This is a genomic window from Streptomyces gottesmaniae (assembly GCF_031845845.1).
GTDB lineage: Bacteria > Actinomycetota > Actinomycetes > Streptomycetales > Streptomycetaceae > Streptomyces > Streptomyces akebiae.
Map to the genome: position 1 here is coordinate 1 of NZ_JAVRFJ010000015.1, position 57,671 is coordinate 57,671.

At 70.9% G+C, this 57,671-nt stretch carries 48 protein-coding genes and 2 tRNA genes (1 of these 50 running past the window's edge); 19 read left to right on the forward strand and 31 right to left on the reverse strand.

What is annotated here, in order from left to right:
* Positions 1–676 (reverse strand): methylmalonyl-CoA mutase family protein (locus RM704_RS18275; protein WP_311590841.1); only part of this gene is annotated, 676 nt, incomplete at its 3' end.
* A 172-nt stretch (positions 677–848) separates the two neighbouring features.
* Between RM704_RS18275 and RM704_RS18280 the strand changes: the two genes are divergently transcribed.
* From RM704_RS18280 to RM704_RS18305, 6 genes are all read left to right on the forward strand, one after another.
* The gene (locus RM704_RS18280; protein ID WP_033529499.1) at positions 849–1,109 is read left to right on the forward strand and encodes a DUF5988 family protein; all 261 of its coding nucleotides are present in this window, start codon (positions 849–851) and stop codon (positions 1,107–1,109) included.
* A gap of 196 nt (positions 1,110–1,305) precedes the next feature.
* Complete coding sequence (locus tag RM704_RS18285; RefSeq protein ID WP_033529500.1) at positions 1,306–1,923, forward strand: nucleotidyltransferase family protein; 618 nt, start codon at positions 1,306–1,308, stop codon at positions 1,921–1,923.
* Complete coding sequence (locus tag RM704_RS18290) at positions 1,907–2,212, forward strand: hypothetical protein (RefSeq protein WP_311590844.1); 306 nt, start codon at positions 1,907–1,909, stop codon at positions 2,210–2,212. Before RM704_RS18285 ends, RM704_RS18290 begins: the two co-directional genes overlap by 17 nt.
* Positions 2,209–2,964, forward strand: coding sequence for a metallophosphoesterase family protein (locus RM704_RS18295; RefSeq protein ID WP_033529501.1), 756 nt, complete (start codon positions 2,209–2,211; stop codon positions 2,962–2,964). Before RM704_RS18290 ends, RM704_RS18295 begins: the two co-directional genes overlap by 4 nt.
* A 121-nt stretch (positions 2,965–3,085) precedes the next feature.
* Positions 3,086–3,505 carry a hypothetical protein gene (locus tag RM704_RS18300; protein ID WP_033529502.1) on the forward strand — a complete coding sequence of 140 codons (420 nt, stop codon included), beginning with the start codon at positions 3,086–3,088 and terminating at the stop codon, positions 3,503–3,505.
* An 87-nt stretch (positions 3,506–3,592) separates the two neighbouring features.
* Entirely contained in the window at positions 3,593–4,279 is a 687-nt protein-coding gene (locus RM704_RS18305) for a DUF6766 family protein (protein ID WP_033529503.1), read from the forward strand.
* A 40-nt stretch (positions 4,280–4,319) separates the two neighbouring features.
* Here RM704_RS18305 and RM704_RS18310 read toward each other — a convergent pair whose 3' ends face one another.
* Entirely contained in the window at positions 4,320–6,218 is a 1,899-nt protein-coding gene (locus RM704_RS18310; RefSeq protein WP_107072366.1) for an ABC transporter ATP-binding protein, read from the reverse strand.
* Positions 6,219–6,370: 152 nt separating this feature from the next.
* On the opposite strand from RM704_RS18310, the gene RM704_RS18315 reads away from it, so the two are divergent.
* The 3 genes from RM704_RS18315 (at position 6,371) to RM704_RS18325 (ending at position 11,209) form a co-directional block, all read left to right on the forward strand.
* Positions 6,371–7,333, forward strand: a complete 963-nt coding sequence (locus RM704_RS18315; RefSeq protein WP_033529505.1) for a lysylphosphatidylglycerol synthase transmembrane domain-containing protein — start codon at positions 6,371–6,373, stop codon at positions 7,331–7,333.
* 268 nt (positions 7,334–7,601) lie between these two features.
* Positions 7,602–8,684, forward strand: a complete 1,083-nt coding sequence (locus RM704_RS18320) for a mechanosensitive ion channel family protein (protein WP_033529506.1) — start codon at positions 7,602–7,604, stop codon at positions 8,682–8,684.
* 305 nt (positions 8,685–8,989) lie between these two features.
* Positions 8,990–11,209, forward strand: a complete 2,220-nt coding sequence (locus RM704_RS18325; RefSeq protein ID WP_033529507.1) for an NADP-dependent isocitrate dehydrogenase — start codon at positions 8,990–8,992, stop codon at positions 11,207–11,209.
* A 78-nt stretch (positions 11,210–11,287) separates the two neighbouring features.
* On the opposite strand, the gene RM704_RS18330 is transcribed toward RM704_RS18325, so the two are convergent.
* Positions 11,288–12,256: an alpha/beta hydrolase gene (locus RM704_RS18330; protein ID WP_033529508.1), complete on the reverse strand. Its 969-nt coding sequence runs from the start codon at positions 12,254–12,256 to the stop codon at positions 11,288–11,290.
* A gap of 275 nt (positions 12,257–12,531) precedes the next feature.
* Between RM704_RS18330 and RM704_RS18335 the strand changes: the two genes are divergently transcribed.
* Positions 12,532–12,951: a MarR family winged helix-turn-helix transcriptional regulator gene (locus tag RM704_RS18335; protein WP_033529962.1), complete on the forward strand. Its 420-nt coding sequence runs from the start codon at positions 12,532–12,534 to the stop codon at positions 12,949–12,951.
* A 21-nt stretch (positions 12,952–12,972) separates the two neighbouring features.
* On the opposite strand, the gene RM704_RS18340 is transcribed toward RM704_RS18335, so the two are convergent.
* Positions 12,973–13,956 carry an aldo/keto reductase gene (locus tag RM704_RS18340; protein ID WP_033529509.1) on the reverse strand — a complete coding sequence of 328 codons (984 nt, stop codon included), beginning with the start codon at positions 13,954–13,956 and terminating at the stop codon, positions 12,973–12,975.
* A 194-nt stretch (positions 13,957–14,150) separates the two neighbouring features.
* Between RM704_RS18340 and RM704_RS18345 the strand changes: the two genes are divergently transcribed.
* On the forward strand, positions 14,151–15,137 hold the full coding sequence (locus RM704_RS18345; protein ID WP_078937269.1) for a glycoside hydrolase family 43 protein: 987 nt from the start codon (positions 14,151–14,153) through the stop codon (positions 15,135–15,137).
* 112 nt (positions 15,138–15,249) lie between these two features.
* Here RM704_RS18345 and RM704_RS18350 read toward each other — a convergent pair whose 3' ends face one another.
* On the reverse strand, positions 15,250–15,792 hold the full coding sequence (locus RM704_RS18350; RefSeq protein ID WP_033529511.1) for a peptidoglycan-binding domain-containing protein: 543 nt from the start codon (positions 15,790–15,792) through the stop codon (positions 15,250–15,252).
* Between the two features lie 269 nt (positions 15,793–16,061).
* On the opposite strand from RM704_RS18350, the gene RM704_RS18355 reads away from it, so the two are divergent.
* A complete protein-coding gene (locus RM704_RS18355; protein WP_033529512.1) occupies positions 16,062–17,108 on the forward strand; it encodes a helix-turn-helix domain-containing protein in 1,047 nt (348 codons plus the stop codon).
* A 58-nt stretch (positions 17,109–17,166) separates the two neighbouring features.
* Here the strand turns inward: RM704_RS18355 and RM704_RS18360 are convergent.
* The 13 genes from RM704_RS18360 to RM704_RS18420 all read right to left on the reverse strand — a co-directional run bounded on the left by RM704_RS18360 (position 17,167) and on the right by RM704_RS18420 (position 36,548).
* A tRNA-Pro gene (locus tag RM704_RS18360) sits at positions 17,167–17,240 on the reverse strand.
* Positions 17,241–17,287: 47 nt separating this feature from the next.
* The gene (locus RM704_RS18365) at positions 17,288–18,508 is read right to left on the reverse strand and encodes an FxsB family cyclophane-forming radical SAM/SPASM peptide maturase (RefSeq protein ID WP_033529513.1); all 1,221 of its coding nucleotides are present in this window, start codon (positions 18,506–18,508) and stop codon (positions 17,288–17,290) included.
* Between the two features lie 26 nt (positions 18,509–18,534).
* Positions 18,535–18,750: a hypothetical protein gene (locus RM704_RS18370; protein ID WP_033529514.1), complete on the reverse strand. Its 216-nt coding sequence runs from the start codon at positions 18,748–18,750 to the stop codon at positions 18,535–18,537.
* A gap of 172 nt (positions 18,751–18,922) precedes the next feature.
* Positions 18,923–22,882: an FxSxx-COOH system tetratricopeptide repeat protein gene (fxsT, locus tag RM704_RS18375; protein WP_033529515.1), complete on the reverse strand. Its 3,960-nt coding sequence runs from the start codon at positions 22,880–22,882 to the stop codon at positions 18,923–18,925.
* Between the two features lie 35 nt (positions 22,883–22,917).
* Entirely contained in the window at positions 22,918–24,126 is a 1,209-nt protein-coding gene (locus RM704_RS18380; protein WP_192829749.1) for a TIR-like protein FxsC, read from the reverse strand.
* Between the two features lie 182 nt (positions 24,127–24,308).
* A complete protein-coding gene (fxsT, locus tag RM704_RS18385) occupies positions 24,309–28,340 on the reverse strand; it encodes an FxSxx-COOH system tetratricopeptide repeat protein (RefSeq protein WP_033529516.1) in 4,032 nt (1,343 codons plus the stop codon).
* Positions 28,330–29,667 (reverse strand): TIR-like protein FxsC, encoded by a 1,338-nt coding sequence (locus RM704_RS18390; protein WP_033529517.1) that lies wholly within the window; start codon positions 29,665–29,667, stop codon positions 28,330–28,332. Before RM704_RS18390 ends, fxsT (RM704_RS18385) begins: the two co-directional genes overlap by 11 nt.
* Positions 29,668–29,994: 327 nt before the next feature.
* Positions 29,995–31,173, reverse strand: coding sequence for an FxsB family cyclophane-forming radical SAM/SPASM peptide maturase (locus RM704_RS18395; RefSeq protein WP_438828927.1), 1,179 nt, complete (start codon positions 31,171–31,173; stop codon positions 29,995–29,997).
* Between the two features lie 71 nt (positions 31,174–31,244).
* Entirely contained in the window at positions 31,245–31,427 is a 183-nt protein-coding gene (gene fxsA, locus RM704_RS18400) for an FxSxx-COOH cyclophane-containing RiPP peptide (protein ID WP_033529518.1), read from the reverse strand.
* 319 nt (positions 31,428–31,746) lie between these two features.
* Complete coding sequence (locus tag RM704_RS18405; protein ID WP_033529965.1) at positions 31,747–32,658, reverse strand: YceI family protein; 912 nt, start codon at positions 32,656–32,658, stop codon at positions 31,747–31,749.
* Between the two features lie 63 nt (positions 32,659–32,721).
* Positions 32,722–33,789, reverse strand: a complete 1,068-nt coding sequence (locus RM704_RS18410) for a maleylacetate reductase (protein WP_033529966.1) — start codon at positions 33,787–33,789, stop codon at positions 32,722–32,724.
* Positions 33,790–33,794: 5 nt separating this feature from the next.
* Entirely contained in the window at positions 33,795–34,691 is an 897-nt protein-coding gene (locus RM704_RS18415; protein ID WP_033529967.1) for an intradiol ring-cleavage dioxygenase, read from the reverse strand.
* Between the two features lie 90 nt (positions 34,692–34,781).
* Complete coding sequence (locus RM704_RS18420; RefSeq protein WP_033529519.1) at positions 34,782–36,548, reverse strand: FAD-dependent oxidoreductase; 1,767 nt, start codon at positions 36,546–36,548, stop codon at positions 34,782–34,784.
* 153 nt (positions 36,549–36,701) lie between these two features.
* Between RM704_RS18420 and RM704_RS18425 the strand changes: the two genes are divergently transcribed.
* On the forward strand, positions 36,702–38,648 hold the full coding sequence (locus RM704_RS18425) for a helix-turn-helix domain-containing protein (RefSeq protein WP_078937270.1): 1,947 nt from the start codon (positions 36,702–36,704) through the stop codon (positions 38,646–38,648).
* 150 nt (positions 38,649–38,798) lie between these two features.
* On the forward strand, positions 38,799–39,650 hold the full coding sequence (locus RM704_RS18430) for a class II glutamine amidotransferase (RefSeq protein WP_033529521.1): 852 nt from the start codon (positions 38,799–38,801) through the stop codon (positions 39,648–39,650).
* Between the two features lie 19 nt (positions 39,651–39,669).
* Here the strand turns inward: RM704_RS18430 and RM704_RS18435 are convergent, their stop codons facing one another.
* The 4 genes from RM704_RS18435 to RM704_RS18450 all read right to left on the reverse strand — a co-directional run bounded on the left by RM704_RS18435 (position 39,670) and on the right by RM704_RS18450 (position 42,995).
* Positions 39,670–40,779, reverse strand: coding sequence for a beta propeller repeat protein (locus tag RM704_RS18435; RefSeq protein WP_033529522.1), 1,110 nt, complete (start codon positions 40,777–40,779; stop codon positions 39,670–39,672).
* 2 nt (positions 40,780–40,781) lie between these two features.
* A complete protein-coding gene (locus RM704_RS18440) occupies positions 40,782–41,891 on the reverse strand; it encodes a hypothetical protein (protein ID WP_033529968.1) in 1,110 nt (369 codons plus the stop codon).
* Between the two features lie 105 nt (positions 41,892–41,996).
* A complete protein-coding gene (locus RM704_RS18445; RefSeq protein ID WP_033529523.1) occupies positions 41,997–42,659 on the reverse strand; it encodes a class I SAM-dependent methyltransferase in 663 nt (220 codons plus the stop codon).
* 262 nt (positions 42,660–42,921) lie between these two features.
* Positions 42,922–42,995, reverse strand: a tRNA-Pro gene (locus RM704_RS18450).
* A 101-nt stretch (positions 42,996–43,096) separates the two neighbouring features.
* Here RM704_RS18450 and RM704_RS18455 point away from each other — a divergent pair.
* Positions 43,097–43,717 (forward strand): DUF309 domain-containing protein, encoded by a 621-nt coding sequence (locus tag RM704_RS18455; protein WP_078937271.1) that lies wholly within the window; start codon positions 43,097–43,099, stop codon positions 43,715–43,717.
* A 43-nt stretch (positions 43,718–43,760) separates the two neighbouring features.
* Here RM704_RS18455 and RM704_RS18460 read toward each other — a convergent pair whose 3' ends face one another.
* Positions 43,761–44,534, reverse strand: a complete 774-nt coding sequence (locus RM704_RS18460; RefSeq protein WP_033529524.1) for a sulfite exporter TauE/SafE family protein — start codon at positions 44,532–44,534, stop codon at positions 43,761–43,763.
* Between the two features lie 197 nt (positions 44,535–44,731).
* Here RM704_RS18460 and RM704_RS18465 point away from each other — a divergent pair, with 197 nt between their 5' ends.
* From RM704_RS18465 to RM704_RS18480, 4 genes are all read left to right on the forward strand, one after another.
* Complete coding sequence (locus RM704_RS18465; RefSeq protein WP_033529525.1) at positions 44,732–45,541, forward strand: alpha/beta hydrolase; 810 nt, start codon at positions 44,732–44,734, stop codon at positions 45,539–45,541.
* Positions 45,542–45,582: 41 nt separating this feature from the next.
* Positions 45,583–45,858, forward strand: a complete 276-nt coding sequence (locus RM704_RS18470) for a WhiB family transcriptional regulator (RefSeq protein ID WP_033529526.1) — start codon at positions 45,583–45,585, stop codon at positions 45,856–45,858.
* A 14-nt stretch (positions 45,859–45,872) separates the two neighbouring features.
* Positions 45,873–46,355, forward strand: coding sequence for a Dps family protein (locus RM704_RS18475; RefSeq protein WP_033529527.1), 483 nt, complete (start codon positions 45,873–45,875; stop codon positions 46,353–46,355).
* Between the two features lie 612 nt (positions 46,356–46,967).
* Entirely contained in the window at positions 46,968–47,687 is a 720-nt protein-coding gene (locus RM704_RS18480) for a GNAT family N-acetyltransferase (RefSeq protein ID WP_311590851.1), read from the forward strand.
* Between the two features lie 134 nt (positions 47,688–47,821).
* Here the strand turns inward: RM704_RS18480 and RM704_RS18485 are convergent, their stop codons facing one another.
* The 8 genes from RM704_RS18485 to RM704_RS18520 all read right to left on the reverse strand — a co-directional run.
* Complete coding sequence (locus RM704_RS18485) at positions 47,822–49,183, reverse strand: amidohydrolase family protein (RefSeq protein WP_033529528.1); 1,362 nt, start codon at positions 49,181–49,183, stop codon at positions 47,822–47,824.
* A 163-nt stretch (positions 49,184–49,346) separates the two neighbouring features.
* Entirely contained in the window at positions 49,347–50,705 is a 1,359-nt protein-coding gene (locus RM704_RS18490) for an NtaA/DmoA family FMN-dependent monooxygenase (RefSeq protein ID WP_033529529.1), read from the reverse strand.
* A gap of 20 nt (positions 50,706–50,725) precedes the next feature.
* Positions 50,726–51,925, reverse strand: coding sequence for an LLM class flavin-dependent oxidoreductase (locus RM704_RS18495; RefSeq protein ID WP_311590852.1), 1,200 nt, complete (start codon positions 51,923–51,925; stop codon positions 50,726–50,728).
* Between the two features lie 105 nt (positions 51,926–52,030).
* On the reverse strand, positions 52,031–53,059 hold the full coding sequence (locus tag RM704_RS18500; protein ID WP_033529531.1) for an ABC transporter substrate-binding protein: 1,029 nt from the start codon (positions 53,057–53,059) through the stop codon (positions 52,031–52,033).
* A gap of 73 nt (positions 53,060–53,132) precedes the next feature.
* Positions 53,133–53,918 carry an amino acid ABC transporter ATP-binding protein gene (locus RM704_RS18505; protein ID WP_033529532.1) on the reverse strand — a complete coding sequence of 262 codons (786 nt, stop codon included), beginning with the start codon at positions 53,916–53,918 and terminating at the stop codon, positions 53,133–53,135.
* The gene (locus tag RM704_RS18510) at positions 53,915–54,901 is read right to left on the reverse strand and encodes an amino acid ABC transporter permease (protein WP_033529533.1); all 987 of its coding nucleotides are present in this window, start codon (positions 54,899–54,901) and stop codon (positions 53,915–53,917) included. The genes RM704_RS18505 and RM704_RS18510 overlap by 4 nt, the downstream gene beginning before the upstream one ends.
* A gap of 419 nt (positions 54,902–55,320) precedes the next feature.
* Complete coding sequence (locus RM704_RS18515) at positions 55,321–56,235, reverse strand: glutathione S-transferase C-terminal domain-containing protein (RefSeq protein ID WP_033529534.1); 915 nt, start codon at positions 56,233–56,235, stop codon at positions 55,321–55,323.
* Positions 56,236–56,559: 324 nt separating this feature from the next.
* Positions 56,560–57,671, reverse strand: partial view of a glycoside hydrolase family 15 protein gene (locus RM704_RS18520; RefSeq protein ID WP_052146240.1) — the 3' portion only. It continues 754 nt past the right edge of the window; the window shows 1,112 of its 1,866 coding nt (coding positions 755–1,866); the start codon falls outside the window, past its right edge; its stop codon occupies positions 56,560–56,562.

Genomic DNA, 57,671 nt, shown 5'->3' on the forward strand with positions numbered 1-57,671 from the left:
CCTGCACCGGCGAGGCACCCGCCTCCGCCATGTGGTACCCCGAGATCGAGATCGTGTTCCACCTCGGCATCTCCACCCGGCAGTACCGAAAAATGTCCGCGATCAGCCGCAGCGACGGCCTCGGCGGGAAGATGTACGTCCCGCGCGCGATGTACTCCTTCAGCACATCGTTCTGGACCGTGCCCGTCAGCCGACCGGCGCCCACCCCCTGCTCCTCCGCCACGATCTGGTACATCAGCAGCAGCACCGCCGCCGGCGCGTTGATCGTCATCGACGTGGAGACCCTGTCCAGCGCAATACCGCCGAACAGCACCCGCATGTCCTCCACCGAATCGATCGCCACCCCCACCTTGCCGACCTCACCGTGCGCGATCGGCGCGTCGGAGTCATGACCCATCTGCGTCGGCAGATCGAACGCCACCGACAAACCCGTCGTCCCGTCGGCGATCAGCTGCCGGTACCGGGCATTGGACTCCACCGCCGTACCGAAACCCGCGTACTGACGCATCGTCCACGGCCGCCCCGTGTACATCGACCGGTACACCCCACGCGTGAAGGGATACCCCCCGGGCTCCCCCAGCCTCTCCGCCGGATCCCAGCCCTCCAACACCTCCGGCCCGTACACCGGCTCGATCGGCAGCCCGGACTCCGACTCGCGCACGACTGTCTCCTTCACGTCTGCCGCATTGATCCGACGATAGGGAGGCGGATTCTGCCGTGCGTACCCCTAGACCCCCCTCAAGCCCTCGGGGCCGGTAGCGGTCCAACGGGCCCATCTATAGGGGAACTTCAGGGGTGTCCGAGGAAGGTGGTCCGACGAAGAATCGGTGCGAGACGAGAGGAGGCCCATGCGTAGAGTCACCCACGATTCCTCCGCCACCGCGCTGAGCTCCGTACAGCTGGAGGGCGGTCCCCACGAGTTGTCCGGGACGGTCGAGCTCACCGAACTGGACGAGGTGATCTTCTCCGACGAGAAGATCAAGATCCGCTACGGCAATGGCTACGAACACTTCGAGACCGTCCGCCCGGCGCCGCCGAGGACCGGCGACGGTGAGGGATCCGAGAACATCACGTTCCGGTGGGTCGGGCGTACCCAGATCGCCGAGTAGGCACAGCCCTCGGAACGTGTCCCGGACCCGCAGCACTGTGTCCCGCCCCCTCCGCGGTGGACACAGTGCTGTGGGTCCGGGACACGTTCGTCGCCCTGCCCGAACGCCGTCTTTTCTGACCTGTGGTGATGACGCAGGGTGAGAGCGCGCACGCGTACGTCTGGCCATCGGCCGGGGTCGCACTATCGTGGAAGGCATGGGCGATCTCGCCGAGCCGGACGACGACGGGCTCCCTCCCGACCGGACCCAGGCCATCCTCGAAGCGGCCAAGGAGGTCGCTTCGCTGCTCAAGGCCGGTGGGCATACCTTCGCGCTGGCGGGCGGCGTCGCGGTGTACGCCCACGGCGGCCCGGGGACGCTCCAGCACGACGTCGACTTCTGTGTGCTGCCGGAGGACATCGAGGCGGTCACCGGCACCCTGGAGGCCGCGGGACTGACCGTGGTCGAGCCGCCCGAGGACTGGCTGCTGAAGACCCGGAGCCACGGCCAGGAGGTCGACCTGATCTTCCGGCTGTCCCGGGCCCCGGTCAGCCGCGAACTGCTGGACCGGGCGGAGGCGCTGTCGGTCCAGTCCGTGTGGATGCCCGTGCTGGCGGCGACGGATCTGCTCGTCGGGCGTCTTCTGGCGTTCTCCGAGCACTACTGCGACTTCGGTGCGGTGCTGCCGATCGCCCGTACCCTGCGCGAGAAGATCGACTGGGACCGGGTGCGGCACGAGTGCGGTGCCGAGCCGATGCCGGCCGCCTTCCTTTTCCTGCTGGAGCGCCTCAACGTGATCGAGCCGGAGGAGACCGGCGATGGCGACAGGACATGACCACCCGCCGGCGGACGGCCCGGGGCACCGCGCCCCACACCCGCCGGCGCACACCGAGTACCGCATAGCCCATCTGGAGGAGCGGCTCGCCCAGAGCGTTCTGGCCGAACTCGGGATGCGGATCGAGGCGCGAGGCGACGCCGTGCACATCACCGGCACGGCGTCCACCGCGGCCGATCGTGAGGCGATCCTGCGTCTCGCGGCGGAGGAGCTGCCGGGTGTGCCCGTGCGGGCCGACATCACACTGGCCGACGTCACCGCGCCGGACCGTCCCGAGGAGCTGTCGTGATCCGGGTAGCGGCCGTCGGGGACATCCACCTGGGGCCGGACAGCCGGGGTCTGCTCCGCCCGGCGTTCGACACCCTGCCCGACCACGCCGACCTCCTGCTGCTCGCCGGGGACCTGACCCGGCACGGCACCCCGGAGGAGGCGCGGGTCGTCGCCGACGAGGTGGCCGGGCTGCCGGTGCCCGTGGTCGCCGTCCTCGGGAACCACGACCATCACGCCGAGCGGCCCGAGGACGTGACGGCCGTACTGCGGGACGCGGGTGTGACCGTGCTGGAGGGTGAGGGAACCGTCGTCCGGGTCGGCGGAGTACGGGTCGGGGTCGCCGGGACGAAGGGGTTCGGCGGCGGCTTCGCCGGGCGCAGCGGCAGCGAGTTCGGCGAACCCGAGATGAAGGCCTTCGTCCGTCACACCCGGGGGCTCGCGGACGGGCTGCGCCGCGCGTTGGACGCGCTGGCGGAGGACGGCTGCGGGGTCCGTATCGCGCTCACCCACTTCTCCCCCGTTCCGGACACGCTCGTCGGGGAGCCGCTGGAGATCTATCCCTTCCTGGGCAGTTACCTGCTGGCCGAGGCGATGGACGAGTCCGGCGCCGACCTCGCCGTGCACGGCCACGCGCACCTGGGCACCGAACACGGGATCACCAGCGGTGGGGTGCGGGTGCGCAATGTAGCCCAGCCCGTGATCCGGCGTGCCTTCGCCGTGTACGGGCTGCCGGTGGACGGGGGCCGCGGGGCGGGCGGGGAGGGTTCGTAGCACCGGTTGCCCCGGCCGGGGGACCGTGGGCCGGGCCTGTCGCGCGGCACCCGGGCGTGAGCCGGACGGCGGGGTTACCGTCCGTCGACATGTGCGCGGACGGCCGAAGGGGAGGTCCCGGATGCACTGGCGGTGGCGATGGGGGGTCGCGGCGGGTGCCGTCCTGCTGCTGACGACGGGTTGCGGGTCGGTCGAGCAGCGGCGTACGGGGGCCCGGGACGCGGCCGTCGACTTCGAGCGGGCGCTGGGCGCGCAGGACGGGGTCGCCGTGTGCGCGGTGCTCGCGCCGGGTGTCCGGGACGAGGTCGAGCAGTCCTCGGGGACGCCGTGCGAGGAGGCTGTCCTGGAGGAGGACGTTCCGTTCGTCGCGGCGGCCGAGGACGAGGTCGAGGGCGTCGATGTCGCCGGTCGCCAGGCCCGGGTGCGGTTCTCGGCGGACACCTTGTTCCTGTCGCGGTTCTCGGGTGGCTGGAAGGTCGTCGCAGCCGGCTGCACCCCCCGTCCGGAGCGGCCCTACCGGTGTGTGCTGAAGGGTGGGTGAGGACGTCGTGCGCGTCATGTTCGCCCTGTGCCTGCTGGTGATCGCGGCCGGTCTGGCCTACTGCATCGCGTTGGGGGTGTTGCATCGATGACGGGCTCCGTACGGCGGTTCGTGCGGGACAACGGCCTGGGGCTCGTCTTCCTGACGCTGTTCGTCCTCGCCCTGGTCGGTCAGGCGATCGCAGGTCACGCCGACTTCGACAACCGGCTCGCGGCGGAGGACCTGCAGCAGATCTCGCTCGGCGAGTACGTGACGTCGTCCGACTTCGCGGTCGACGTGATGGAGAACTGGCAGTCCGAGTACCTGCAGTTCTTCCTGTACGTCTTTCTGACGGTGTGGCTGGTGCAGCGCGGCTCACCGGAGTCCAAGCGCCCGGGCGACGTGGGGGTGGAGTCGGACGAGCAACAGCGGGTGGGGCCGCACGCCCGCCCGGACTCCCCCCGTTGGGCGGCGTCCGGCGGCCTGCGTCTGAAGGTGTACGCGAGTTCGCTGGGATATGTGATGGGAGCCGTGTTCGTACTGTCGTGGCTGGCCCAGTCGATCACGGGTGTGGCGGCGTACAACGAGGAACAGCTGCGCGGGCTCCAGGCTCCCGACAGCTGGCCCGAGTACCTCGTCTCGGCCGACTTCTGGAACCGTACGCTGCAGAACTGGCAGTCCGAGTTCCTCGCCATCGCCTCCATGGCGATCCTCTCGATCTATCTGCGCCAGCGCGGTTCCCCGGAGTCCAAGCCGGTCGGGGCCTCCCACTCGGCGACCGGTGTGGAGGGCTGAACCCCGGGAGACCGCACGGGTTCCGTCGCCTGTCGCGGCACTAGGCCACCGCGACCGGTGCTTCCGCCCCGGGTTCGTGCGTCGTCGACCTCTCGAACTGGGTCCGGTACAGCTCCGCGTACCGTCCGCCCGCCGCGAGCAGTTCCTCGTGCCGGCCCCGCTCCACGATCCGGCCCGCCTCGACGACGAGGATCTGGTCGGCGGTGCGTACGGTCGACAGGCGGTGGGCGATGACCACGGCGGTCCTGCCCTCCAGCGCCTCCGTGAGGGCTTCCTGTACGGCGGCCTCCGAGGTGTTGTCGAGGTGGGCGGTGGCCTCGTCGAGGATCACGACGCGTTGGCGGGCCAGGAGCAGCCGGGCGATCGTCATGCGCTGGCGTTCGCCGCCGGAGAGCCGGTAGCCGCGTTCGCCGACGACGGTGTCGAGCTCGTCGGGCAGGGCGCGTACGAGGTCGTCGAGGCGGGCGCGGCGCAGGACGTCCCACAGGTCGTCGTCCGTGGCGTCGGGGCGGGCGAGGAGCAGGTTGGCGCGGACGGTGTCGTGGAAGAGGTGGCCGTCCTGGGTGACCATGCCGAGGGTGCCGCGCAGCGATGCCGCGCTGAGGTCGCGTACGTCGACGCCGCCGATGCGGACCGTGCCCGCGTCCGCGTCGTAGAGCCGGGGCAGCAGTTGGGCGACGGTGGACTTGCCGGCGCCCGAGGAGCCGACGAGGGCGACGGTCTGGCCGGGTTCGGCGCGGAAGGAGACGCCGTGCAGGACCTCGGTGCCGCCCCGGGTGTCGAGGGAGGCCACCTCCTCCAGTGAGGCGAGGGAGACCTTGTCGGCGGACGGGTAGCCGAAGCGGACGTCGTCGAACTCGACGGCCACCGGGCCCTCGGGGACCTCGCGGGCGTCCGGTTTCTCCTCGATGAGCGGCTTGAGGTCCAGGACCTCGAAGACGCGCTCGAAGCTCACCAGGGCGCTCATGACCTCGACGCGTGCCCCGGCCAGCGCGGTCAGCGGTGCGTACAGCCGGGTCAGCAGCAGGGCCAGGGACACGATCGCGCCCGCCTCCAGGGCGCCTCGCAGCGCGAACCAGCCGCCGAGGCCGTACACCAGGGCGAGCGCGAGGGCCGAGACGAGGGTGAGGGCGGTGATGAACGCCGACTGTGCCATCGCCGTACGGATGCCGATGTCCCGTACCCGGCGGGCCCGTTCGGCGAACTCGGCGGATTCGTCGTCGGGCCGGCCGAAGAGCTTGACGAGGGTGGCGCCGGGGGCGGAGAAGCGCTCGGTCATCCGGGTGCCCATGGCCGCGTTGAGGTCGGCCGCCTCCCGCTGCAGCCGGGCCATGCGCCGGCCCATGCGGCGGGCGGGGATCACGAAGACGGGCAGCAGGACGAGGGAGAGCAGGGTGATCTGCCAGGAGAGGGTGAGCATCACGGCGAGGGTGAGCAGCAGGGTGACGATGTTGCCGACCACCCCGGACAGGGTGTTGCTGAAGGCGCGTTGGGCGCCGATGACGTCGTTGTTGAGACGACTGACGAGCGCTCCCGTACGAGTACGTGTGAAGAACGCGACCGGCATGCGCTGCACATGATCGAAGACGGCGGTTCGCAGATCGAGGATGAGACCCTCGCCGAGGGTCGCCGACAGGCGTCGGGCCAGGAGGCCGAGCGCCGCCTCGGCGACGGCGATGACGGCGATGAGCACGGCAAGGCGGACGACGACTTCCTCGTCCCCGTCCGAGACGATCACGTCCACGACGTTCCCCGCGAGCACCGGCGTCGCCACGGCGAGCAGCGCGGTCACGACGCTGAGGCCGACGAACCACGCGATACGGCGACGATGTGGACGGGCGAAGGTGCCGATACGCCGTAGCGTGGTCCGGGCTAGGGGGCGGCTGTGCTGCTGGGCGGTCATCATGCCCTGCAGCTGGGTCCAGGCGGTGGTCTCCATACTCATGCGGACGACGCTAGAACCTCGACCAAGCTTGAGGTCAAATGTATTTCGGCGCACGCCGGAGTGCGGGGTGGAAGTCCGCCACCGGTCAGCGGCCGTCCCCGCGCCCGCAACCCGCTGTTGGCCGGGCGCGGAGAGCCTCTTCCGGTGTGACAGCGACCCAGCTTCCCCGACCACTCACCAGGCGCGTTCCGGTACGGCGGATCCTCTGTCTGCTCCCCCTCGCACTGGTCCTGGTGGTGGCGGTGCGGCACCGTTCCGTGCTCGTCGAGGGCTTCGCCCAGCTGGCCACCGCGCGGTGGCCGTGGCTGGCCGCGGCGGTCGGTGTGACGTGTCTGACCTGGGTCGCGGCGGCTGTGACCCGGCAGGGGGCGCTCGTCGAGCGGCTGCCCGTGCGGCGGTTGCTGGCCACCCAGTTCGCGGCGGGCGCGGCGAATCACCTGCTGCCGACGGGGCTGGGCGCGAGTGCGGTGAACCTGCGGTTCATGATGGTGTGCGGGGTGTCGGCGGCTCGTTCGTCGGCGGCGCTCACGCTGTATCTGCTGGCGGAGTCCGTCGCACGGGTCGGCCTGCTGCTGGCCCTGCTGGTGGCGTTCCCGCGGGCGCTGCGTCTCGGCCCGCTGCTGCCCGTCGGCACGTCGACTCCCCTGCTCGTCACGGCCGTCGTCGTCGGGTGCGGCGCCGTGGCCGTGGTGTTGCTGGTACGACGGCTGCGTGCGGCCGTGTTCGGTTTCGTACGCACCGCGCTGGGCGAGGCCCGAGCGGTGCACACGCGCCCGGCGCGGGTGCTGGCGCTGTGGGGTGGCTCGCTGGCGTTCCCGGCGCTCCAAGCGGGTGTCCTGGTCACCGTGGGGCTGGGGTTGGGGCTCGACATCCCGGTGACGCACATGGCGCTCGCCTATCTCGCCGCCACGGTGGCGGTCGCCCTCGTCCCCACGCCGGGCGGCCTCGGGTCGGTCGAGGCCGCGCTCGTGGTCGCCCTGGTGGCGGCCGGTGGCCCGGTGGCCGTGGCGACCGCCGTGGTGCTGGCGTTCCGGATCATCACGGTCTGGTTGCCGTTGCTGCCGGGGGCGTTGACGCTGGGTGCGCTGGTCCGGCTGAAGGTGATCTGAGGCGGAGGCCGTCCCACCGCCGAGCACATCCGGACATTCCCGGGGACACGGGGCCTGTCGTCGGCCGATCCACGCAGGTCCCGTGCCGATCAGCCGTGCGGATACGGCAGGATGAGCGGTCGCGCCGGATGTCGTACACGCGTCCGGGCAGGCGAGAACGTGCACTTCGGATTCGAGCAGGTGGCAAGGTGACGACACATCACATACGGCCCTCGGGACACGACATACGGTTCCCCGGCCGCTCCCCGCGTCCCTCGGGAGGCGAGCGATGACCCGGACCCTCACCCTCGACGACTATCTCGTGGCCGGAATCATCCTTGTCGCGGGCGTGTTGGCCGCCTTCCTGCTGCGGCTGTTGCTGCGCTGGCTCGGCGCTCACGCGACGAAGACCCGCTGGGGCGGTGACGACGTCATCGTCGACACGCTGCGCTCGCTGGTGCCCTGGAGCGCGTTCGTCGGCGGCGCGGCGGCCGCGGCGGCGGTGCTGCCGCTGACGAAGACCGTGCAGCACAACGTGAACCAGTGTCTGACGGTGCTGTTCATCCTCGTCGCCACGGTCACGGCGGCCCGGGTGATCGCCGGTCTGGTGCGTACGCTCGCGCAGTCCCGGGCCGGGGTCGCGGGCTCGGTCACGATCTTCGTGAACATCACCCGGGTCACGGTCCTCGCGATCGGTGTCCTGGTGATCCTCCAGACGCTGGGCATCCCGATCGCCCCGCTGGTCACCGCCCTCGGCGTCGGCGGTCTCGCGGTGGCCCTGGCGCTCCAGGACACCCTCGCCAACCTCTTCGCGGGCATCCACATCCTCGCCTCGAAGACGGTCCAGCCGGGCGACTACATCAAGCTGAGCAGCGGCGAGGAGGGCTATGTCGTCGACATCAACTGGCGGCAGACGACGATCAAGTCGCTCTCCAACAACCTGGTGATCATCCCCAACGGTCAGCTCGCCGGCACCAACATGACCAACTTCAACCAGCCCGAGCAGGACATGACCCTGCTGGTGCAGGTGGGCGTCGGCTACGACAGCGACCTGGAGCATGTCGAGCGGGTCACCAACGAGGTCATCGCCGAGACGATGAAGGAGGTCGAGGGCGCGGTCCCCGATCATGAGCCGGCCGTCCGGTTCCACACCTTCGGCGACTCGCGCATCGGGATGACCGTGATCCTCGGGGTCGGCGAGTTCAGCGACCAGTACCGGATCAAGCACGAGTTCATCAAGCGCCTGCACAGGCGCTATCGCGCCGAGGGCATCAGCGTGCCGGTGCCACGGCGGGCGATCACACTGCAGACGGGGGGCGGCAGCGTGGAGATCCCCCACCAGCGCGAGGCTTCGATCGAGGTCACCCCCTAGGACCCACCCCCCCGCCGCCCCTGCCCGTCCCATCCTCCAGGGGCTGCGCGCCCCTTCGCCCCCCGCGCCGAAGACTCGCGGCTCCGCCCCGGACCCCGTTCGCGCGGTTCCCCGCGACCAGCCCCCACCGGACCCGCGGACGGGGGTCGAAGGGGCGCAGCCCCTGGGGACGGGACGGGCGGGGGGCGGCGGGGGCAGAAAAGATGCGCCGTGAGCCCCCGCAGACACCGACCCCTGTCGAGTCCCTCCCCCACACGAGATATCTTGATGTCGAGCAATGTTGCAGACGTGGAGCGGAGCACCCGGTGACTGACTCGACCATCATCTACACGCACACTGACGAGGCGCCCGCCCTGGCGACCCACTCGTTCCTGCCCGTGATCAAGGCGTACGCCTCGCAGGCCGGCGTCTCCGTCGAGACCCGTGACATCTCGCTGGCCGGGCGCATCATCGCCGTCTTCCCGGAGTACCTGGAGGAGGGCCAGCGCATTCCCGACGCCCTCTCCGAGCTGGGCGAGCTGGCCAAGACGCCCGCGGCGAACATCATCAAGCTGCCGAACATCTCGGCGTCCATCCCGCAGCTGAAGGCCGCGGTCGCCGAGCTGCAGGGCCAGGGCTACGCGCTGCCGGACTACCCGGACGACCCGAAGTCCGACGAGGAGCGCGAGATCCGCGCCCGCTACGACAAGATCAAGGGTTCCGCCGTGAACCCGGTCCTGCGTGAGGGCAACTCGGACCGCCGCGCCCCCGCGTCGGTCAAGAACTACGCGAAGACCCACCCGCACCGCATGGGTGCCTGGTCCGCCGACTCCAAGACGAACGTCGCGACCATGGGCGAGAACGACTTCCGCTCCACCGAGAAGTCCGCGGTGATCTCCGAGGCCGGCTCCCTGAAGATCGAGCTGGTCGGCGACGACGGCTCCACCACCGTGCTGCGCGAGTCCGTGCCCGTCCTCGCGGGCGAGGTCGTGGACGCCTCCGTGATGCGCGTCGCCGCGCTGCGCGAGTTCCTGACCGCGCAGGTCGCCCGGGCCAAGGCCGAGGGCGTGCTGTTCTCCGTGCACCTCAAGGCCACGATGATGAAGGTCTCCGACCCGATCGTCTTCGGTCACGTGGTGCGCGCCTTCTTCCCGAAGACCTTCGCGAAGTACGGCGAGACGCTGGCCGCGGCCGGTCTGTCCCCGAACGACGGTCTGGGCGGCATCTACAAGGGCCTGGAGTCCCTGCCGGAGGGCGCCGAGATCAAGGCCTCCTTCGACGCCGAGCTCGCCGAGGGCCCGGCGCTGGCGATGGTCGACTCCGACAAGGGCATCACGAACCTGCACGTGCCGTCCGACGTCATCGTCGACGCCTCGATGCCGGCCATGATCCGCACGTCCGGTCACATGTGGGGCCCGGACGGCCAGGAGGCCGACACCCTCGCGGTGCTGCCGGACTCCTCGTACTCCGGTGTCTATCAGGTCGTCGTCGACGACTGCCGCGCCAACGGCGCCTACGACCCGTCGACCATGGGCTCGGTCCCGAACGTCGGCCTCATGGCGCAGAAGGCCGAGGAGTACGGCTCCCACGACAAGACCTTCGAGATCCCGACCACCGGCACGGTCCGCCTCGTCGACCAGGCCGGCAACGTGGTGATCGAGCAGACGGTCTCCGCCGGTGACATCTTCCGCGCCTGCCAGACCAAGGACGACCCGATCCGCGACTGGGTCAAGCTGGCCGTCACCCGTGCTCGCGCCACCGGTGACCCGGCCGTGTTCTGGCTGGACGAGACCCGCGCGCACGACGCCAACCTGATCGCCAAGGTCAACGCCTACCTGCCGGAGCACGACACCGAGGGCCTGGACATCCGCATCCTCGCCCCGGTCGAGGCCACCAAGCTGTCGGTGGAGCGCATCCGCCGCGGCGAGAACACCATCTCGGTGACCGGCAACGTACTGCGTGACTACCTCACCGACCTGTTCCCCATCCTGGAGCTGGGCACCAGCGCCAAGATGCTGTCGGTCGTCCCGCTGATGGCGGGCGGCGGCCTCTTCGAGACGGGCGCCGGCGGCTCCGCCCCGAAGCACGTCCAGCAGCTGGTCAAGGAGGACTACCTGCGCTGGGACTCGCTCGGTGAGTTCTTCGCCCTGGTGCCGTCCCTGGAGCAGTACGCGACGACCACCGGCAACGCCAAGGCCAAGGTCCTCGCCGACACCCTGGACCGCGCCACGGCGACCTTCCTCAACGAGGACAAGTCCCCCTCGCGTCGCGTCGGCGGCATCGACAACCGCGGCAGCCACTTCTACCTGTCGCTGTACTGGGCCCAGGAGCTGGCCGCCCAGACCGACGACGCCGACCTGGCCAAGGCCTTCGCCCCGCTCGCCGAGACCCTCGCGGTGAACGAGCAGAAGATCGTCGACGAGCTGATCGCCGTACAGGGCAAGCCGGCCGACATCGGCGGCTACTACCAGCCGGACCCGGCCAAGGCCGCCGCGGTCATGCGCCCGTCGGCCACCTGGAACGAGGCGCTGGCGAACTTCGCCTGAGCCATCGCCCGCGCATGACGCCGACCCCGGCCGGGACCACTCCCGGCCGGGGTCGGCCGCTTTTCCACGCCTCCGCGCTCAGGCGGTGCCGAGCGCCGTGCGCAGCGTGGTGATCGCCTGCCCGATGGCGGCCTCGGCCGCGTGCGTCCCGCGCAGGGCGTTCAGCATCACGAAGTCGTGGATGATGCCCTGGTAGCGCACCGCGGTCACCGGCACCCCCGCTTCGCGGAGCTTGTCCGCGTACGCCTCGCCCTCGTCGCGCAGGACGTCGGCCTCGGCGGTGATCACCAGGGCCGGCGGCAGCCCCTGAAGCTGCTCGGGCGTGGCGCGCAGCGGTGAGGCGGTGATCTCGGCGCGCTCCTTCTCGCTGGTCGTGTACTGGTCCCAGAACCACCGCATGGCGTCGCGCCGCAGGAAGTAGCCCTCGGCGAACCGCTGGTAGGAGCCGGTGTCGAAGGCCGCGTCGGTGACCGGGTAGAAGAGCACCTGCTGGACCAGGGGCACATCGCCTCGTTCCTTGGCCATCAGGGTCAGCGCGGCGGTCATGTTGCCGCCGACGGAGTCACCGGCCACGGCGATCCGGGTGGCGTCCAGGCCACGGCCCGCGCCCTCGGCGACGATCCAGCGGGCCACCGTGTAGTTCTGCTCGACGGCGACCGGATAACGGGCCTCGGGCGAGAGGTCGTACTCGGGGAACACGACCGCGGCCCGCGCGCCCACGGCCAGCTCGCGCACCAGCCGGTCATGGGTGTGCGCGTTGCCGAACACCCAGCCCGCGCCGTGGATGTAGAGGATCACCGGCAGCACGCCCTCGGCTCCCGCCGGGCGGACGACACGCGCCCTGACCTCGCCGGTGGGCCCTCCCGGCACGGTCACCCACTCCTCGTCCACGGCCGGCTTCGCGATGTCGCCCGACTGCACCTCGTCGACGACCTTGCGGCCCTCGACCGGCCCGAGGTCGAAGAGGTACGGCGGGTTCGCGGTCGCCTCCGCGAAGGCCGCCGCGGCGGGTTCGAGGACGGGACGGCGGTGGGTGGTCTCGGTCATGACGATCTCCTCGAAACGGGTGCCGCGGGCAGGCTTCGGCCGACGTCGTTCGCCGGGTCGGCGGCACCCCATGACAGTAGCGCGCGATTAAGTCGTGCACAACTAATACGCGCACGATCTACTATCGCTCGATCATTTCGTGCCCGATACAATGAGGGCGTCCGCGGGTAGGGTGGGAGATCGTCATGCAGAGCACGGGACCGAGGAGCGACACCGTGAGCACAGTCGGCGACATCGTGACCGCCCCGGGGGCGGACCCGGCACCGGGGCACACGCTGCTCCTGGACGACCAGCTCTGCTTCGCCCTGTACGCCGCCTCGCGCGCGGTCACGGCCCGCTACCGACCACTCCTCGACGAGCTGGGGCTGACCTATCCGCAGTACCTCGTCATGCTGGTGCTCTGGGAGCAGGACTCGATCTCCGTGCGCGACCTGGGCACGGCGCTCCAGCTGGAGTCCAGCACCCTCTCCCCGCTGCTGAAACGCCTGGAAGCCGGAGGCCTGCTGCGCCGCGAGCGCCGCACGGACGACGAGCGCTCCGTCGCCATCCGCCTCACCGACTCCGGTGCCCGGCTGGAGGAGCGGGCCCGGACCGTCCCCGTGGACATCGGCGAGGCCATGGGGCTCTCCCCCGAACAGCACAGCGTGGCCAAGCAGTTGCTGCGGCTGCTCACGGCCAACGTCAGCCGCACGTGACCGGGCCCGGGTCCCCGCGCCTCAGTACGCGGCGTCGAGCCTGACCCGCTGTTCCCGCGTCAACTCCAGCTCCACCGCGTCCAGGTTCTCCTCCAACTGCGCCACCGACGACACCCCGGCCAACGGAACGATCGGGAACCGGCCCCCCAACTGCCAGGCGAGCACGACCTGGTTGACGGTCGCGCCGGTCTCCCGCGCCACCTCGCCGAGCATCTTCGTCCGCGTGGTGGTGCCCGGATGGTCGTAGTCCGACGGCAGCCTGTCCGGCCGTACGTAACCGCCCTTGAGCAGCGGTGAGTAGGCGACCAGAGTGAGGTCGGGCTCGGCCTCCAGATAGCTCAGCAGCTCGGCGGTGGTCGCGCCGAGGGTGCCGTCCGCCCACAGGTCGTCCGGGACGTCGGTCCGTGGCCGCAGATAGCTGTGGTGGTACTGGAGCACCTCGTACCCGGGCAGACCGGCGGCGGCGGCGAGTGCGCGCGCCCGCTCCACCCGCCACACGGCGTGGTTGCTCACGCCGAGCATCCCGACCGTGCCCTCCGCGACGAGGCCCGCGAAGCCTTCGACGGTCTCCCGCAGCGGCACCGTGCGGTCCTCGATGTGGGCGTAGAGCAGGTCCAGTCGCTCCACCCCGAGCCGTTCCCGGCTGCGCTCCGCCGACTCCCGGATCACCTCGGCCGACAGGCCCTCCGCGTTGTCGACATAGCTGGTGCCGGGTGCCAGAGGCCGGGCGCCGAGCTTGGTGGCGATGACGATCTCGTCGCCGACGCCCCGGCTGCGCCGCCACCGGCCGAGCAGTTCCTCGCTCTGCCCGCCCTGCCCACCGTCGGTCCAGAAGGCGTAGTTGTCGGAGGTGTCGATGAAATTGCCACCCGCCTCGACGTAGCGGTCGAGTATCGCGAAGGACGTCCTCTCGTCCGTCCGTGAACCGAACAGCATCGCGCCCAGCGCGAGCACACTGACCTCGCGGCGGGTCCCGGGGTCACTGCCGATCGTGCGGTACCTCATGCCGTTGCCTCCAATTCCGCCCGGCTCTCGGGCCTGAACGGGAGTCTTCAACTTGAAGCGCACGCGAAGTCAACACCCTTCGCCGGACGGCCGTTCGCCGCTCGCCCGTCCCACACGTGCCACACGTTTCGTCGGACCACTACTCTTCGACCGTGACCGAACCGACGCGCCGTGCTGAGCTGCGGCTTCCCGACATGCCGCTGCACGATCCGTTCGTGGTCGCCGACGACGGGAGCCGCACGTACCACCTCTACACGTCCAACGACCCGGCCGTCTCGGGTGTGGACGGCACCGGCACGATGGTCTACCGCAGTGCCGACCTGCGGGACTGGACCCGCCCCGAGGTGGTCTTCCGGACAGCCGACCAGCACGGGATCTGGGCGAGCGACGGCGCGTGGGCGCCGGAGGTGCACGCCTGGAACGGCCGGTTCTACCTGTTCACCACACTGCACGACGAGAACAAGCCACTGAAGGTGCCGTCGGCCAACCGTTGGGGCACGCCGTTCCAGCTGCCGAACCACATGCGCGGCACGATCACGGCCGTCTCCGACTCCCTGTCGGGGCCCTTCACCGTCGTGGACCCCGAACGCCCCACCCCGCCCGCGAACTTGATGACCCTCGACGGCACGCTCTACGTCGACCCGTCCGGGCAGCCGTGGATGGTGTACGCGCACGAGTGGCTGCAGACCGTGGACGGAACCATGGAGGCGATCCGGCTGGCGCCGGACCTGACCCGGACCATCGGGGATCCGGTCCTCCTCTTCAAGGCCTCCGACGCCTCCTGGCTCACCGAGCAGATCCCGGGTGGAATGCCGCACCAGCTCGCGCCGTACATCACCGACGGTCCCCAGCTGTACCGGACGCCCGACGACTCCCTGCTGATGCTGTGGTCGACGTACGAGAAGAACGTGGCCGGCGACGACGGCACCATCAGCGGGGGTTATGTACAGACCTACGCGGTCTCCAGGTCGGGCGATCTCACGGGGCCGTGGGACCAACGACGGCCGCTGGTACGGGAGGACAGCGGCCACGGGATGCTGTTCCGCACGTTCGACGGGCAGTTGATGATGATCCTCCACCGCCCGTTCGAGAACGCCCGGGGCAAGCTCTACGAGATGCGGCTCACCGGCGACGAGCTGCGCGTGCTGCGCAGGCGTGCCGATCTCGACGGCGGCGGCTGAACCCGGCATCCCGGAGCACCGCGCATGCCCCTTCCCCCGGGAGAGGCATGCGCGGCTCGGCGTTCGCGGTCGGGACCCGGTGCGGACCGCGGCCCGGCCGGTGCGGATGGGGTCAGGTGCAGGTCAGGTAGTTGTAGCCGGCGAGACGCGTGTTGCCGTCGCCGTCGGGGAAGCTGTAGTTGCCGTCCGCGTTGCGGCTGAGGTTGAAGTCGCGCACGATCCCGTCGTAGCGCAGGTTCGCGGTCTGGCCGTCGGCGGTGCTGCCGGAGACGAAGTACAGCCACTTGTCCATGTGTCCGAAGGTCTCCTGGCCGACCGATCCGTCGACACCCAGGGCGAAGTACCTCTGGAGGGCCTCGGTCGCGGCCTTGGTGTCCGAGCCGAACCTGCCGTCGATGTCCGAGGCGGAGTCCAGGAAGCCGTCCGCCCAGAGGATCTTCTGCCAGAGGCAGGTGGCGTTGGAGTTGGTGTGGGTGCCGGTCGACAGGATGCCCTCGTTGCCCCAGTCGTCGGTGTAGGTGTCGGCACCGTAGACGTAGGCGAGCCCGCTCCATGTCCCGCTCGCGGCGGCCGGCGTGGTCCCGAGCGCGAGGGTGGCCGCGGCCACGGCGCCGACGGTGCAGGCGGCCAGCTTGAATCGCGTGCGCAAGCTCATGGGAGTCCTCTCTTCGAGCCACCGGGCCGGTGCCCGGTGAGCACCGCAGACTCTGGCGACGACGGAGCCGGCCGGGCAAGGAAAACCGCAGGTCACGGGAGAGTGAGATGCCGTCCCGCCCGCTGCCTGGGCCTTTCGCGCGGCTCTGGGACGCCGGTGGGACATCGATGGAGCGTGCATCGAACACGCACACGATGAACACAAGATGCGCACGAGGTGGAAATGGTCTAGGGTCCCCAATCCGACCGACCGATTACTAGGGGTAACCTGTGACAGCCACCGTCGATCCGGAACGATTCGCGGCGTTCCTGCGGTCGTTGAAGGAGCGGTCCGGCCTGAGTTACGAGGCGCTCGCCCAGCGCACCGGAAGCAGCAGATCGTCCCTGCACCGCTACTGCTCGGGTTCGTACGTGCCCCCGGACTACGGCCCCGTACACCGCTTCGCGTTGGTCTGCGGAGCCTCCCCGACCGAGTTACGCGAGCTGCACCGGCTCTGGGCCGTCGCCGACATGAGCCGTATGGGCGACGAGCGCGAAGGCGAGGGGGACGCCGAAGCGGAAGAGGAAGGGCAGCCTCCGGAGGCCGTACCGACAGCCGTGGCCGAAGCCGGGCCGTCAGCGGTCGGGACCGTGGCGGCGGTCACCCCCTGGCGTCGGCGTGCGCTGCCGATTCTCGGTGTGTGTTTTCTGCTGCTGGTGGTCGGCGGGACCTGGATGGCGCTGGCGACCCGTCAGCGGGCCGCCGCCGAGGACGCGGACGACGGACGGCTGTTGTTCTCCGCCGCGTGCGCGGAACCGGTCGGCATGGGACAGCACGACTCCTGCGTCGAGGAGGTGCAGCGACTGCTCGCCGACGCAGGCGCGGACCTCTCCGTGGACAGCTCCTTCGGACCGCAGACCCTGCGCCGCGTCACCGCGTTCCAGGTGCTGCACGACCTCGATCCGGACGGCGTGGTCGGCACCGAGACGAAGCGGGCGCTCTACGACCCGAAGACCCGGTTACGGAGCTGGACGCCGAAGAAGGTGCGACAACGCATCCACCAGGTGTTCGCGGAAGAGGGCGACCACGCCGTCGCGATCGCCGACTGCCAGTCCTTCCTCGACCCTCTCCACATCCTGCCGAACACCAACGGCACCAGGAACTGGGGCGTCTTCCAGATCTCCGACACCCGGCTGCGCGAACTCGGCGGCACTCCGCGCGAGGCGCTGGAGCCGGAGTGGAACATCCAGGCGGCACACCGCCTCTGGAAACGCGCGGGGAACTTCGACGACTGGCCCTACTGCGAGCGCGCGTACAAGAAGTCGAAGTCGTCCTGAACGGAAAAAGCCGTACCGGGTGGACACCGGTACGGCTTTCGACCTGCTGCTCAGCAAGTCGGGACGACAGGATTTGAACCTGCGACCCCTTGACCCCCAGTCAAGTGCGCTACCAAGCTGCGCCACGTCCCGATGCGCTTCGCACAGTGCCGTGCTCCGTGTGAACGCGCAGATGAACCCTACCTCACGCGCCCCTGCACGCCCGACAGGTGCGATGCGGACCCGGCGAGATCAGCGGCGACCCGTCGGCGGATGTGCAGGGTCAGGTCGGCCAGGTCCGCGCAGTAGACGGACGGATTGCTGAAGCCGCCGCCGGAGGCGTACCGATGGGTGTACAGGCCGCCCCCGCACACGGCGAGCAGTGGGCAGCGTCTGCAGACGGGCCCCAAGCCGTCGGCCCCCGCCTGTCGTTGGCGGATCGCGGGCTGGTCGAGGACCGCGTCGAAGCTGTCGTGGAAGACGTCGAGGCCCGTCCGGGGCGCACCGTCGTACGCGACCTTGAGGGAGTCGGACTGCTCGATGGAGCCGTCGGTCTCGATGACGGCCAGCGTCGCCGGCGCCAGACCGACCGACTCCGAGCGGGTCACACCGCCGAGGACCCCCACCATCAGCTCTTCGAAGAGCCGGATCCCCGTCTCCCGTACGGGGGCGTCGTACCAGCGGTCGAAGACGCGCCGCAGCCAGGCGGCGTACGGGGTCCGTCCCGGGTGGGTGGGCACCGCGTCGGTGCTCACGGGTGGGGTGAGGGGGACGGCGTGCCGCCGCGCCCCGAGCCCGGGAGGCGGCTCGTCCCAAGTACCGTGCGGGAGAAGGAGGTCGACGCGGGGAGGGCGTGCGGCGAGAAGGGCCTCGTACGTCTCGACGGGGTCGTTGGCCAGGTCGATCGTGCACAGCAGGCCGGTGTACAGCGGGCGGTACTCGGGCTCGTCGAGCAGGGACAGCCCTTCCAGCACGCTGCCGTGGCTACCCTCTCCCCGGGGGAAGCGCCGGTGTCGGTCGTGGGCCGCCCTGGTTCCGTCCAGGCTCACACTGACGCCGACCCGGTGGCGGCGGAGCACCTCGAGGATGTCGGGGGTGAGCAGCACACCGTTGGTCTGGACGGAGAAGCGCACCGGCACGGCGGCCTTCGCCAGCCCCTGGCCGAGGACACCGAGCAACTCCTCCAGTCGCCGGGCGCCGACCAGCAGCGGCTCCCCACCGTGCAGCACCAACCGGACATCGGGCAGGTCATGGGCCCTGGCGTGCTCGGCGACACGACGGGCCACCTGCTCGGCGACGGCCACCTCCATCATGCGGGGCTTGGCGCGCCAGCTGGTGTCGGCGGAGTGGTAGACGTAGCAGTAGTCACAGTCCAGGTTGCACCGACTGTGCAGTTTGAGGACGAACTGCCGCAAGGACACAGAAGTCGGCCGGACCGGCGGGGAGGTCACCGCATCGGCGCTTCGCACTCGAGCGAGGACTCGAACTCGGCCAGGTGCGGGACCTCCGGATGCGTGGCGTCCCGAGCGAGGCGGCGCAGTACGTGGCCGAGGACGCTGTCCTCGGCGACGGTGAGGGGGTGGTCCTCGGCAGAACCGGGCAGGCCCGCGCCGGAGAGGGCGGGGCCCGCGGGCGTTTCCGGCGAGGACAGGAAGAGTGACACCGCTCTCCTAGGGTCAAAGCTGATACGGGGCGTCCGCTCAGCGGGACATGTCCGTAACCGTGAGCGGAGGATAGCAGCGGACCAAAAGAAAACGGCAAGAATGCACACAAAGCGTCATCGAAAAAACTTCGCCGTACCGAGTTGGGTCGCATGCTGTGCAGAGGGCACCGGATCAGGTGAACGGTGGTTCAATGTCCGCGTCCAGACGCACCCCGCTGTCCACCGCCTCGTAGGTCGGGTGGTCGACGCCCAGGGTCTGGGCCGCGAGTTGCAGGGCCTCACTGTAGTGGTGCTCCGACTCCTCCGTCACACCCGCCTCGGCGAGGTCGACGGAGAGGTTGGAGCGCAGGGTGATGACGTCGTAGTGGTCGGCGCCCAGGGTCTCCCACACTCCTTCGAGGGCCTCGCGTTCGAGGGCGATGGCGGCTTCCAGTTCACCGGTGTCGACGAGGCAGTTGGCGTAGTTGATCTTCGCGTCCAGGGTGTAGGGATGCCGTTCACCGAGGGTTTCGGTCAGCGCTCTGAGAGCGCGTTCGGACGTGGCGCGGGCGGCGGCCGTGTGACCGCCCAGCCGCAGATAGATGGCCAGGTTGTTCTGACAGCCCAAGGTGTAGGGGTGGGACTCCCCCAGGGTCTGCCGCTGGCGGGCCAGGATGTGGTCGGCGTGGTCGCGGGCGCTGTCGACGTCTCCCAGGGCCGCGAGCACGTTGGCCAGGTCGGCGCGGGCGGCCAGGGTGTCCGGGTGGTCGCGGCCCCGGTCCTCCGCGTACATCAGGTGGACGGACGCGACGAGTTCGCGGGCCTCCTCGTAACGGCCTGCCCGGCGCAGTGCCACCGCGTGGTTGCGCTGTGTGGACAGGGTCTGGGCGTGCCGTGGGCCGAGCCGCTCCCACAGCGACTGGCAGGTCTCCTCCAGAAGGACCAGGGCGCCCCGCAGATCGCCGGTCTCGCGCAGGTCGCGGGCGTAGTTGGACGCGGCGCTGAGGGTGTAGATGTCGGTGGGGCCCTTGAGCGCACGACGATCGTGGAAGACCTTGTGGTGGATCGCCAGCGCCGCGCGCCGGTCACCGCACAGGTACTCCGAGACGCCGAGGTTGCTGGCGTGCATGGACAACCGGAGTTCGTCGGGACTCCAGACGGCCTTGCTGGCCTCGTAGGTGGCGCGGTCCCATTCCCGGGCCTCGGCGTAGCGGCCGAGGGCGTTGAGGTCGGCGGCCACGTTGGCGGCCGCGATCAGCGTACGGCGGCGGCCGGGGCCCATGAGCGCCGCCAGCCGCCGGTGGACGTCGAGGTCGTTGCGCCAGGCGTCGCGCGAAGCGCCCTGGGAGCGCAGGATGTTGCCGAGCTGGGTGCGCAGTTGCAGGACCTGGATGTCGTCGGGCCCCAGGCGCTCGGTCCACTCGGCGAGGACGCGTTCGGCGGTGTCCCGCCCGGAGCCCAGCAGGTTACGGCGCCACAGACAGCGCACTGTGTGGATGATCCACTGCTGCACCTCGGGGTCGTCGCTGCGTGTCGCCCGGCTGGGCCACAGATGCGGCAACAACTGCGCGTAGCGCGGCCAACTCTCGGGCGCACCAGGTGACTTGGGGTTTCCGGCGGCGAGCGCGGAGTGCACCACGGCACGCAGTCGCAGGCGTCGCTCCAGGGGCAGCGAGTGGCGGATCTCGGCCTGGACGAGGCGGTGGACGACGAGCGTGCCCTCCTCCGGGTCCGCCTGCGCCAGTCCGAACCGGTTGATCTCCTGGAAGACCTCGCTGATGGTCACCTCGTCCCGTGGTTCGTCCTCGTCGAGCGTGAGGGCGTCCATCAGAGAACGGGTGTAGAGCAGGTCCATGGGGATGGGGTCGGCTCCGAAGAAGGAACAGATCTCCAACAGGTCGGCCGCGGCGGGACTGTTGGCTCGAATCTCCTCCAACGACACCAGCCAGCCCGCCATTTCCAGCGAACGTCTCTCGGTGCGCTTGAGCAGTTCGGTCGTCTGGGTGCGCAGCAGATGCAGATACCGGTCGACCGGCATCGCCGTGGCGCTCAGCCACACCGCGGCCTGGTGGACGGCGAGCGGGAGGTCCCCGAGTTCATGGGCGATCTGCTGGGTGCTGTCGGGATCGAGGCCCGGGTTGTGCCGGCCGAGGAGGGTCACGCTCTCGGCCCGGCTGAACACCTCCACCGGCAGCACCTGTCCCACGTCCTCCCAGGTGCGGTCACGGGAGGTGACGAGCACGTGCCCGCCGCGCGGTGTCCCGGTGGGGAGCCACTCGGCCGTCTCGCCGGGCGGGCCCGCGCTGTCGAAGACGAGCAACCAGTTGCGGTACGGCGTGCCGCCGGAGAGGGCCCGGAGCACCCGCTGGGCGGTGAGCGCGGTGTCCTCCCCGTGCTCCAGGCCCAGTTGGGGTGCGAGCCGCGCCAACTCGGAAGCGATGACGGTCGGTTCGGCCGCCGGTACCCACCACACCACGTCGTAGGAACCGCGATGGCGGTAGGTGTACTCCAGTGCCGTCTGTGTCTTGCCGACCCCGCCCAGGCCCACGAGGATTTGTGGCGTCGAGGCGTTCTCGGTGGAGGTCAGCCGGTCCCTCAGCTGGCGCAGCAGGGCGTTGCGGCCGGTGAAGCCGACGCTCCTCGGTGACGGCAGCGACTCGACGGGCGGGTTCGTGCCCGGGTAACGCGGCGGCTCCGGTGTCAGTTGGGCGGGTGTGCCGCGCGCCGGGGTCGGCGCCGAGGGCGGCGGGCCGACGCTCTGCCGCAGGCGGCGTACCGCGTTCACCGCGGAGAGGTGGGCGATGCCGGGGGCCGCCGCGCGATCGAAGGGCGGCTCCAGGGTCCGCTCGCCGCCGTGAACACGGACCGCGACCAGTTCGGGGGCGAGCGCGCGTTCCCTGCCGGTCAGTGCGCGCCACAGAGCGGCGGCCTGCGGCACCGCCACGTAATCCTCCGACAGCAGGGCGAGGATCCTGCCCTCCTCCGCCAGGGCCCGCACCACCTCCGGAGCGGTCTCGCCCGGCTTGGTGTCGGTGATGTCGTGCAGGGTGACCCGGAAACCGGCGGACTCCAGGTGCCAGGCGGCCCACTCCGCCCAGATCCGGTCCTCCGGTGCGTGACTGACGAAGAGACAGGCACTGACGGCCCTGCTCTTGTTCATGTAGGCGGTCAGCAGTCGCTGGCGCTCCTCGTCCGGCAGGGGAACGCCGCGCCGGACCTCGCCGTCGGTGAGCCAGTCCGTCAGCCGCTCGCAGGCCTTGAGCACGGTGCCTTCCTGTAACGGCCGGTCACCGACGGGGGCGACGATCTCCTCGTAGGCGTAGAAGGTCTTGTAGGGGATCTCCACGTCGCCCCAGTACCGTTCGACCCTGCTCTCCTCCATCCATGACAGGTGGCCGCCGAAGACCTCCCGGGCACGGTCGCGGCTGATCTCCAGCCGCTCCCGCTCCGCGTCCTCCACCCGCATGGGCACCGGCAGCACGCGTACCGGCCGTCGGGCGCCCTTGGCCACCGCACGGGCGACCTGCGCGGAGCCCCGGATGTTCTGCACGTTGTAGACGAAGCCCAGGACGAGGTGGTCGGGGAGCAGGACCGTGCAGATGCCCGAGCTGTCGGTGACGCCCGTACGGCTGTCGATCAGGACGTAGTCGTAGTGCGCGGCCATTTCCTCGCGCAGCTCCAACAGGAACGATCCGCCGCCGAGTCGTCCGTAGAAGGCGTGCCAGTCGAAGGTGGTGACGGAGTCGGAGTAGGCGGCGTTCTGCCGGCCGGCGGGCAGGAAGTCCAGGCGTCCGCCGCTGGAGAACTTCAGGTCGAGGCCGACGACGTACGGCGTGAGGTCCAGTGTCCGGCGGAACCAGCCCTCGTCCTGCGGGGCCTCCTCGCGCCCGGGCAGCAGCACCGCCTGCTGGTAGGCGCGCAGCAGATCGATCAGCCCGTCGGTGTCGCGCAGTTCCGGGTCGGTGAGCAGCGGATGGAAGTAGCTGTGCAGGCCCGGGGCCTCCAGGTCCCAGTCGACGGCCAGCACCCGTTTGCCCCGGCTGGCCAGGATCCACGCCACGTTCGCCAGGGCCATCGTGCGGCCGACGCCGCCCTTGAACGAGTAGAAGGTGACGACCTGGCCTCGGCCGTGGGGTGCGCTGGATGTGCTCATCCGACTCTCCTGGGCAGTCGTGGTCGGGCGGGCGGTCAGAGCCGGGGCATGGACGGGGGTGGCGCTCCCGGCGGAAGGCGCCGGACCTGGCCGCTGGCGGCGATCCGGTTCTGGGTGACGGCCACCGCCCGGGCCAGCATGTCGTCGAATTCGTGCTGGTCCACGGGCGCCCAGAACACGGGGTCGTGGGGGTCGTTGCGGCGCATCCAGTTCCGTTCGAAGACCGCCTGGACCGCGTCCCACAGGGCCGCGTTGTCCGTCCCCGACTCCCTGTCGTGCTCGTGGCAGGGCACGAGGACGGCGGTCGTCGGGTGGTGCAGCGCGTCGTACCGGACGAGCGCCCCCCGGTACGGGGCCTCGCGCGCCGACCAGGCGTCCACGAGCAGGACACAGACCTGGTTGAGGAGACGGGCCCGGTTCAGGTGGCGGATGAGCTGGGGGCTCACCGCCTCCACGCTCGCGGTGTGTCCGTCACCGGTGATGACCCGCTGAGCGCGCTCCACCACCGTCGGAGCGCGCGGCGGGCTGTAGGGCGCCCACAGCCACGGCGCCTCGCCGTAGTAGGTGGTGTGCGAACGTCCCACCGGGGGCTGTGACTTGGTGCAGGCCGCGACGAATATCCGGACGTGGCCGGTGAGTTCCGGTTCCTCGTTGACGGGAAAACAGCCCCGGACGGTCGAGAGGTCGAAGGCGGGCGGCTCGTCGACGGGCAGGTTGAAGGGATCGGCGGCCTTGCGCACACGGCGGGCCAACTCCTCGACGACATGCCGGTACGCGGGGCCACCGGGGTCCGACTGCATCAGTTGCAGCAGCCCGTGCCGCAGGTAGTCCTCCCCGAGACCCGGTTCCGTGTACTGGACGGCTCTGACCTCGGCGGGCATCCTGCGCTGCGGCACCGGCTCCCAGAGCACCGGGACCAGGGCGCGCGGCTGCACGGAGGTCATCTCTTGGTAGCGTCTGACCCGTTCGGCGAAGTGGGTCCACTCCTTGCCGCAGTACTCACTGCGGAAGTACGCCGGGGAGTACAGCGCGACCATCGCCCTGCACGAGCCGACGGCCCGGCTCAGCTCCAGCAGCCAGTCGTCGCCGAGCATGATGTTCTCCACGTCGCGGAAGGTGGGCTGCCGGGACGACACCGTCCCCGGCAGGTCGAGCGCCGTCAGCAGGTCGTTGTAGAACCGCCCCACATACGCCGCCCGGTCGTCCCGCCTGGCGTAACTGAGAAAGAAATACGGCTGATCCAAGGCGCCCCCCAGCATGCCGCGCCGCACCGACGGCACGGGGGTCCTACCCGGCTGCCGCCGATCTCAGACATACGGGCGACCGTCGAGTGAACACCCGGCCGCGAAGCCGTGGCCGGGAAGCCCTGCGGGCAGCCGCAGGGCTCTGACTCCGTGGCCGTGATCCGTACGCCCCGGCAGGGCCGTCAGGTGACCGGCGGCTCGATGTCCGCGTCGATGGGCTGCCAGCGGGTGACCGCCCGGGTCATGGGGTGGTCACCGCCCAGTTCCCTGCTGTCGCGGGCGCGACGCTCCGCCTCGTCGTGGAGCCGGCCCGCCTCCTCGTGCGACCACTCGGCCTCGTCGGAGTCGTCGCGGCGCAGTTCGGCCGCGAGGTTCGAGGCACCGGCGATGGCGAGGTAGTGGTCGGGGCCCAGCACCTCGGTGAGCCCCTCGTAGGCCTCGCGTCCCACCGCGACGGCTCGTACGTGCTCGCCGTTCTCGGACACGTCCGTGGCGTGGTTCAGCATGCAGGTGAGGGTGTAGGGGTGGCGGGGCCCGAGGAGGCGGCGGAAACGGTCGAGGGTACGGGTCGACAGCTCCAGCGCAGCCTCCGGCTCACCGGTCAGCCGGAGCAGTACGGCCAGGTTGGTGGCGCAGGCGAGAGTGAAGACGTGGTCCGGACCGAAGCGGCGCTCGTAGCGGTCCAGGGTCTCCGTGGCCAGCTCGCGGCCCCGGACCGCCTCCCCTCGGTCGTACAGATCCGCGCAGAGGTTGGTCGCGATGGCCAGGGTGTCGGGGTGGTCGGGGCCGAGCTGCTTCAGGGCCTGTTCGAAGGTGTCGCTCGTCAGCGCGTACGCCGCCTCGTACTCCCCCTGGCGGCGGTACAGGATCGCGGCGCTGAGGGAGGCCCGGAAGGTGATCAGGTGTTCGGGCCCCAGCGCGCGCCGGCTGCGCCGCAGGGTGTCCTCGATGAGCGTGCGCGCCTCCCTGAAGGCCCCGGCGGCCCGCAGGTCCCGGGCGAAGTTCGTGGCGGTGTTCAGTGTGGAGCGGTGGTCGGGTCCGGAGATCTCCCGGCGCTGTTTGAGCATGTCCCGGTCGGTGTCGCGGGCTGCCTGCCGGTCGCCGGACAGGAACTCGGAGACGGCGAGGTTGTTGGCCGCCGACAGCGTGCGCGGGTGGCTGTCGCCGAAGATCCGCCGGGTCCGTCGCAGGGTTTCCCGGTCGCTCTCCATGGCGTCCGCGTAGCGGCCGACACCGCGCAGGTCGGCGCCGAGGCTCATGGCCGCACCGAGGGTGTAGGGGTGCTCTTCGCCGAGCACTCGGCTGCCGCGCTGGTAGGCGTCGAGAGTCACCTCGTACGCCTCCGGCAGGCGCCCCTGGTCGCGCAGTGCGTTGCCCAGTTCGATGCGCAGCCTGAGGACGAGCCCGTCGTCCTCGCCGAAGCGGGGCAGCCAACTGGCGAGCACCCGTTCGGCCGTACGGATGGCCGTGTCGGCGTCTCCGCTGCGCCAGAGGTAGCGGACGGTGTCACAGATCCACTGCCGCACCTCCAGACGGTCGTTCTCCTCGGCCTTGGTGGGCCACAGGTGCGGGAGCAGCGCGGCATAGGCCTCCCAGTGGTCGGACTCGTCGGGGTCCTTGGGGTTGGCCTGTCCCAGCGCGACCTGCGTGCGCTCGCGCATGAGGGTCTGCTCCTCAGTGGTCAGCTGGTCACGGAGCACGTGTTGAATCAAGCGATGCATGGTCAAAGTGTCGGTCCGCTGGTCGGCCTGGGCGAGCCCATTCCGCACGATTTCACCGTAGAGCCGGCTCATCATCAGGGGGTCGGACAGGCTCGGGTCGTGCCGTTCGAGCATCTCCAGGGCGGGCCGGCTGCTGAGCAGGTCCCGGGGTATGGGGTCCGGCCCGAAGAAGGCGCACATCTCGAGCAGCGCGGCAGCGGCCGGTGTGCGCGCTTTCAGCCGATCGAGTGACCAACTGGCGGCCGCGGACGTCGGATAGTCCGGGGCCGAACGGCCTCCCAGGATGTCCGTCATCTTCGTACGGAGCATCTGCAGATAGGCGCTCGCGGACATGGCCGACTCCTGCAGCGCGGCGGCGGCCAGGCTCACCGCCAGCGGGAAGTCCCCCAGTTCCTCCGCCACCTGAGCCGCCTCCTGGGGCTCCAGGCCGTCGTTGTAGCGGCGCAGCAGCGTGACGCTCTCGTCGCGGGTGAAGAGGTCGACCTCGATGCGTGCGGCCCGTTCTGCCCAGGCCGGATCTCGCGAGGTGATGAGGATGTGGCGACCGGGCCCGCCGACCGGCAGCAGACCTTCGAGGTCGGCCGGCTTCTCCGCGTTGTCGTACACCAGCAGCCAGCGGCTGTGGCGAACGCCGCGGCGCAGGCTGTCCAGGACCTCGTTGCACACGGTCGTCAGGTCCTTGCCGCCGACGGGCACGCCGAGGCGCCCGGCCAACGCGCTGAGTTCCTGGCGGATCTGCGTCGGATCAGCCGCCTTGATCCACCAGATCAGGTCGTAGTCCGATTCGAATCGGTAGGCGTATTCGAGGGCGAGCTGCGTCTTGCCCACGCCTCCGAGCCCGTAGAGGGCCTGCGGCAGCACGGCGGTGGCACCGGCCAGCAGGCTGTCGCGCAACCGTTCGATGAGGGTCCGGCGGCCGGTGAACGCGGCGTTGCGCAGAGGACGACCGCCGATGACCTGCGGTGGTGTCCCGGGCAGCCGGGCCGCGGCGACGAGACCGACGGCCGCGGGGCGCACTCCCGGTTCCGCCGAACCGCCCCGGTCGACGGCGATCAGCAGTCGCGCCACCGCCTCCTCCGCCGCGACACCGGTGAGGCCCACGGCCGCGTGGGGCGCGAACTCCGGTGGCGGCGGGGAATCGTCGACGCGCAAGGGGACGATCATGCCGATCTGGCCGGACGGGTCCCGGCGACGGGTCTGCTGCCAGATCTCCCGGGCCTGCGGCAGAGCGGTGTACTGCGGGGAGAGCAGCACCACCATGCGCCCCTCACCCGCGAGTGTGCGCTCCAGCCACGTCGGTGGCGTCGGCTCGTCCGCGAACTCGTCGGTCTCGATCGGGGCGAGCGTCGCCTCGTAACCGGCCGCGCGCAGCACGGTCACGGTCCAGTCCGCCCAGAGCCGGTCGGGCGCGGCGTAACTGACGTAGAAGTCCTTGCGCATGATCGGGGAGGTCCGCTCGTACTCCGCGCGCAGCGTCTGGCGGTACCGCTCCGGCATGTTGCTCAGCCGGGTCACCCGGTTGTCGGTGAGCCGGGCGGTCAGGCGTTCGAAGGCGGCGAGGAGGGTGCCGTCCTGCCGGCGCTCTCCGACGGTCGCCGGGATCTCCTCGTACGCGTAGCTGGGTTTGTACGGGATCTCGACGCTGCTCCAGTACTGGTCCTGCTCCTCGGGCGGCACCCAGTCCAGGAAGGGGGCGAACAGGCTGCGGGCCTGGTACCGGCCGGCCTCCAGGCGGTCGCGGCCGGCGTCCTCGACACGCATGGGGACGGGCACGATGCGGATGTCGCGCTGGGTGTGGGATATCCGGCGGATCGAACGGGCCACGTGGGCGGCGCCGTTGACGCCCTGGCGGCTGAGGGTGAAGCAGTCCACGACGATGTCCGGCATGACGACCGTGCAGATGCTCGCGGTGTCGCTGAGGCCGGTACGGCTGTCGATCAGGACGTAGTCGTAGCGTGCCGCCATGTCCTCGCGCAGGGCGGTGAGGAAGTCCGCGCCGCCCATGCGGTAGAAGGCTCCCCAGTCGAAGGTGCTGACCTTCACCGCGTAGCTGTCGGGGTCCTGCACCCCGGCGGGCAGGAGGTCCAGTTTGCCGCCCGGCGGCAGGCGTAGTTCCGTGCCGACGGCGTACCGGTCGACGCGGGCCCGTTCGCTGTAGTCGGGGGGCCTCGGCAGACCTCCGCCGTTCGACGGGGGCGGTTTGGCCGCGTGGCCGCTCTCCGCTCCGGAACGCACCGGTTGGGCCGCGTGCCGGGCGAAGTCGCCGACCATCTCGATGACGCCGGCGCTCTCGGTGAGTTCGGGGTCGGCCAGCAGGGGCTGGAGGTAGGTGTGCAGTCCGGGGGCTTCGAGGTCCCAGTCCACGACGAGTACGCGCAGACCGTTGCTCGCGAGGATCCACGCGGTGTTGACCAGCGCCATGCTGCGCCCGGTACCGCCCTTGAAGGAGTAGAAGGTGATGATCGTGCCCCGGCCGCGGTCGTCATGGGTCATCTTCCTGCTCCTTCTCAGAGGGCATCAGGGGGGAGGAGGGGCGGGCGGCGATGGGTGGCGCGAGCCCGGTACGGCTGCGCGGGGAGGCCGCGGTGCTCAGCACGGGGAGCGCGGCGGTGGTGATCCGGGGCAGCTCCAGGGCGTCGAGCCGGGAGGTCTCGAGGAAGGACACCAGGTGGTTCTGCGCCTTCGCGACCACCGCGTGCAGTGTCCCGTCGAACTGGTCCGAACCGATCCCCGACTGCAGCAACGGCAGAGGATCCCCGGCGCCCTTCGCCCAGTTGAACGGCAGGGCTCCCCGGACCGCCTCCCAGTAGGCCTTGCCGCGTGCTCCGTCACCCGCCTCGTCCGGATCGCACGGCACTATGGCCGCGCTGCCCGGATGGTTGCTCCGGTCGTAGGCGCGCAGCGCTCTGTTGAACGGCTCGGCCGCGGCGGCCGACGCCTCCACCAGGAGGACCGCGACCTGTCCCTGTCCACGAGCCTCGTCCAGGGTGACGGCCAGCGCGTCCGAGACGATCTCGGTCCGTACCGTGAAGCCCCGCTCCTCCAGCAGCTGCGTCGCTCTCCGGGCGAGCGGTTCGGAGGATTCGGCGTGGTAAGGGTTCCAGTCGGTCGGACTGTCCCCGTGGCATCCCGGGTCCGTGGACGCCTTGTGGGCGTCGGCCGAGGTCCGGGCGGCGACGAGCAGCAGGGCATGGCTGCCCGGCTCCGCCGGTTCGGCGGCGGACGGGAAGGGGCCGGCGGATTGCGGACCGGTGAGGTCCAGACCGTTGGCGGGCAGGATGCGGAAGTGTTCCGCGGCGACGAGGGTCTGGTGCGCGACGAGGTTCACGATGCGGCGGTACTCTTCGCCGCCCGGGTCCGCGACCAGGATGCGGCGCAGGCCCCAGCGCGCGTAGTTCTCGCCGAAGTCGTAGTTGTCGTACTGGATGTGGGCCGCGCCCGACGGAATGTTCTGCACCGGCTCCCACAGAACGGGGATGAGAGCCTTCGCGTCCACTCCCGTCACTTCTCTGTGCCTGCGCTGCCGGTCCTCGAAGGCCTTCCATTCGCGGCCGCAGAAGTCGCTTCTGAAGTAGTCGGGAGTGTAGAGGGCCAGCATGGTGCGGCAGTGCGCGAGGGCGTCGCACAGGGCCGCGTTCCAGTCCTGTCCGACTTGAATGGACTGTACGTCGAGAAATGGACGGCCGAAGGGCACCGCATTGCCCTTGTGTAATCGCCTCAGTTCTTGGCGTAATTCCGCGCACAGGTCGTCGTAAAACCGCTTGACGAGGACCCGGGGTCCGCGCCTGCGCGCATAGCTCAGGAAGAAATACGGTTCCAACGAGCCCCCGACGTGCCGCGTCAGCGGGGTCCTTGTCGTGGGGTGGATGGATTCTCGCGCCTCGGAAGATGGCCGACACCGGCGGAAGTGCACGCGGTCCGGTCGCCTCCCACACCTCCTCACCCCCCAACCGGTACCCCTCGCCATAGCCTTGGTTGAGTCGTGCCGAGACAGAGAACGATACCCCTGTCCGGCCCGACGGGCTCCTTTTCGGCGGGGCCCGAATCCATGCTTCCCACGATCTCCGCGTCCAACTCCCTTTCGGAGCGGACTCGTTCATGAATCGCTGCACGGCCGTGGGGCGTGCGCCCTGAGTCACGCTCCGGCTCAGGGGAGAGCAGACGGACGTTCCGGCCCCGGTTCCGACGAGGTTGGTGTGAGGTGTGCCAACGCGACGTGGACGCGGTGGCGAACGTGGGCGATGAAGGCGGCGAGGTCGAAGCAGTAGACCGAGGGAGTGGCGAATCCGGTCGTGGGGTGGTGCCGGTGTGCGTACAGACCGCCACCGCAGACAGGGGCCAGCGCGCAGTCGCGGCAGACCGGGCCGAGACCGGACAGCCCCGCCTGTCTCCTGCGCATGGTCTCCGTGGCGAGCGCTTCGGAGAAGGAGTGCCGGAAGACGTCGAGGCCGGTCTCGGGAGCTCCCGCCCCGACGACCTTCAGCGAGTCGGAGTGCTCGATGGTCCCGTCCGCCTCGACGACCACGAGGTCCGCCGGCGCGAGCCCCAGCCCCTCGGTGTGCACGGGGCCGCCGAGCACCCCGGACATGGCCTCCTCGAACATCCGTACCCCGGTCTCCTTGCGCGGCGCGTCGAACCACCGGTCGAAGGCGGCGATGAGCCAACGGGCGTACGGAGTCGGACCGTCCGGCGATCCGCCGACCGGGGGGCGCGCAGGCGGGGTCTCCCGGTGTTCGAGGCCGGGTGGCGGACGCTCCCAAGTGCCGTGCGGCAGGAGGAAGTCGACGCGGGGCGCGCCGAAGTCGAGCAGCGCCTCATAGGTGTCGACGGGGTCGTTCGCCAGGTCCACGGTGCACAACAGTCCACGGAAGAGTTCTCTGTGGCGGGGGCTGTTCAGCAGGCGAAGCGCCGCGGCGACCCGTGCGTGACTGGGCCGGCCGTTCGCGAACCGGCGGTGCCGGTCGTGCGCCGCGGGGGAACCGTCGAGGCTGACCGACACGCCGACCCGGTGACGGCGCAGCAGTTCGAGGAACTCCTCGTCGAGCAGGATGCCGTTCGACTGCATCGAGCAGCGCACCTTCACCACGGGGTCGAGGCGTTCGGCGATCAGGGTGAGCAGCTCGCCGAGGTGTGTCCTGCCCACGAGCAGGGGTTCTCCCCCGTGGAGGATGATCCGCACCTCGGGGAGCCGGTACTCACGGACGTGTTCGGCGATCCGGTCCGCGGTTCGCCCCATGGTGCCGAGGGACATCGCCGCGGGCCGTCCGCGCCAGCTCTGGTCGGCGGCGAAGTACACGTAGCAGTAGTCACAGGACAGGTTGCACAAGCTGTGGATTTTCAGCAGGAACTGCCGGAACGGGACCGCGGGTAAGCCCCCGGCCCCGGTCTCCGCCGTCCTCACAGCGCGCTGTCGAAGACGATGTCGGTCGTTTTCGACGCGCCGTCTCGTTCCTCCAGGTGGCGTCGCACGGCGCCACCCAGCACCGTGTCCTTCCGGGCCACCACGTCCAGCCGACGGGACGGCACCATGGAAATGTCGACCAGTCGTGTGCTGTTGTGGCTGTTCTGAGGCGCGTCCATGCCTTGCTGCCTCCCTGAGAGCCGCTGGGTGCGGAGAAGGTGTCCCGCCCGGATGTATTCCCTGTCCATGCTCTGTCAGTGCTCTTCGCACGTCCACAAGACAGTAGGTGTCATCCGGCACTTGCACGGGTCGCCTGCGGCAGGTGCTCTCCCCCTCCTTCTTTGCCACCGTGGCCGAATTGACGTACCCGCACGCCGCCTTTTTCCGACCGTGGACGAGCAAGGACATGCCCATCCGGTAAGTGGAATGCGTCGCTCGACAATAGGGACAGGATTTGAACAGATATCGAGCAGACCCTGTGTCTCCTCCTCCGGTCTTCTACTCCGGCGGCGTAGGCGTGTCGTGGGTGCGGTACATCGCCTGGACGTCCAGTTCCAGTTGGATCGTGGGGCCGACGACCGCGATTCCTCGGGCGAGCATGGAGCGCCAGTTCAGGGTGTAGTCCTCGCGGTGGAGTTCGGCCTTGGCGAGGGCGGCGCAGCGCAGTTCCTCGCCGTAGCCGCCGTTGACGGTGCCGAGGTAGGTGGTGTCGAGGGCGACGGAGCGGCTGACGCCGTGCATGGTGAGGCTGCCCTGGAGGGTCCACTTGCTGCCGCCGTGGTAGGCGAAGCGGGTGCTGGTGAAGTCGATGTACGGGAAGCGTTCGACGTCGAGGAAGTCCGCGGAACGCAGATGCGCGTCGCGGGTGTTGTTGCCGGTGGTGATGCTGGACGCGTCGATGCGTACGTGGACGCGCGACCGCGTCATGTCCTGGGCGACCGCGAGGCCGCCCTCGAAGCGCTCGAAACGGCCGTGCACATGGGCCATGCCGACGTGCTTGGCGATGAAGCGGATCGCCGTGTGCGGCGGGTCGAAGAGCCAGGCCCCCGGGGGCGGGAGTTCGAGGGCGCGGGCCGACTGGAGCCACACCCGTTCCCGGGAGACACCGGTGTCGGCGGTGACCTCGACCGTCTCACGGTGCGGTTCCAGCCCCTCCGCCATGATCAGCACGCTGTAGGTGCCCGGTGGCAGAGCAGCCGTGAAGAAGCCGTACGGGTCGGTGGCGCCGCGTGCCGCGACCCGGTGACTGCGCAGTTCCGTCACCGTCACGTCGGCCGCGCCCATGGGCTGGTTCACGGGGTCCAGCACCTCCCGGAGGACGACACCCGCGCCGTCCGGCACCGGGAACATGGCGCCCGCGGCGCCTCCGGAGGCATTCCTGAGTCGCCGCCGGAGCAGTCCGAGGGGCATGGTGTTCACCTTTCGGTTCTCGTCGGTTGTGCGTCGGCCGGGGGCCGGCCGGTCGGGAGACGGTCAGGACCACGCCGGAGGCCGGTCGCCGCCGTACGCCGCTCTCAGGATCTCCAGGGCGTCCGCCGTGGTGATCGGGCGTGGGTTGGCGTACGCCTGTGCCGTCACCTGGGCGGCGGCCGTCACCAAGTCGGCTTCGGCGAGGCCGAGTTCCGCCAGGGACCGGGGGGCTCCGAGGCTGCCCGACAGGTCCCGGAGGGCCTGGACGGCGTCGTCGGCGGTGAGCGCTCGGGCGAGCGCCGTCATGGCTTCGGGGGCGGCCGGGGCGTTGAAGGCGAGGGCGTACGGGAGGACGACCGTGTGGGTCTCGGCGTGCGGGAGGCCGAAGGTGCCACCGAGGACGTGGCACAGCTTGTGGTGCAGTCCCATCGTGGTCGCGCCGAGCGCGGTGCCGCAGAGCCAGGCGCCGTAGAGGGCACGGCTACGCGCCTCCAGGTCCCCGGGGTCGGCCGCCACACCGGGGAGCGCGCCGGCCATGGCCCGGACGCCCTCCTCCGCCGTCAGCGACACCAGCGGCGAGGCGTCCGGCGCGTACAGGGCCTCGGCGGCGTGCGCGACGGCGTTGATGCCGCTGGTCACGGAGAGGGGCACCGGGAGGGTGAGGGTGAGTTCGGGGTCGTAGACGACGCTGCGCGGCAGGACCGCCGGAGCGCGGCCGGTGCGCTTGGCACCGTGCTCGGTCAGGCCCCAGACCGGGGTCATCTCGGAGCCGGAGTAGGTGGACGGCACGGCGATCAGCGGCAGTTCGGTGCGCAGCGCGATCGCCTTGCCCAGTCCGATGGCCGAGCCGCCGCCGACCGCGACGCAGCCGTCCGCGCCCGCCTCCCGTGCCGCGCGCACCGCCTCGTCGGCCACGTCCACCGGCACGTGCTGGCGAGCCCCCGCGAACACTCCGGCGCACGCGTCGCCGAGCGCCCGCGCGACAGCCCGTGCGGTCTCGGCGCCCCTCGGTCCGCAGACCACCAACAGGCTGCGCAGCCCGAGCCGTTCGGCCTCCCCCGGCACCGCCGTCACCGACGCGCCCGGGCGCATCACGACCCGCGCGGGCTGCGCCTCGTACACGAACTCCATCGCCGTCACGACTGCTCCGGGCGGTGCTCGGCCGGTACGTCCCGCGGGTTGAGCACGAGGTCGAAGCGGGCGTGGCGGAACGGGTTCGGAATGCCGAACCGCCGTGCCAGCGACGGGTCGTCGGTCTCCGTGAAGTCCTGGACGAGGCTCTCCTTGACCGCGAAGACCGCGTCCGAGTCGAGGTGGTCGCCGCCGGCCACGAAGATGTGCGTGGTGACCGGCGTGTGCCCCTCGGCCGAGGCGATGAAGTGGATGTGCGCCGGGCGGTAAGGGTGCCGGGCGGTCGCCCGGAGGAGGTCGCCGACGGGGCCGTCCGTCGGGATCGGGTACGGGCTCGGCACACAGGTGCGGAACCAGAAGCGGCCCTCGTCGTCCGCCGTGAACAGTCCGCGGCCGTTGCCCGCCGGTTGTACGTCGGGTTGCTGGACGTCGTAGTAGCCCTCGGCGTTGGCCTGCCAGACGTCGAGTTTCGCGCCGGGCAGCGGGGTGCCGTCCCCGGACAGTACGCGTCCGCTGATCACGCACGGTTCGCCGCCGCCGACCAGGTCGATGTCGGCGCCGAGTTCCCGGACCGGGGACTCGGTCATGTGGAACGGGCCGAGGACCGTCGACTCGGTCGCGCCCCCGCGCTCGTCGCTGTTGATCGTCTCGACGAGCATCGAGACACCGAGGACGTCCGACAGGAGGACGAACTCCTGCCGGGTGTCCGTGCAGGCCTGCCCGGTCGCCGTGAGGAAGGCGATCGCCCGCTCCCACTCCGCCGTCGTGGGCCCGGTCTCGCGGACGAAGGCGTGGAGATGGCGGGTGAGGCCGGTCAGCAGCTCACGCAGGCGCGGATCGGCCGTGCCGTCGAGGCTGGCGACGACCGCCTCGGTGATGCGGGTGGTGAATTCGGTGGTCATGTCCGTGGTCATACCACTGCTCGCGTCCCTGCTCGGGTCGTCGCTCGCGTCCCTGGTCGCGTCCCTGGTCATGTCTGTGGTCCTCTCCGGTCAGCCGTGCCCGAGGATCCGCCGGACCGCCCCGGTCAGCAACCGCTCGGCGTCCTCCAGGGACGCGGCCGCCGTCGCGTGGCGGAAGGCGACGTACCCGTCCGGCCGTACGAGGAGCGCTCCCCCGTCGGCGACCTCCCGGAGCCGTGCCCAGTCGCCGTACGGGTCCTCGTACTGCTGGCCGGGGCCGATGACGGCGGTGGCGATCTCCAGGTCCTGGGCACCGGCGGCCCGGAGCCAGTGGGCGCCGCCGATGCCGGTGAGCAGGGTGAAGCGGCCCCGGCCGACGGTGTCGAGGGTGGAGAGGGTACGGGTGCCGCAGGTGATCCAGGCGTGCGGGAGTTTGGCTCCCGGGCGGGACGTCGGCTGGTGGTACAGCTCGGGGTCGCGGTCGAAACCGGGGTCCGGCGTGCCGTCGGGGACGACCGCCGAGGAACTCTCTGCGGAGTACCGCTGGTTGAGGTCGACGCCGTGCGCGTTGAACTCGTACACCTTGAACGCGATCGCCTCCCGGAGCTTCGCCCGCTGCTTCTCGGCGGCCTCGGTGTCGTCCTTGCGGGCGGCGATGTTGGCCCACAGCTGTTCGGGGGTCTGCGGAGAGAGCCCGTCGAGCGCCTCGAAGACGGGGGCGGTCTCGCCGATGGACTTGTTGGCGCGGGTGACGATCTGCCTGCCGATCGGGGCGCGTTCGGCGGTGTAGGTGTCGAGCAGCCGGGGGGACGCGGTGCCGTCGAGGACGAGTTTGAGCTTCCAGGCCAGGTTGTAGGCGTCCTGGATGGAGGTGTTGGAGCCGAGGCCGTTGGACGGCGGGTGGCGGTGGGTGGCGTCACCGGCGCAGAAGACCCGCCCGTGGGAGTAGGTCTCGGCGTACATCTCGTTGACGGTCCAGGCGGAGGAGGACTTGACGGTCACCGGGATCTCGTCGTCGCCGACCAGCCTGCGGACGATCGACTCGGCGTACTCCGTGGTCAGGTCGGGGGCGCCCGCGGTGACGTCGTAGCCCCAGACGATCAGCCACTCGTTCCAGGGGCGCACGCACCGCACCAGGCCCGCCCCGATGCCGCCGACGGTGGCGCCGGGGGCCAGCACCCAGTAGAGGGTGGACGGGCGGTGCGCGGTGTACTTCGACAGGTCCATGTCGAAGACGATGTTGATGCTGCCGGCCACGCCCATCTGACCGCCCATCGGCAGCCCGGCGTCCTCGGCGACCTGGGAGCGGCCGCCGTCGGCGCCGATGAGGTACTTGGCACGGATGGTGTACTCGTCGCCGCGCAGCCGGTCCTCGACGGTGACCGTGACGCCGTCGTCGTCCTGGACGAAGGACTTGTAGACGGTGCCGAAGCGCAGGTGGGTGCCGCGTGCGACGGCCGCGTCGACGAGCACGGGCTCCATCAGGTGCTGCGGCATGTCGCACATCCGGGTGGGGCTGGCCAGTTCGTGCGCGGCCTGGACCAGCGGATCGTTGCCCCAGGAGCGGATCCGGCCCAGTTCCTCCCCCGCGAGGCTGGTGCAGAAGGTCGTGTCGCCCATCAGCCGCTGCGGGGTGGCCTTCGCGACGACCTCCTCCTCGACACCGAGGTCGCGCAGCACCTCCATGGTGCGCTGGTTGGTGATGTGCGCCCGGGGCGTGTCGGCGAGACTCGCGTAACGGGTGACCACGATGTTGGGGACGCCGTAGGTACTCAGGGCGAGTGCGGCGGAGGCGCCCGCGGGGCCACTGCCCACGATCAGTACGTCGGTCACGACATCGGGCTCGACGGTGTGCACGGGAGACGCTCCAGGGAATGAGGACAGGCACCGATCGTTCAAGATCATGGAGTGCGGCGCGGGGGCGTGGGTGTCTCAATAAGAGACAGTGCGCGCGGTTTGCTCGGGGTGGTTGTTGCCTCTTCAACCACGCCGGGTACGGTGAGTGGTGTCGTGACCACCGCAGAGCATCGCCCCGTCGCCCCCGCCCTGGCGTCGCTGCGCAGGGCCCGTGAGTCGTTCCTCGAAGGACGCCGACTGCCGGACGGGGTGCCGGAGGAGATCGTCGCCGCGTGGAGGCGTGCCCGGTTCTTCGGCGTACGGCACGACGGGGTACGGCACGACGGAGTGCGACCTGACGACGAGGGTCCTGACGGCGTACGACCTGACGACGACCGTCCCGATGGGGTACGGCCGGAGGAAGGGCGTCCCGACGGCGTACGACCGCAGGAGTCGGTCCTGTTGGCGGCGGCCCGGCCGGTGCTCGAACGGCTGTCCCCCGCCGTGGGCACCGGGAGAACGGCGCTCCTGCTGACCGACGAGCGGCTGCGGGTGCTGTGGGCCACCGGGTGCGCACCGGGCGATCCGTACCGCGAGGACCTCTCCGAGCAGGTGGTCGGCCACAACAGCGCGGCGCTGGCGCTGCGTACCCGCCGTCGCGCCGAGGTGCACGGCCCGGAGCACTTCCTCGATCTGTGGCAGGACGTGTCCGCGGTCAGTGTCCCCGTGCTCGGGCCGGAGACCGGGCGGACCGTGGGCACGGTGACGGTCACCTCCGAGTTGTGCGCCGAGTGTGCCCCGCATCCGTGGGCCTCCCTCGCCGAGGCGGCCGCCGGTGCCGTGGAGGCGGAGCTCCTGGCCCGGTCGCGGCCGGCCGAGCGGGTCCTGCTGGACGCCTATCTGCGGGCGGCGCGGGAGCGGGGGCAGGCGGTGGTCGCTCTCGACGGCCGTAACCGGCTGGTGAGCGAGGCCGCGGCGCGGCTGTTGTCACCGGAAGGGCTGGAGGCGCTGGAGCGGGGCGTGGTCGCGCTGCTGCGGGACGTGGAGGGCCGGGGGGCAGCGGTCCCGGCGGGGGACACTGGGCAGGGTGGGTCCGTGGCCGGCACGGGCACGGGCATGGCTGCGGACGCGGGCACGGGCACGGTTGCGGTTGCGGTTGCGGACGTGGGCACCGACCCAGCTGCGGACGTGGGCACGGCCGCGGGCGCGTACCGGGTGCGGCTTCCGGACGGCGTCCGGTGTTCCGCGACGGTCGCCCCGGTGTCGCACCGGGGGGCGGTCATCGGAGCGGTGGCCGTCCTGGAGGCGCTCCGCGCCGACGCCGTCGCACCGGTCGGGCGGGGTGTCGTGGCGCTGGCAGGGCGCTCGGTGCCCTGGCTGCACGCGGTCGGTCGCGCCACGGAGCTGGCCAGGTCACCGGAGCCGCTGCTGCTGGTGGGCGAACGCGGCACCGGAAAGACCGCGCTCGCCCACGAACTCGCTCACGAGCTGCTGGTCGTCGACGCGGCGGAGGGCGAACTCGGATCAGCGATCGAGGCGTTGAAGGAGGGGCACGCGCTCCTCATCCGCCATGCGGAGCGTCTCGCACAGCCCGACACCGCGACCCTCAACGCACTGCTCGAAACAGCTCCGGGCACCCCCCTGCTGGCCACGTACACACCCGGAGCCCCTCCGGGACCCTGCCTCCAGCGGCTCCTGGACACCCTGGCCGCCCGCTCGGTCAGCCTGCCCGCGCTGCGTGAACGCCCGGAGGACATCAGGGAGTTGCTGGCCGCCCTGGCTCCGAAGCCGGCTCCCGGGCAGCCCCCGCTCACCTGGACGCTGGACGCCCTGCGCGCCCTGGAACGGCATCCGTGGCCCGGCAACGTCACCGAACTCGTCCATGTCGTCCGGGCGTTGGCCGAGCAGCGGCGTGCGTCGGGGCCCGTCCGCCGCGCCGAACTGCCGGACCACGTCCGCGAGGGTCCGGCGGCACGGCGGCTCAGCCCCATGGAGCACGCCGAACGCTCCGCCATCCTGGAGGCCCTGCGCCGCAACGGCGGCAACAAGGCCCGCACGGCCGCGTCCCTGGGCATCGCCCGCGCCACGCTGTACCGGAAACTGCGGGGTTATCGGAGCTGAGCATGCGCGCTGAGCCTGCGCGTACCGGCGCGAGGGCGCCGACAGCCGGGACGGCCGCGCGATCCCGTCGTGTGGCGATCAACGGGCGTCCGCACGACCATGGGAATGCTGCTTCCCCGTTCAGCCCGCTCGGCAGGAGGTGCTTGGTCGATGTGCCGGTGGCTCGCCTACTCGGGAACGCCCATCCTGCTCGACACCATTCTCTACAGGCCGACCCACTCCCTCATCGACCAGAGTCTGCACTCACGGCTGGGCGTGGAGACCACCAACGGTGACGGTTTCGGCGTCGGCTGGTACACGCCGGGCCTGGAGACCCCTGCGGTCTTCCGCGACATCGGTCCGGCCTGGAGCAACCGCAACCTGCGGGAGATCGCCGACCATGTCAGCTCCCCGCTCTTCTTCGCCCACATCCGGGCCTCGACGGGTACGGCGGTGCAGCAGACCAACAGCCATCCGTTCCGGCACGGCCGCTGGATGTGGATGCACAACGGGGCGATCGCCGACTTCCATCTGCTGCGGCGGGACCTCTCCCTGGCCGTCGACCCGGAGCTCTTCGCCGGCATCGAGGGGTCCACGGACTCCGAGCTGATGTTCCGTCTGGCGCTGACCTACGGTCTGGAGGACGACCCTCCGGGTGCCGTCGCGCGGATGGCGGGCCTGGTGGAGCAGATCGGTCACGAGCACGGGGTGGAGTACCCGTTGCAGATGACGGTGGCCGTCACGAACGGCCAGTCGCTGTGGGCCTTCCGCTACTCCAGCCAGAAGACGTCACGCTCGCTGTTCTACAGCACCCGCGTGGAGACGCTGCGCTCGCTCCACCCCGACGTGGCCTTCCTGCAGAAAGTCTCCGACGACACCCGCCTCATCGTCTCCGAGCCCCTGGGCGATCTGCCCGGCGCCTGGAACGAGGTTCCCGAGAGCAGCTACGGCATGGTCCGGCCCGGCGCGGACCTGCTGCGTCCCTTCGCCCCGCAGCCCGTCGCGGGCAGAACCCGGGTGTGACGGAACCGGGTCCCCGCCCTCAGCCGAACCGCAGGACGCGTGGCGCGAACGTGCCCTCGGGACCGTCGGCCCGGCCGACCGACCACACCGACTCCGTGCCCGGCACCGGCGCCAGCCGCAGCAGCGAGGAGTCGCCCTCCCCCGCCACCGCCGGCTCGTCGTACCCCGTGAACGTCTGCCCGTCCCAGGCGAGGAGGTCCGGCCCGGAGACGAACGGCGGGTAGCTGCCCGGCGGGCCCCACTTCTGGGACCGGGAGACCGCGACCCAGCCCAGCGCGCCGGACGTGGTGGGCGCCAGTGACGTGATCCCGCCGAAGTCGGTGGGCACGGTCACCCGGTTCCACGTCTGCCCGTCGAAGCGGACCAGCAGCGGCGGAATCGGCCGTCCCACCGGGCCGCCGACGAACCCGGCAGTGCCGCCCGCCCACACCTCCGTCAACGAGACCGCCAGCACGCTGCCGACGGCCGAGCGCGGGAACCCGTCCACGATCGTCTGCTTCCACGTCTGCCCGTCCCAGTGCGACACGGCCGCGCCCGAGACGGTGGCGCCCGCGGCCCAGACGTCGTCGGCCGCCAGGATGTGCAGGCCGTACACCGCTCCCGGCGGCACCGGCAGGTCGCGCCAGCCTCGCCCGTCCCAGCGCAGCAGTACCTGGGCGCCGTCCCGGGAACCGATCAGCCAGGTCTCACCGCCACCGGCGACGGCCTTGGTCAGGACGACACCGCTCGGTGGGCGGCTCTCGCGCCAGACGGTGCCGTCGTGGCGGAGCAGACGGGCACCTCCCGCCGAGTCGCGCCCGACCGCCCAGACCGCGGTCGGTGAGGTCGCGGCGACGGACAGCAGCTCTCCCTGCCAGCCGATCCCGGGCAGCGTGTGACGCTGCCACGCGCTGCCGTCCCAGCGCAGGACCAGCGGGAAGCCCGGCGCCTCGCGCCCCACGGCGTCGGCGCCCACCGCCCACGCGCGGTCCGGCCCGAACGCCACGGCCTCGTTCAGCCCGGCCTGCGGGCGTACCTGGGGCGGCACCGGAACATGTCGCCAGGACAGGGGGTCCGCCGCGGCGGAGGTCATGAGGGCCAAGAAGGTCATGGTGACGGCGAGCACGGTGACGAGAAGTCTGCGTGCCATGGTCAGCCTCCCAGCCGCTCGCTCATCAGGTTCGGTTTGGAGCCGTAGATCTCGACGGTGCCGAAGGCCAGCAGCGTGGGCCCGGCCTTCGCCAGGGCCCGCGGTTCGACGTCGATCGCGTTCGTGCGCTCCGGGCCGTAGGAGTAGGTGGTTCGCCGGCCTTGCACCCGCGCGTACTTGGACTGGAACGCGCGGTCGCTGCGCACCGGCAGCCACAGGGCGCCGTCCGGGCCGCGGACCATGCCCTCGGTGTAGGTGTCGCCCAGCGGGGGGTGGGTGGTGCGCCAGGTGTGCCCGTCGAAGGTCATCAGGTAGGTGTCGACCACACCGTCGGTGTACCGGCTGCCCCCGATCGTGACCCGCCCCGACGGTTCGGGCAGGATCGTGTGCACGTTGCTGTTCGGGGGCAGCGGCACGTTCGCGTCCCGCCACGCCGTGCCGTCCCAGCGCAGCACGGTGGTCCCGGTGCTGGTGTCCGCCCAGGCCCAGGCGTCGTCGGCGGTGCGCGCGGTGATCCCCATCAGGTACAGCACACCGTCCGGGGTGGGCTGTGCGGTCCAGCCGGAACCGTCGTGTCGCAGCACCTTCAGTCCGGTGTCGTCCTCGCCGACCACCCATGCCGCGCCCGGTACGGCGGTGAAGTCCTGGTAGACGCGCAGGGCCTGCGGCAGCGGTACGGCACTCCACGCGCCCGCCGACCGGCGCAGGATCTCGCCCGCCCCGGCGCGTTCGTGGAAGATCCACACCTCGTCGTCGACGAACTGCACCTTGCCGAGGCGGCCCGGGGCGTCGGCGCCGGGGAAGGTGGTGTCACGGCTCCATGTCGTGCCGTCCCACCGGTACAACGTGGGCCGTGGCCCGTCGGCGGCTTGCTCGGAGCCGGTCGCCCATGCCTCGCCGGGCCCCCGGGCTGCGAGATCGGCCACGGTCACCGGCGGGGCCGCCGCCGGCACCGCCAGCGCCGACCAGTTCGGCTTCGGGGCCGCACCGGCGCTGGTGTCACCGGTCGCGGCCGACGTCACGGCCACGGCGGGTGACGCCACCGCGCCCGGTGACGTCACCGCGGCACACGTGATCGCAAGACAGACGATGACCGCACGGAGACCGTTCACGAGACCCCCCAGGACGCGACGGTCGCACAAACTACTGGGGTTCGCCCCTCCGTGCACAGACCGCATCCGGCCGAACACAGGCCCCTTCGGCGGCCCGCCGTCCCGTCAGGAGGACGCTGTCACGCCTTTGCGGGCGAGCAGGTGGACCTCCTGGAACTGCCGCCGGTCGGTGGGCTCCGGCTCACGCACCAGCCGGGCGACCTCGGCAAGCCCGGACTCGCGCAGCAGCGCGGCGAGGTGGTCGGGCGACCACCGGTAGGCCGGCGCGACGGCGTGGTCGAAGACCTGCGTCGGGTGGGCCGGGCCGTCGGTCGCCGAGAAGCCGATCAGCAGGTGTCCGCCAGGTGTCAGCACCCGATGGAACTCGGCCAGCAGGGCGGGGAGTTCCCGAGGTGGAGTGTGGATGACGGACCATCGTGCGAGGACGCCGTCCAGTTCGCCGTCGGGGATGTCCAACCCGGCCATCGAGCCCACGTCGAACCGCAGCTCCGGATGGGCCAGCCGAGCCAGCTCGATCATCGCGGGAGAGGCATCGATGCCGAAGGCCGCCAGCCCCGACTCGACCAGATGAGCGGTGACATGGCCGGGCCCGCACCCCAGATCCGCGACCCGACCGTCCCCGGTACCGCGGACCACCTCGGCGAAGGCGCTCAACATGGCGCGATCCAGAGGACGTTCATCCAGCGAGTCGCGGACCAGCTCCGCGTAGGTGACGGCAGCGGCGTCGTAGGCCTTGCTGGTGGCACGGAGAGCATCGTGTTCGACCATGCGCGCGACAGTAGCTCGCGACCATGGAGCCGATTGAGCCGAGTCGCGAAGGACGATCGGGGCTGGGTCGATCAGGCAGTGACCCAGGCAGTGACCGACGGCCCTCTGGCCCGTCGAACTGATGGTCAGGGGCGACACCGGCCGCAGTTTCGGCATGGCGGTGCGTACGCTTCGCGGCGACTACCCGATCCCGTGCCCCAGGAACGATCGAAGGGCCGCTCCAGATTGCTCTGAAACGACCCTGATCTGCGACTTCGTAAAGTCGGGACGACAGGATTTGAACCTGCGACCCCTTGACCCCCAGTCAAGTGCGCTACCAAGCTGCGCCACGTCCCGGTGCGCTGTCCGCGGAGAACCGCGTGATCGCGCACTGAGAACTTTACCGTACGTCGGCCACTGCCCCGCGGCCGGTGTGAGCGTCGAGGGACAATCGAGGCATGAGCGGGACAGCACAGGACGGGACGGCGCCGGAGCGGGACCGGGACGAGGAGGGGCGGGCGCGGAGCGCGCGGCCCCGGGACGGGCTGGGGCGCCCGCTGCCGTACGGGGCGTCGGGTGTGGAGCGGCAGCCCGAGGGGGTGGTGCGCAGGCCCGAGGAGACGGTCGTCGAGGCTCAGGCGCTGCTGGACGCGGGGAAGCCGTTCCACGCGCATGAGGTCTTCGAGGACGCCTGGAAGTCCGGGCCCGACGAGGAACGCCCGCTGTGGCGTGGCCTCGCCCAGCTCGCGGTGGGGCTCACACACTCGGCGCGCGGCAACGTCAAGGGCGGGGCCCGGTTGCTGCGCCGTGGGGCCGGGGCCGTCGAGGCGTGGGGTGCCGAGAGCGGACGGTGGCGTCCGTACGGCATCGAGCTGGCCCTGGTGGGTGCCTGGGCCCGGGATCTGGCCGGTGTCGTGGAACGTGAGGGGCAGGCGGTGGACGCGGGGAGCTCGGCGCCCCGGCTGCGCGGAAACGGAGCGGGGAACGGAGAGGGGAACGAAAACGGCGAGGGAGACGGAAGCGGAGCGGGAGACGGGGACGGGGACGGGCACACGACGGCCCGGCCCGGACAGCGGTAGCGCCGCGCGGAGCCGGTCCGGACGCTGGGCGGTCGGGGAGGGCTCAGCGGAGCAGAAGCTGCAGACCGCCCACGATCGTCGCCGCGATCACCAGGTGCTCGAACAGCTTCTGGTTGATCCGGTTCACCGCCCACTTGCCGAGGAACGCGCCCGGTACGACGAACAGGACGAGCGCGGCGTCCAGCAGCAGCGAGTGCCCGTCGATGAGTCCCAGACCCACGCTGAACGGGACCTTGGAGACGTTCACGATGAGGAAGAAGAACGCCGAGGTGCCGAGGAAGCCGAGCTTGCGGAAGCCCGCGGAGAGCAGGTACATCGACATCACGGGGCCGCCGGCGTTGGCGACCATGGTGGTGAAGCCGCCGAGGACGCCGTACGAACGGGCCTTGACGCGGCCGGCGCGTGTGGTGATCGCGTCGGGTTCGTCGTCCTTGTCCACCGTGCGGCGGCGCCAGATCGTGACCGCCGTCATCAGCAGCAGGATCGCGCCGATGGAGGTACGGACGATCTGGTCGTCGGCCCGGATCAGGAACAGCGTGCCGAGGACGACGCCCGCGCCGACCGCCGGGAAGAGCTTCCACAGGGTGGGCCAGTGGGCGTGCTTGCGGTAGGTGAGCACCGCGAGGACGTCGCCGACGATCAGGATCGGCAGGAGGACGCCGGTCGAGGCGCGGGCCGGCAGGACGGCCGCGAAGATCGCGAGGCTGACCGTGTTGGCACCGCTCACGGCGGTCTTCGAGAAGCCGACGAGCAGGGCGGCGAAGGCGAGGGCCGCGAACTCGGCCGTGGACAGGTGCCAGAGAGTCATCGTGTTCATGCGGGGTCCGATGGTATGCGCACCTATCGGCGCGCGACACGACCGTCTCGCCAGTTGACCCTGCCGCCGCGCGGTCGGTGCCCGGGGCTCCTCGCCGCCGCCCGGGTCGGCGCTTTGGCCCCGGACGGCCCATGGACCGTCGTCGGAGGGGCTGGCAAGATCCACCGGGTACCTTCACCGACGTAGTTGGAGGAGTCATGGCCGACTCGCGCGAGCACAGCTTCGCCGGTACGCGGGGCGGTGTCACCGCGCGGGAATGGCCGTGCGAGGGGGCGCGGTACGTCGTGCTCCTGGTGCACGGCTACGGGGAGCACATCGGCCGGTACGAGCATGTGGCCGACGCTCTGGTGCGGCACGGTGCGGCGGTGTTCGGTCCCGATCACATGGGGCACGGCAGGTCGGCGGGCGAGCGGGTGCTGATCGAGGACTTCGAGGCCGTCGTCACCGATGTGCACGCCGTGGAGGTGCTGGCGCGGGCCGCGTATCCGGGGCTGCCGGTGGTGCTGATCGGTCATTCCTTGGGTGGTCTGATCGGCGCGCGGTACGCCCAGCGGTACGGGGCCGGGCTCGCGGCGGTCGTGCTGTCCGCGCCGCTGATCGGGATCTGGGAGCCGCTGCGGGCGCTGCTCGCGCAGCCCGAGGTGCCCGAGGTGCCGCTCGACCCGAAGCTGCTCTCGCGGGACATGGCGGTCGGCGCCCTGTACGCGAACGATCCGCTGGTGTGGCACGGCCCGTTCAAGCGGCCGACGCTGGAGGCCGTCGACCGCGCCCTGGAGACGATCTCGAAGGGCGGGTCCATCGGTCCGCTCCCGCTGCTGTGGCTGCACGGCGACGACGACCGGATCGTGCCGCTGCCCGGCAGCCGTACGGGGATCGAGGACCTCCGGGGGACCGAGTGGACCGAGCGTGTCTACCCGGGCGCCCGGCACGAGGTGTTCAACGAGACGAACCGGAGCGAAGTGCTCGCGGACGTCAAGGAGTTCGTCGACGGCGTACTGGGTCGCTGAGCCCGCGTTTTCCGTCCTCCTCGCTGGGCACCCGGCCCCGCATGGAGTGGTTGCGGAGAGCGGCCTGCGTGGGAGAGGACCCCGAACTGTTCTTCCCCGTGGGCACCACAGGACCGGCGCTCGACGACGTCGCCGCCGCCAAACGTGTCTGTCGCCGCTGCCCCGTGCGCCGCGAGTGCCTCACCTGGGCGCTCGGCAACGGGCAGACGGCCGGCGTGTGGGGCGGCATGGGCGAGGAGGAACGCACGGACCTGCTCCGCAGAGCCGGGAGCGCCGACGCCGCCCGGCACGAAGCGCTCGCCGGTACCCAACGATGAGGAGTGACGCGTAGATGACAATGGTGAGGAGCACGCTTCCCGAGCCCGCCCGCGGGATCGCGGGCGATGCGCTGCAGGAGAGCCTGGTGGATCTGCTGGGGCTGTCGCTGATAGGGAAGCAGGCCCACTGGAACATCGTGGGGCCGAGGTTCCGCTCGATCCACCTCCAGCTCGACGAGGTGGTGTCCACGGCACGGTCCTACGCCGACCAGGTCGCCGAACGGGCGGCCGCGCTCGGGGTCTCCCCGGACGGCCGGCCGGAGACGGTGGCGGCACGCTTCGATCTGCAGGGGCCGAAGGAGGGCTGGCTCCGGGACACCGAGGTCGTACGACTGCTGGTGGAGGCGCTGGAGACGGCGATCGGACGGCTGCGGAAGCGGATCGACGCGACCGAGGAGGCCGACAAGGTCACCCAGGACCTGCTGATCTCGCTGACCTACGAGTTGGAGAAGCAGCGCTGGATGTTCGAGGCCGAGAACTGGCCGCGCGAGGACTGACGGCGGCCCGGCCACGTCCCCGCCACCCCAGGGGACACTGTCGGCGCATCCTTGAGCTGAACGCGACGTCGGTCCTCATGCCCCGTTGTGGTCGTGAGGACCGGCGTTGTGTTGCGCCGAGGGCGAGCTTTCCGCTGCGGGCAGCTCAACGGGCTGGCGGGGGTCCACGCTGCGACCTGCGGCCGCCATTCCGCTTCGAGGATGCTGAACATCTCGGAGTCCCGCCAGCCGTCCCGGATCGACGCGGTGTGGCGATGCCTCCCCTCGTACGTCGTGCCGAGCTTGCCTGGCAACCGAGCCGACGCGAGATTGCGACGGCTACGAATGTGCAGCTCACCCATGCCGACGAGTTCGCTCTCGAAGCGAGCGACGTAGGCGAATCTCTGCTGATGGTCGTGTGACCAGGCTTCGACGGCGGTTCGCACGAACGTGCGTGTCTGGTCCTCGTGTTCGGACCCCACGGCTGGTAGCGACAAGCCTCCTCAAGGCCGGCCCAGGAGTGCACTGCTTGCCAGTCGTCGAGCGCGAGCTTGCGCAACGTCACCATGGATGGGCTCACAAGCGGATCTTGCCGGATTCACCACAGTACGGCCGGTCTGGTAGGCACGGGGCGTGGAGGAACTCGAACGACTCAGCGACGTCGAGCGGACCGCGGCCGGCGACGGGCAGCCGATCTGGGCCGCTCAGGGACAAGGCGGCGACAGCCTGGGCCCGGGGGTGCGAGCCTGGCGCCATGGCGCGGCGCTGGCGGTGGCGAGCCCGAGCCCGCAACAGGACCGGCTCGCGGTCCGGGGGGACAGTGCCGACGCGGCCGTGCTGGTGCGACGGGTCCTGGACGAAGTCGGGCCGTCCTACCGGCTCCTGGGGGAGGCGCCTCTGATCGAGGCGCTGGTGCGACAGCTGCCCGGACTGCTGCCGGTTCACACCTTCTTCTGGATGGAGACCACCTCCCCCTCTGGTGCTGCTGCCGCGGGCGTGCGGTGGCTTGACGCCAGGCAGGAGAAAGAGGCGACGTCGCTGTTCGACCGTTTCTTCCCCGACTCCTACGCCCAGCCGGGACGCGCCGGCGTACGCCGCTGGGCGGGGGTCTCCGGCGAGGTGCACGGCGGCGCCGGGGCGGAACCGCTGGCGGTGGCGGCGGACGCGTGGTCCGCCGCCGGGTGCGGATTCATGGCAGGGGTGATCACCCATCCCGCCGCCCGGGGCGCGGTCTGGCGCGAGCCGTGTGCGGCTTCGTCCTGGATGCCCTCGTCCGCCGCCACGGCCGGGCCGCGCTCATGGTGCTCACCGGCAACGCGCCGGCCATCGCGACGTATGAACACCTCGGCATGACCAAGCGCCTGTTCGAGGCAGCGCACATACCGGGCCGGTGAAACCGGAACTCCACCGGCGCAGACCGCCTTGCCCGGCCAGTACCCCCACCCCGGCGGCGGGTGCCCCAGCGGTCCGGCGTATCGCACGGTCCGTCAGGTGTCGCGCCTTTCCGCCGCCACGGCCGCGAGCAGCCGGTCGCGTGACTCCTCGACCAGGCGGCGGGCCCGGTCGACGTCGGCGAGCAGCCTGCCGTCGCGCTTGTGGATCACGCCGTCGACGATGACCGTGTCGACGTTGGAGACGTCCGCGCTGAGCGTCACGGCGGCGGTCGCGTCGTGCACGGGCGCCATGTTGAGGGCGGTGGCGTCGAGGGCGACGACATCGGCGCGCTTGCCGGGGGTGAGGGAGCCGGTGCGGTCCTCCAGGCCGGCCACGTGTGCGCCGTTCAGCGTGGCGATCTCCAACATCTGACGTGCCGTCAACATGGTGGAGGGGACGGGCAGGTTGGCCTGCCAGCAGTCGGCGTTGACCCGGGCGCGTTCGGCACCGAAGGCGGCGCGGATCTGCGTGAACATGTCCCCGGGCACGGTGGTGACGACGTCGATGCTCAGGGACGGCCTCAGTCCGTGTTCGATCGCTTGCATCACCGGCGGCCAGCCGTGCCCCATCTGCGTCTCCACCTGGGCGGCGATGGAGACCGTTCCACCGCTGTCGGCCACCATCCGCCACTCGTCCTCACCGAGGTAACAGCAGTGGACGTAGGTCGTGTCGGGGCCGAGCAGGCCCAGCCGGCCCAGTTGCCTGACCATGCCGAACCGTCCGGCCAGACGGCCCATGGCGACGTGCACGGTGATCGGGATGCCCAGTTCGCGGGCGAGTCCCCACTCCCGTGTGACGACGTCGTCGGTGCAGAAGCCGGGGCCCCGGGTGGCCAGGGCCATGGTGAGGAGGCCGCCGTCGGAGGCGAAGTGCTCGGCGCGGATCCGGCGGACGTCGTCGCCGGGTACCGCGATCTTGCTGTCGAACCAGTAGTCGGCGAGGGAGGTGTTGGCGCTCCCGTACGCGTACTGGGCCCGGATGCCGGTCTCCGTCAGCGCCTGGATCGCGGCGTCCGGGTGCTCGGGCGTGTTGTTGATGTGGGACCAGTCGACGAGGGTGGTGATGCCCGCGTTGAGGCACTCCAGGGTGCCGGCCAGGTTGCCCGCGTACACGTCCTCGGGGGTGTAGACGGGCGCGAAGGTGTCGAGGACGTCGACGAAGTAGTCGTCGAGGGTGGCGTCGGGGGCGCAGCCCCGGATCGGCGCCTCCCAGGTGTGGCGGTGGGTGTCGACGAAACCCGGGATGACGATGCGGCCGGTCATGTCGAGCACCTCGGCGTCCACGTCCGCGTCGATCCGTGGCTCGACCGCCGTGATCGTGCCGTCCTCGATGAGGATGTCGCCCCGGGGCAGGTCACCGATGGCCGGATCCATGGTGACGACATAGCCCGAGCGCAGGAGCATCCGTGTGGTCATCGCCGTTCCTCCCGGAGGTGGGTGCGAAGAGAGCTGACTGACAGTCAGTATGCGCGATGTGGCGGACTGTGCTCATGACCCGGCCGACGGCACTCCCCCGGCCCGTGCCGACGGTCAGCGGGCGGCGCCGGTCAGCGGGCGCCGCCCGGCGCCACGGCCCCGGCTAGGACAGCGGCGGCGGCAGCGGGTCCAGGCCCAGGTGGTCGCGGAGGGTCGTGCCCTCGTAGTCCGTGCGGAAGACGCCCTGTTCCTGGAGGAGGGGGACGACCCGGTCGGCGAAGGGGTCCAGGCCGGTGGGAGTGAGGTGGGGGACGAGGATGAAGCCGTCGGCGGCGTCGGACTGGACGTAGTGGTTGATGCTCCGTGCGACGGTCTCCGGTGAGCCGACGAAGCTCTGGCGGTTGCCGGTCTCGATGACGAGGTCGCGGATGGACCAGCCGTTGGCCGCGGCGAGCTCCCGCCATTCCCGGGCGGTGGCCAACGGGTCGCGGTACATGCGCACTTGGGCGCGGCCCTGGGAGATGTGCGTGTCGCCGGTGTCCGGTTCGATGTCGGGGAGGGGGCCGTCGGGGTCGTAGGACGACAGGTCCCGGTTCCAGACGAACTCCAGGTGCTTGATGGCCGTGGCGCCACTGACCTGGAGACGGCGTACCTCCCTGGCGAGTTCCGCGGCCTCGGCGTCGGAGTCGCCCAGGACGAAGGTGGCCGCGGGCAGGATCAGCAACTGGTCGTGGCGGCGGCCGTGGCGGGCGAGGCGGTTCTTGACGTCGGTGTAGAAGGCCTGCCCCGCCTCCAGGCTCGCGTACCGGCTGAAGACGGCGTCCGCGCTCGACGCGGCGAACTCGCGGCCCTCCTCCGAGTCGCCCGCCTGGAAGATCACGGGCCGACCCTGCGGTGAGCGCGGGACGTTGAACCGGCCCTCGATGTCGAAGTGCCGGCCGCTGTGGACGAAGGCTCCGGCCTTGGCGTCCCGCAGGAAGACGCCCGCCTGCTGGTCGGCGACGATCTCGTGCCCGTCCCAGGAGTCGAAGAGTTCTGTCGCGGTGGCCAGGAACTCCTTGGCCCGCGAGTAACGCTTCTCCTGTGGCAGGAAACCGCCCCGGCGGAAGTTCTCACCGGTGAAGGCGTCCCAGGAGGTGACCACGTTCCAGGCGGCGCGTCCGTCGGTGAGGTGGTCGAGGCTCGCGAACTGGCGGGCCACCTCGTACGGCTCGTTGAAGGTGGAGTTGATGGTGCCGGTCAGTCCGAGGCGCTCGGTGACGGCGGCGAGCGCGGCGAGGACGGTGAAGGTGTCGGGGCGGCCGACGACATCCAAGTCGTAGATCTGCCCGGCCTGTTCACGCAGCCGCAGGCCCTCCGCGAGGAACAGGAAGTCGAACTTGGCGCGTTCGGCGGTGCGCGCGAAGTGCGCGAAGGAGCTGAACTCGATGTGGCTGCCGGCCTCGGGATCGCTCCACACGGTGGTGTTGTTGACGCCGGGGAAGTGGGCGGCCAGGTGGATCTGCTTCAGGGGCTTGCTCATGGGGTGGGACTCCGTCCGGCTCAGGCCGTCGCGGCGGCGTAGCGGTTGGCGGGGCGGGCCAGGCCCAGCAGGCCCCGCAGGGTGTCGGCCTCGTAGGCGTGGCGGAAGGCGGCTCGGCGCTGGAGTTCGGGAACCAGCCCTCGGGTGATCGCCGGGAGGTCGTGCCCGAGCACGGCGGGACGCAGCCGGAAGCCGGAGAGGCCGGCGCCCGCCAACTCCTGCAACAGGTCGGCCAGTTCGGCCGGGGTGCCGGTGAAGACACGGGCGTCGCCGCGGTACGGCTCACCCGCGAGTGTGTCGAGGCGTTCCCGGCGGGCCGCCGCCTCGGCCGGGTCGTCGTCGAGGAAGACCACCAGGTCGCCGAAGATGTGCAGCGGCTCGTCGGCGCGTCCGGCGGACCGCTGCTCCGCCCGGATCTCGGCGACGATCGCGCGCGCCTCGCCGGCGGCGTGCGGCGTGACATAGCCGACGTCGGCCTGGCGGCCCACCAGCCGGTAAGGGACGGTGCCGTGGGCGAGCGCGCTCACGACGGGCTGGCCCTGCGGCGGGCGGGGGGTGATGGAGGGCCCCTTGACGCTGAAGTGGCGGCCCTCGAAGTCGATGTGGTGCAGCTTGTCGCGGTCGACGAACCGGCCGGTGGCCACGTCCCGGATCTCCGCGTCGTCCTCCCAGCTGTCCCAGAGGCGACGCACGGCCTCGACGTGGTCGGCGGCCTCGTCGAACAGCTCGGTCACCGCTTCCTGGGCGTCCGGGCTGTCGTATGCCTCGATCCTCGGAATCGTGCGGCGGCCGAAGTGGGCAGCCTCGTTCGGCCGGGCGGAGATCCGCACCCGCAGGCCGGCGCGGCCGGAGCTGACGTAGTCGAGGGTGGCGATCGCCTTGGAGATGTGGAAGGGCTCGGTGTGGGTGGCCACGACGGTCGGCACGAGGCCTATGTGCCGGGTCAGAGGGGCGATCCGGGCCGCGATCAGGACGGCGTCCAGTCGGCCGCGGACCTGGTCGGTGCGCTCGTCGGGGTCCGGGAAGCGCGAGGACTGCGGGCCGAGACCGTCCTCCACGGTCACGAAGTCGAGCAGTCCGCGCTCGGCCTCGGCGACGAGGTCGGCCCAGTAACCGGCGGTGAACACCTCCCGGGGGCGGGCCGTCGGCTCGCGCCAGGAGGCGGGGTGCCATCCGGTGCCGTCCAGGGCGACCGCGAGGTGCAGGGTGGAAGAGGACACGGTCGGGGAGAGGGACGGGGAGGCGGGGGAAGAGTCTGCTGGGGACACGTTGTATGCCAATCCTTGCCGAGACGGGTGCCGTGGCGCGCTGGGAGTGACGTGGCGTCAGGAGTCGGTGAGGGGCAGACCCGGCGGGTTGACCTCGGACTTCCGCACCGCTTCGTCGGAGAGGTTCCAGGACTTCAGCCACTCGGCGTACTGACCGTTCTCGATCAGGTGGTTGATGGCCTCGGCCAGCGGCTCGGCGAGGCCGCTGCCCTTCTTCGCGGTCGCGGCGATCAGGCCCTGGAGGGTCGCACCGGCGCCGGAGAACTGGCCCGCGATGCGGGTCGCCTGGGGCGTGCCGGCGGTCTTGGCCGCGTGGTAGGCCAGGTTGGGGCTGGGGCCGAAGTAGGCGTCGATCTTGCCGCTGTCGAGGGCCAGGTAGATGCTGTTGCTCTCCTGGAAGTACTTGACGGTGAGGGGCTTCTCGCCCTTCTCGGCCAGCTTCGCCTTCCACTCCAGCAGGATCTTCTCCTGGTTGGTGCCGTTGCCGACGGTGACCGTCTTCCCGGCGAGGTTCTCGTAATTGCCGTCGAAGTCCCAGTCGCTGTCCTTCCTGGTCTCGAAGGCCAGGTCGTCCCTGCGGTAGGAGGCGAACTCGTACTTCTGCTTGCGCTCCTCGGTGTCGGTGATGTTGGAGAACCCGACGTCGACCTTGCCGCTGTCGATCCCGATGAAGAGGTTCTCCCAGGTCGACTGGCGTATCTCGGGTTCGAGACCGAGCACGGCCGCCACGAGTCTGGCGAGGTCGGGCTCGGAGCCCGTGACGGTCTTCTGGTCGCTGCCGATGAAGCCGAGCGGCGGACTGCCGGACGGCAGTGTGCCCGAACCGATCACCAGCTTGCCTCTCTTCCTGATCGCGGCGGGCAGCTTGGCGCTGATGGACTTCACCTCGGAGACCTTGATCTCGGTCTCCTCGGCGGCACCGTTGGCCAGCCGTCCCACGGTGACCGTGCCGGCGGCGTCGGTCCGGGTGGCGGCCTCGGTGTCGCCCCCGCAAGCGGCGAGGCCGGTGGTGAGGGTGGCGGCGACGGTCGCCGCGGTGATACCGCGCAGCAGGCTGCGCCGGGAGAACCGGGTGTGCTCGGGCATGGCTGTCCTTGTCGTTCGAGGGGATGGTGCGGGCGGTGTGTGGGGGAGGGAGTGCCGAGGGGGTGCTCGGGGATCAGAGGACCCTGCTGAGGAAGTCCTTGGTCCGTTCGTGCCGCGGCCTGTCCAGCAGCTCCGCGGGCGGCCCTTGTTCGACGATCCGGCCGTCGTCGATGAAGACGACCCGGTCGGCGATCTCCCGGGCGAAGCCGATCTCGTGGGTGACGATCACCAGCGTGGTGCCGCTCCTCGCCAGGTCCCTGACGACTTCCAGGACCTCTCCGACGAGTTCCGGGTCGAGCGCGGAGGTCGGCTCGTCGAAGAGGATGAGGCCGGGTCGCAGGGCCAGGGCGCGGGCGATGGCCACGCGCTGCTGCTGTCCGCCCGACAACTGCCGTGGACGGGCGCCCGCCTTGTCGGCCAGGCCGACCCGGTCCAGGAGTTCGCGGGCGAAGACGTCGGCCTCTCTGCTGGCGAGCTTCCCGGTGGCCACCGGCGCCGCCGCCACGTTCTCCAGCACGGTCAGGTGCGGGAAGAGGTTGAAGTTCTGGAAGACGAAGCCGATCCGGGAGCGCTGGGCCAGGATCGCCCGCTCGCTCAGTTCCTTCAGCCGGTCGCCGTGTCTGCGTACGCCGATCAGTTCGCCGTTGACGCTGACATGGCCGATCTCGGGTTTCTCGAGGTGGTTGATGACCCGGAGCAGCGTGGACTTGCCGGAGCCGGACGGGCCGAGGATCACGGTGACCTCGCCGGGCCGTACGGTCAGGTCGACGCCGTTGAGCACGCGGTGGGTGCCGTACCACTTGTGCACGCCGTGCACCTCGACGGTGGCGGCCTCGTGGGCGCGGGTCCCGGTGGTCATACGGCGGCCTCCTTGCGGATGCGGGCCCGGAGGCCACTGGTCCCGGCCCGCAGTCTCTGTAGCGGCGTCGGCGGCAGGGTGCGGGTGGCGCCCCGGGCGTAGTACCGCTCGACGTAGAACTGGACGACGGAGACGACGCTGGTGAGGATCAGGTACCAGACGGTGGAGACCAGCAGCAGCGGCACGATGTCGCCGGGATAGGTCGAGCCCATGGCCTGGGCGGTGCCGAAGAGGTCGAGCAGGGAGACGTAGAAGACCAGCGAGGTGCTCTTGATCAGGCCGATCAGCTGGTTGACGTAGTTCGGCGTGATCGAGCGCAGCGCCTGCGGGAGGACGATCCTGCGGAACCGGTAGCCCTTCGGCAGCCCGAGCGCGGAGGCCGCCTCGTGCTGGCCCTGGTCGACGGAGAGGATGCCGCCGCGGACGACCTCGGCGGCGTAGGCGGCCTCGTTGAGGCTGAGGCCGATCACGGCGACGGCCATGTCGGTGGCGAGGCGCGACTCGTCGAAGGTGAAGAACGCCGGACCGAAGGGGACGCCCAGGCTGAGCGTCCGGTAGAGGGCGCTGAAGTTGTACAGGAACAACAGGACCACGATCAGGGGGATCGAGCGGAGGGCCCAGATGTAGACCCAGCTCACCGAGCGCAGGACCGGGCTGTCGGAGAGCCGGGCCAGGGCGAGGAGGATGCCGCCGAGGAGGCCCAGCACCGCGCTGTAGGCGGTGACTTCGAGGGTGATGAGCAGTCCGTCGAGGATGGCCGGCCGCAGGAACCAGTAGGCGAAGCGGTCCCACTGGTAGAAGGGGTTGGAGATCAGTCCGTGGACGAACTGGGCCGCGAGGACCAGCACGATCGCGGTGGCGATCCAGCGGCCGGGGCGACGCGGCGGCAGCACCCGCTGGGCGGCGAGCCGCTTCGACGGGACGTCGTCGGCGGGCGGCGGCGCCTCGGTCAAGGACACGGCGGCGCCTGGGAGTTCACTCATCAAGGGCTCCGGAGGAGTGTCGAGAACCCCGGGCGACGCAGGCGGCTTCGGCCGTACGGCGAGCGGACGACGCTCGCCGTGCAGAGGCACGTGAGACACACGGATGCGCACGGCACCGGGGCTGGCGGAGAGGGCGGACCGCTGGTGCGGTGCCTCAGGGGTTCGGGGAACCGTCAGCCTCGACGGGAGCGCGGCGCCGGGCGGGGCCCGGCCGCGCGCTAACGTGCGCTACACAGTGCGCTGTTGACCCGGAGCAGATCGACGGCGCGGTCGGCGCAGAGCGGCACGCGACCGTGGCGGCGCCATGCGGCGGGCCTCTGGGTCGCGTCCATGTCCGTCACCATCGTCTTCCGGCCCTGCGGGCCTCGTGCTCATCGGGTGGCCGTAAGTAACTCAGGCCCGGCGGGCGGCTGTCAACGTCAGTCCAGCACATGGGACACCTGTCCGCCTGTCGATACACCCTGGTCCGGGACGTGGGAGGCCCAGTCCAGGATCTGTACGGCCGCGCCGGCCGCCTCCAGGCCCCGACAGTCCGCGTGGTGACGGCGGGCGATGCCGTCGAGGTCGAGATGCGGGCCGAAGGCGGGATGGGCGGCCAGGCGGCGCGCGTACGCCCACAGGTGCGGATGGTCGGCGACGCGGTGCACGGCGGAGGCGTCCAGGTGCCAGCGGTGCACGGTGTCGAGCCGGACCAGCGACACCCACAACTCCACGTCCGCGACGGTGAGTTGCTCGCCGAGGATGTACTCCTGCCCGGCGAGCCGGGCGTCCAGGGAGCGCAGGGTACGCAGCAGGGAGCCGAGTGCGTCGCCGCGTTCCAGGTCGTCGGCGTCGGCGCGTCCGGCGCGCTGTGCCGCACCGTCCATGCCCTGCTCGCAGAGGCGCGCGACCCCCTCGATCTCGACCTCCGCGCCCTGCGGGTACAACTCGGGCCGGGCGGCGCCGAAGCGACGGGCGAGGTCGCGCGTGATGTCGGGGGCGTGGGTGCTGACGATGCGTCCGGACCAGTCGTCGCTGAGCACCGGCGCCACGGCCGCTCCGGGGTAGCGGTGGGCGCTCGCCTCGTACAGCGGGCGCAGCGCGGAGTGCTCGCCGTCGGGGCCGTCGGGCACGGCGGGCAGCAGGGTCACGGGACAGACGTCCGCCAGCCCGAGGAGGCTGTGGACGACGGCGATGCGCAGGGCGCCCGGACAGGAGAGCGACAGATGCAGCCGGTAGCGGCCGGGGACGGCGTAGTGGCCGCTGCGCGCGTCGCAGCCGATCCTGCCGCGGAAGGAGGGCAGGGGGCGCGACGACGGGACGGCGTTCAGGGCATGGACGGGCATGGCGGACATCAGTCTCCCCGGAGGCTCTGGTACGTGGTGGCGCGGCAGCGCGGTGGCGCGACGACGAGAGGGAACGGTCGCGAGGCGAGCACGCGGACGCGTGGGCGCCGCGGCGTGCCATGCCGGCGGCTCGGTCGGCTCGGCGCGGTCAGCGCGGGGGGCTTCCGGCGCTGCAGACGCGCAGCAGATCGATGTGCAGGCGGGAGGTCAGCAGAAGGCACTGCCGGCGCGTGCGCGGCACACGAGTGACCACCGGCTCCAGGCGCCCCATCATTCCCTACCCGTTCACTAGGAAATACCCCACCTGGAGTGTCGAGCCGCCCACGCCTCGCGTCAAGGGGGTGTCCGAGGATCGGTCACGTCGTCCGAGGGGTGGACATCCGGTGCCTTCCTCGGGTTCTCCCGGCGGGCGTGCGGGGCGTGCAGGTCGAGTTCGTAGGCGACCCGGATCAGCGGGACGTGGGTGAACGCCTGCGGGAAGTTGCCCAGTTGGCGGCGGGCGCGGGGGTCGTACTCCTCGGCGAGCAGTCCGACGTCGTTGCGCAGTTCCAGCAGCCGTTCGTACAGGGCGCGGGCCTCGTCCTCCCGGCCGATCATCCGCAGGGCGTCCGCGAGCCAGAAGGAGCAGGCGAGGAAGGCCCCTTCACCGCCCGTGAGGCCGTCCGGGGAGTCGGCGGTGCCCGCCGAGTAGCGGGCCACCAGCCCGTCGGCGAGGAGTTCGCGCTGCACGGCCTCGACGGTGCCGATCACCCGCGGGTCGTCCGGCGGCAGGAACCCGGTCTGCGGGATCTGCAGCAGCGCGGCGTCGAGCTCCCGGGAGCCGTACGACTGGGTGAAGGTGTTGCGTTCCGGGTCGTAGGCCCGCTCGCAGACCTCGCGGTGGATACGGTCACGGACGGCGCGCCATCTGTCGACGGGGCCCGGACGGGCGTGCGCCTCCGCCAGCCGGACCGCCCGGTCGAAGGCGACCCAGCACATCACCTTGGAGTGCGTGTAGTGGCGGGGGGCGCCGCGCATCTCCCACAGCCCCTGGTCGGGCTCGGACCAGACCCGCTCCAGGTGGTCCAGGAACACCGCCTGGAGCGCGACCAGATGCTTGCGGGGGCGCAGTCCGCAGCCGATCGCCAGATGGATGGCGTCCATCACCTCACCGGGGACGTCGAGCTGACGTTGACCGGCGGCGGCGTTCCCGATCCGCACCGGGCGCGACCCCTCGTAGCCCGGCAGCCAGTCGGCCTCCCACTCGGTGAGTCGCCGCTCCCCCGCGATGCCGTACATGATCTGCACATCCTCGGGCCGCCCCGCCACGGCCCGCTCCAGCCAGGCACGCCAGGCGTCCGCCTCCGCCTTGAAGCCGCTGCGCAGCAGGGCCTCCAGCGTCATGCCCGCGTCCCGCAGCCAGCAGAACCGGTAGTCCCAGTTCCGGACGCCGCCGATCTCCTCCG

What these genes read in the sequence shown, in the direction of transcription:
- RM704_RS18280 (WP_033529499.1), top strand. Translation starts at nt 849, where the DNA reads ATGCGTAGAGTCACCCACGATTCCTCCGCCACCGCGCTGAGCTCCGTA.
- RM704_RS18285 (WP_033529500.1), top strand. Translation starts at nt 1,306, where the DNA reads ATGGGCGATCTCGCCGAGCCGGACGACGACGGGCTCCCTCCCGACCGG.
- RM704_RS18290 (WP_311590844.1), top strand. Translation starts at nt 1,907, where the DNA reads ATGGCGACAGGACATGACCACCCGCCGGCGGACGGCCCGGGGCACCGC.
- RM704_RS18300 (WP_033529502.1), top strand. Translation starts at nt 3,086, where the DNA reads ATGCACTGGCGGTGGCGATGGGGGGTCGCGGCGGGTGCCGTCCTGCTG.
- RM704_RS18305 (WP_033529503.1), top strand. Translation starts at nt 3,593, where the DNA reads ATGACGGGCTCCGTACGGCGGTTCGTGCGGGACAACGGCCTGGGGCTC.
- RM704_RS18310 (WP_107072366.1), bottom strand. Translation starts at nt 6,218, where the DNA reads ATGGAGACCACCGCCTGGACCCAGCTGCAGGGCATGATGACCGCCCAG.
- RM704_RS18320 (WP_033529506.1), top strand. Translation starts at nt 7,602, where the DNA reads ATGACCCGGACCCTCACCCTCGACGACTATCTCGTGGCCGGAATCATC.
- RM704_RS18330 (WP_033529508.1), bottom strand. Translation starts at nt 12,256, where the DNA reads ATGACCGAGACCACCCACCGCCGTCCCGTCCTCGAACCCGCCGCGGCG.
- RM704_RS18340 (WP_033529509.1), bottom strand. Translation starts at nt 13,956, where the DNA reads ATGAGGTACCGCACGATCGGCAGTGACCCCGGGACCCGCCGCGAGGTC.
- RM704_RS18345 (WP_078937269.1), top strand. Translation starts at nt 14,151, where the DNA reads ATGCCGCTGCACGATCCGTTCGTGGTCGCCGACGACGGGAGCCGCACG.
- RM704_RS18350 (WP_033529511.1), bottom strand. Translation starts at nt 15,792, where the DNA reads ATGAGCTTGCGCACGCGATTCAAGCTGGCCGCCTGCACCGTCGGCGCC.
- fxsT (WP_033529515.1), bottom strand. Translation starts at nt 22,882, where the DNA reads ATGAGCACATCCAGCGCACCCCACGGCCGAGGCCAGGTCGTCACCTTC.
- fxsT (WP_033529516.1), bottom strand. Translation starts at nt 28,340, where the DNA reads ATGACCCATGACGACCGCGGCCGGGGCACGATCATCACCTTCTACTCC.
- fxsA (WP_033529518.1), bottom strand. Translation starts at nt 31,427, where the DNA reads ATGGACGCGCCTCAGAACAGCCACAACAGCACACGACTGGTCGACATT.
- RM704_RS18405 (WP_033529965.1), bottom strand. Translation starts at nt 32,658, where the DNA reads ATGCCCCTCGGACTGCTCCGGCGGCGACTCAGGAATGCCTCCGGAGGC.
- RM704_RS18410 (WP_033529966.1), bottom strand. Translation starts at nt 33,789, where the DNA reads ATGGAGTTCGTGTACGAGGCGCAGCCCGCGCGGGTCGTGATGCGCCCG.
- RM704_RS18415 (WP_033529967.1), bottom strand. Translation starts at nt 34,691, where the DNA reads ATGACCACCGAATTCACCACCCGCATCACCGAGGCGGTCGTCGCCAGC.
- RM704_RS18430 (WP_033529521.1), top strand. Translation starts at nt 38,799, where the DNA reads ATGTGCCGGTGGCTCGCCTACTCGGGAACGCCCATCCTGCTCGACACC.
- RM704_RS18435 (WP_033529522.1), bottom strand. Translation starts at nt 40,779, where the DNA reads ATGGCACGCAGACTTCTCGTCACCGTGCTCGCCGTCACCATGACCTTC.
- RM704_RS18445 (WP_033529523.1), bottom strand. Translation starts at nt 42,659, where the DNA reads ATGGTCGAACACGATGCTCTCCGTGCCACCAGCAAGGCCTACGACGCC.
- RM704_RS18455 (WP_078937271.1), top strand. Translation starts at nt 43,097, where the DNA reads ATGAGCGGGACAGCACAGGACGGGACGGCGCCGGAGCGGGACCGGGAC.
- RM704_RS18460 (WP_033529524.1), bottom strand. Translation starts at nt 44,534, where the DNA reads ATGAACACGATGACTCTCTGGCACCTGTCCACGGCCGAGTTCGCGGCC.
- RM704_RS18465 (WP_033529525.1), top strand. Translation starts at nt 44,732, where the DNA reads ATGGCCGACTCGCGCGAGCACAGCTTCGCCGGTACGCGGGGCGGTGTC.
- RM704_RS18470 (WP_033529526.1), top strand. Translation starts at nt 45,583, where the DNA reads ATGGAGTGGTTGCGGAGAGCGGCCTGCGTGGGAGAGGACCCCGAACTG.
- RM704_RS18475 (WP_033529527.1), top strand. Translation starts at nt 45,873, where the DNA reads ATGACAATGGTGAGGAGCACGCTTCCCGAGCCCGCCCGCGGGATCGCG.
- RM704_RS18485 (WP_033529528.1), bottom strand. Translation starts at nt 49,183, where the DNA reads ATGACCACACGGATGCTCCTGCGCTCGGGCTATGTCGTCACCATGGAT.
- RM704_RS18490 (WP_033529529.1), bottom strand. Translation starts at nt 50,705, where the DNA reads ATGAGCAAGCCCCTGAAGCAGATCCACCTGGCCGCCCACTTCCCCGGC.
- RM704_RS18500 (WP_033529531.1), bottom strand. Translation starts at nt 53,059, where the DNA reads ATGCCCGAGCACACCCGGTTCTCCCGGCGCAGCCTGCTGCGCGGTATC.
- RM704_RS18505 (WP_033529532.1), bottom strand. Translation starts at nt 53,918, where the DNA reads ATGACCACCGGGACCCGCGCCCACGAGGCCGCCACCGTCGAGGTGCAC.
- RM704_RS18510 (WP_033529533.1), bottom strand. Translation starts at nt 54,901, where the DNA reads ATGAGTGAACTCCCAGGCGCCGCCGTGTCCTTGACCGAGGCGCCGCCG.
- RM704_RS18515 (WP_033529534.1), bottom strand. Translation starts at nt 56,235, where the DNA reads ATGTCCGCCATGCCCGTCCATGCCCTGAACGCCGTCCCGTCGTCGCGC.